We start from the raw sequence: 57,671 nt of genomic DNA on the forward strand, positions 1-57,671 counted from the left end.
TCGAACCTGGGCTTCCAGAAAGTCCCGCTCTTCGACGCTTAAAACAATTTCATCCGCTACCCGGCCCGCCATATCATTCTCCAAATCGCTTGGACCAATGATACGAATTACAGTTCCAGGTGACTAGCATGTTCGTCTATACGGTCGAGAATGCGCTCCGTCGCCTTTGCGTCATTGTAGTCAAAAAAGAGATCACGCAGCCGGCGCCGGCGCTCTCGGTATGGATCCAGGTCTTCCTGCACCTTTGTCAATTCGCCCATGAACTCGGTGAAGCTACGTGTCACCGGCGCCGGGAGATAGTCGGTCACGGGATCTAGCATGAAGCCACGGCTATCCCCGTACGCTTCAATGTCTTCGAACAGCAGGACTACAGGACGGTCTACAATCAGGAAGTCTGTAATGACGCTGGATATGTCGGAGATAAGGCAGTCGACGGCGCCAAGAAGCTGGTAAAGCGTGATCCCATGGTGAGCCATCCATGCTTCATCTATGAAGTGCAAATGAGAGTGGCTTGCGTTATCAGTTTTTTTTGCCATCGGGTGAGGCTTCACAAGGCAAACCGAGTTGTTAACTGCCAGATACGAGTTGAATTCCACTTCTGAAAAATCCGAACAATTAAAGACATTGCCGAAGCTTCTTCCGTCTTGCTGATGAGCGAGATAGGGCGACTGGCGATACGTTGGGAGCCATAAGTATACTTTTTCGGGTAACGGATACTTGGGAAGCGTACGATTCCACAGCGTTTTCTTATCAAAATCGAACAATCGGTCGGTCCGAGCCTGGCCGGTGATGAGGACTCGATCTTCGGGCATATCGAAAGCATCGGCGAAAATACGCTTAGTGAAGGCGGACGTAGCGATACATAAGGTGTCAAGTCGCCCCGGATTGCCCAGAGCCGTGCCTATCCGCTTAAAGGGAATGCCGTGCCAGAGGTTAACGCAAATCTGGTTTGGAGGTATCTCGGTCAGAAAGTGCCCGTGGGTGATGAAAAGGTACCGGGCCACGGTGGAGAACAAGATATCGAGCAGGCTTCCGTACTTTATAAGCCTGACGCCTGGTGCAATATTGATCGGCGGAGGAGCCGCCGGGTCTTCAAGAACCCAAACAATGCGTTTTGTCCCGCGTGCTATAAGGCCATCGTAAATGGCGAGCAGATTGTCATTATAATCGGGAAAACCGCGGAGAACCACTGTGTCGCTCTTCGGGGTCAGCCACGTTACGAGGTAGAGGAATTTTCGAATGCCGTTTTTTAAAGCGGTTTTCATAAATGAACTCGACGTGCTTCTCATCGCTCAGGACATATCATCGTGGTAGGCGTTTGAGGGCAATAGCGTACACCGCCCATTTCCAGATGAGGAGCAACACAAAAGCGGCGTTGATGCCAGCGAGAACGGCGTAGGTGCCCAGTTGCCCACTCGTAAACCACATTACGACAGCGAATGTCGTTAGCGATGCGACATGGCTGAACAGAATCTGCCGGTCCTGACCGCTGGCGTAGAGCGCCCAATGTGCGACCTGGCTCATGGCCAGTGCACTCATCGCCAGCAGGAGCCACGGGTACATGCCGACATGCTCCAAATGAACTGGATCGCCTACCCAGTCAAGGATAACGGGCAGCAACGCCATACTGATGATCGCAAATCCGGCGCAGACGACCGCCGTCTGGTAGAACATTCGCCGCACTTTTGCGCGTGCGAGTGTATGCTCATTGCGGTGATGGTGATTAATCAGCTCCGGATAGACAAAAGAGAAGATGCCAGCTTCAAGAAAAACCGACAGCCCGCTGATAATCCCAAAAAACAGGACGTAGGAGCCCACCACACCGATTCCGCCCAAGGACTCGAGCCAATACCGATCCAACGTAATGACACCGCGTTGTGAGAGCGTTGCAATCAAAAAAGGCAGAGCAACGCTGACGCCATGTCTCACCCAAATCCAATCAACTCGCTTGCGCCAGCCTTCAATGTCAAGCTTGGTCACTTCCCACGCCCCTAGCAAAGCCGCAGCGAAGGTCGCGACAAACCAGTTCAACATGACAATATCGAGCGAGCGGCCGCCTTCGTTTAAAAAGAAGATGGCGATGATTGCCAGTGCCCACGTTCCCTGACGGACAAAGAGCAAAAGACTAGCGGCAATCTGCCTTTGCATTACCACAAGCAGCCGGAAAATTTCCTGGTTAAAGTGCTCCAGGATCATGATGGGCATGAACCAGAACACCAGATGCTCTGGCCAGCCGGTATTGAGCAGGAAAAGGCACACAAGTGGGGCGGAGCCGATGTAAAGCAGGCTCGATAAAGCAATTTGCCCCTTCAGTATCTGCCCACGCTCGTCCACACTCGCCTTACCGAAATTGCGGGTCACGTGAGTGTAGAATTCCAGTCCAAAAAACAGCATCCCGTAACTCACGGTTGCTGTAAAAATCCCATAATAGCCAACCGACTCAGCGTCGAGAAAGCGGGCCAAGAAAAAGATGAAAAAAAAGCGCGTGCCAAGCGTTCCAAACCGCAAGCCAATGTTCAATAGACGGCTAAGCTGGATCAAGGGGGACGTTTCCTATTAGAGCTTTGAATCTCTACCGTGGGTCAGGAATGATAAGCTGGGCACCCTCTGTGGTTGCCGCCCGAAGTGCAAGAGATTTTTCCCAGCATGGGAGCCATTTTTCGTGCTCCTCTATAACGGACAAGCTAATAGTTCATTTGCCAGAGATCCGTCTGTACTTATGCTCGATGGTCGCGACCGTAAATAATAGTAGGCAGCATGCTGAGACTGACACCAGGCAACTTGGATCGACAGCCGTGAAGCACTATCCTAAGGCAAAATTGCGACCAGAGCGGCAGGTGGACATTGGCAGGTTAAAATCCGCGCCACAGAAGCCGTGGATAGTATACAGTCTGACAGCGAGCTTAATATCGCCATCCTTGTGGTCAAGGTCGAAAGGTCGCATGGTGCGCGATCCAGAAAGTATGGGGACGAAGGCGCGTTAGACTCGGACCGCAATGAGCTGTCGCAACCACCTATGTATGTAACTACCCAACCGGAGCATTGCCTTGAGCTACAAGACTGTGATTACGTTTGGAACGTATGATCTATTCCACATCGGCCACCTGAACATAATCAGGCGAGCCGCTGAGCTTGGAGATCGCCTCGTGGTCGGTGTTGCGTCCGATGCCTTTAATTTCCGTAAGAAGGGTGTATATCCGTTCGTTAGGCAAGAGGAGCGCGCAGAGATCATTAGTGCGCTGCGCTGGGTCGATGAGGTTTTCTATGAAGAGAGCTTCGAGCTAAAGCGACAGTATATTTTGGGCGCCGGGGCCGACCTAATGGTCATGGGGGACGATTGGGCTGGAAGGTTCGATGAGTTCAAGGACGTTTGCGACGTAGTCTACCTCCCTCCCCCGCACTGAAGGCATATCAACCACGCATATCAAGGTATCACTCGCCGCAAATAGCTAGGGTCCTCACCCAATCAGATTATGGAGTTGGAGCCGTAATTCAGATTCCGTCGCTTGGATACGAGCTACTTCCCAATCGTTGGGCAGTTCTCGACGCAAATCTAGCTGCTCGTTGCGCCTGCTGGTCAGATTTGTTTGCTCATTGCGCTACCAACAGGTCACGGTAGGGTCATCATTGTCCTTCATCCCGGGGGCATCTACGTTCTGAGAGACCAGTCAGCGCAACCGGCAAAATATTTCTTGATCGCTATGCATTGTCTCAAAACATCCAATACGGATCGTTAAAAACCCTTGCTCCGCTTTGTCCCACGGTTCCTTTGCGCCCTATCCCTACGCGCATGCTCGAGGTTTGCGACAATTTCGTTGGGATCGCGCGGATCCGACAGGGCGTCCCAATGGCGTTGAACTTCTTCGGGGGAGAGCGCTTCATTACCCACGTCCCCCTTAGGCGGCATCTCAGGAAACGCTTCCACGATGAAATCTGGCACTTCGTTCTGAGGGCCCCTGAAAGGGTGCTTGGAAAGGTGCGCGGCATCATGGCCATCGCCGACCGATCTTTCCGTGTCTTTGGCCTCGGCAGCAGCTTGAGGTGACAAGCCTGCTCGGGCAACAGCCTTACGCTTGTGACCGACCGAAGCTCGCGCGTAGTGAGTATGCGCCGTGCGAATCGAAAGATGGCCACAAAGGCGGGCAATTTCTTCCGGTGAAAGTCCTGCGGCAGACCAAGTAGCAATAGCAACGTGGCGAAAACTATATAAAGAAAGCGGACGTATATTTATGCGTTCGCAGGCCCGCGTGATTTGGCTGGCAATGCATTTGGTCCAGCTTGCGAACTCTTTCTTTATCAAATCATGATCGATAAGCGAGAGCAGCAATTCAATGGCAACAAGAACGTCCTTATGGAGTGCTGAGACATCAAGTGCGCGAGTCGCGGCCTGGCCTGGTCGCTTTTTTGCATTGGGCAGCGTCAGAACACGACCATCAAATGCAGCTCCCCGCAACTCGATTGGTCGAAATCCGCTATGTGCTGCCACCAGCACGATCAGAGCCGCCAGGACTGAGTTCGGGTTACCGTATTTCAGCGCGTGACGTTTGAGTTCATAAAAAAGCGCCCTCGCCTCGTCTTCTGTCGCGTCAATAACCTTTTTGGCAGATGTTCGCCGGTCCTTGAACGGGATCTTTGCCTTTTTCGCGGTCAGAACGGCGTCGACCTTGGCAAACGCGACCGGAAACATGTCCGCTCGATCTGTCGACTGCATCAACTCAGCCAGAGCATACTTCAGATCAGCCCGATAATGACCCACCGTTCTGGCCGCAAGCGGGCCCCATCCCTCGATCATTCTCGCCAGGGCGTCCTCTGGCGCCAACTCCGGATAGAGTTCGATTGCCTGGGCAATACGGCGGCGCCCGGTTTCGAGGTGATCTGCAATGGTCTCCGGCGAAGCTGGTCCAGACATCGGCAGGGCCATTTGTCCACTCCTGTTTCCTGCACAGCTCATGACTATAACATAGATGACTACATTACTCCACGGTTTTTCTGGCCAGCTTCAACCAACAGATGGCCAGTTGCTGATCAACCCGCGACCAATGAACAACCAACGACCAGCAAACCTTCTGCCAACGTTTTGGGCCATAGATGTGGGAACACCCACACAAGAACAACGCCTCCTCAACGACTTATCAGCAGATGATCAACTCCCTTCCCCACTATGCGAAAAAGCTATCTGAACTGATCTTCGTGAAATAGGTCGGCAAGAAATGAGCGGGTGGTGGAGACGACGATTTTGCGCGGCCCCACCTTGGCAATCGCTGGGCGACTCTCGCACCGGCTCCTTGCTCCCGATCGCCTGGGAGCAGGTGGGTGATTTATCCATACCGCGCCATCGCTGGGTATCCGCGAAAGGAAATGTCGGCGTGCCGCCGAGCTGGGAAGAACCAGAAACACCGCATCAGAATAAACGGTCGCTGCCAACGCTCTGGCCCAGATCGATCGCGCTTCAGTTCGAAACCGTTCAAGAACGACCATCGACGGAATCTCGATTATGCTCATGGTAAAATAATCAAATCTACGATCAACGTGCGGCTTCCATTTGAAATCGGCACCATTATCGGATTCGTGAATGCGAAGCATAGCCTTAAGCCCCAGCAATTGGGCAAGCGGGTCTATGGGCTGATGAATGGTCAGGTCAAAGTACTGCGTGTTTAGCTGGGGGGCCAAGCGGTAAATCAGGTCCTTGCGCGACACATCATCGGCTGTATCAAGCCAGGTTTTGAGCTGCACCTCGGCACTTTCAGGCACGGCATGACGGGACTGCGTCGACCGTTGCGCCTGACGGGCCGCAACGAGCAGCGCGCGGTCATTGGTAACCGCACCATTCAGCGTATTCTTGGCGATATAAGCCCGCGCCGGCTGGGGATCACGGTGTAACCATCTGGCCAGCGTAGAAGCCGCCACAGCGCTCGACCGAAACAGGATTTGCCTTAATGCCGGATCGGGCAGCCTGCGCACGAGACGAACTGCATCCGCATAGTTGCGCAACGCTCCCCTCGTCAAACCCAGCTTGATTGCGAGATCGGTTTCAAATTCTAGCCTGGGTATATCACGCGCATGCCTTTGCTCGATCGCAGCCAGCCTGCCGATAACCGCCCATTTTCTAACGCGCCGCATGCGATTCTCGTGCCCGACTTTGAGGTGCTTGACAACCGGAATATACCGACGGACACTATGCTAGTGAAATTTAACTAGCGATTCGTTTGAAATGATAGATCAGAATCATCACAACACGCTGGTCGCGGCATTGAGGAACCATTGGCGCGAAGCCGGAGGGCCGATTTCGTTGACTGCCTATCTATTGCTGTGTCGGCCAACCATTGCGCCGCTCCTGGCTCGCGGCGTGCCATGGTCCTGGATCGGTGCGCGGGTACTTGCTGTTTACGAAAGTGCAGACGCGGAGGTTCCTGCAGATATCTCGCCACTCACCGAGCGCAAGAAGAAGAGCATTATCGAGCTCTATTCTCGCGCCACGCGCCGCCTCCGCTCATCACAAGAGGGCAGTGCGGCGGGAACAAGCCACTCAGCCGGTGTGAACCTGGAAATCGCAGATCCTCGGCAAGCGGGACGCCCGCAACAAGGTGTGGACCCACCCCACCAGCGCCGCGCCCGTATCAAGCAGAGCTTGGAGATAACGAGCCGGCTTGGCCAATTCGATTAACGCTGTAGTTGAGAACGATCATGACATCCATATTCCCCCCTCTCTCCATTCCGTCGGACATCCGCATCGGTTTTTTTGCGACTGTCAGTCCCAAAAAATCGGCAAAGACAACCGTTTGCCGTATTGCGGCCAATGAGTTCGCAGATGCAGGGCGCGAACTCATCATTTTCCAGCATGATGAGCACCCTCTCCTTTCCGCCTATGCCGAGCCGACCAGAATCGAGCTCGCAAAAGCTGCGCAAGTCATGCGCGGTAACGTTACGATCGATCTGACCAACCATACCCCGCTTAGCGACGCCCTTCTCACGCTTCCCAGCAACCCTCATCGCATCGTCATGCTTGATGCCTCGGCGGTCGGGTCGGAGCGCATAGCGTCCATTCTGCACGCCGGTCGCTTCAATAGCTGGCTTGCCAGCCAGTCAATTCATGCAATGTTTTGCGTTCCAATGCGGGCAATCGAAGATTCGGCCCTGGGGGCGATCTCCATGATCGAGGAACTGCATGCTGTTATGCCGGAGCATTTCGTTGTGCCCATTCCGATTTGCGACCCCCGTGATCTGGCACTTCTTCCCAACGATCACCCGTTCTTTGCAGCTCTCAAGATGGCCCGGCATGGTGTGATCCCTTTGCCGACCTTGTCGCCAGAATTTGCATCTGCGCTCGAGCGTCTTGAGCGCCCCTTGACTGAAATCGCTGACCCGGACAGCGAAGATATGCTTACCTATATCTCGCACTCGACGGGCCATGGCCGGCTCGTGGCGGGCCTCGTTTCCGAAGCCGCGCAACATTTGATTGCCGAGTTCGAGGAGGGAATGCGCCCTTTGACCTCGGCCCTCGAGCCGGACGAATAGCATCCGGCATCAAGAAGCGGGCGACTGGCAAGCGCCTGATACAATGGGCGTCGTCACAAACGGCGAAAGGTGACTATAATTGGCTGAGCGGACTGGCGCCGGTTGTACGCTATCTGCCTCAAGAGGACCTGGCGGCACTCTTTGAGAGCGTGCGCAAAGAGCTTGAGCAACGGGACGATGAGAGACTGACTCGGCTCGTCCAAAGCCATGGGCGCAAAGCGTTCGTAACGCGCTATCCGAAACTATCGCGCGCCCTCAACCGTGAATATGCTGCTGCTTGGCGAGGCATGACCCGCAAAACCATCAGACGCATAAACAACGCTCAACCCCTGAAAACCCCTCACGAAAAGGCCCTTGCACAATTGCTTTTGCGTCTCTCACTATCGGGGCTGGGCCATATATACCTCGTATTTTGGCGCAACGGCCTGCTCAGAGTTCTTGCGCGACGGCGACTAAAACGGTTTGGTCAACAGATCGCTGCAACCATACACACCCGCTTCGCACGGTTCAAAAAATTGGTGACCGGTCATAACAATCGAAAAAAGTGACCCTATCTGCGCGCCGCGCCCGTCACGGCGTTCGCGCGTCGGTTTTTGCGCCTGCAAAGGCCCAGATTTGCTGAGAATCTGCGATAACGCCTCTAGGAAAGGCCACCCTGCCGACCATGCCCGTGACGACAGCTTGTTCAGTGGATCAGTGCCGCCCATGGTCGCCTATCTGTTTGAAGGCAGCCACTCGGGCACCTGTTCGGAAAGGCACCTTGATAGATATCGCGGAATCCTGCAAGTGGATGGCAATGCCGACTACAACCGGCTGGCAAGACCGACTGGGCCAATGACGGCGTGCTGGAGCCATATGCGGCGCAAGTTCTCCGAACTGCACGCGACCGACTCTTCACAGTTCACCTCGCGTACCGTCGAGATCATAAGCTGGCTCTGAGCAACCAAGGAAGGCGCTTGTGGCCAGAATCAAACCGCCCGCCTTGAGGCGCGTCGGCAATCGGCGTCGGTTGTGCCAAACTGTTCGGCTTATGGGAATCGACCCTGCAAAGAATTTTCTATTGGCCGCCTCCGATGCGGGTGGGGAAACACTCGCTGATGCGATGACCATTATCGAGACGCAAAGCTCCACAATATCGATCCGCAGGCTTACCTCATCGATATTCTCAACCGCATCAGCGATCACAAGATCAAATGCACTCGATGAACTGCTGCCCTGGCACTGGCGGTCGGCTGCCATTAGCCAAATCGTTGCTGCGGCCTCATCCTGCCGATTACGCAACGCGAACAGCATTTGGTTTGCTTTGCACGATTTCAGGAAGCACTGCGTCCAATGAAAGGGCCATCCGGTCAAGGCAGGAGCCGGCGTCAACCATCCCCATAGAGCTTCCGGGTCAGGTCTAATGCCGCTGCCCCCGCTATGCGCGCCCTGTTTGCGTCGCGCGATAATCTATTGCCGCACGTCGACCCCTTGCGCGCGCTTCTTATGATGACCGAAGCGACCAGGCACCAGCGCTAAAGGCCCGCCCTGACCCAAAAGCGAGCGGAATGTTGACTTGGCGTTGACTTGAAAACGAAAGCCCCGACGCGACGGCCGGGGGCTTGGTCGTAAGTCGCTGTTATAGCGGTAGTTTTTTGGTTGCGGGGGCGTGCAACCAACGATACTTGCGATTGGTCGAATGCCAAATCCCCAAACTCGCTGCTTAATGTAACTCATTGGCGCCGCTTGGGAAACCCTGCTTTCGAGGTATTCATGCCTCGCATTTAGCAGCAGAGACCGGTCAGTCCCCGAACGGAGCGGCAGCCGTACTGGTGACTAACTGAACAGCGCTTCCAGCGCTGATCTGTGCTCCGCATGCTTGGCCAGGTTATCCCTCTTTAGCTTCTCCAGATTGATCAGCTTCCAACGAACCGCAGGAAGGTCAGCCGCCCGCGGCCGCTCAATAGCGTCGAAGTCAGGCGTGCCGTCATGCAGGCTCAGGAGAAAGGTCCTGACCTTTTCGTCGAGACGAGACCGGATGTCCGCGACCAGTCGCTCTCGGGTTTCGAGAAGGTCGTCGAGGTTGACATGCACCTTCGTCATGCCCTCGAACTCTTTCGTATAGGGCTGGTCAAGGTCGATGAAGTTCGGGTTCAGAAGTTCATGCGCCGGACGGGATGAGCAGGCGATGCAGATCAGGAAAGTCCGGAACAGATCCTCTGTCAGGCCTTCATTTTCATAGAGCAGTTTGATGTCATAGAGGTCGCGCGGATGCTGGCGGTCCACTGCCGCATGCAACTTGCCACCGAACAGGTCTTCGAAGGAAACGACCTGCATCTCCGCATAACCGAATTCATCCTCCACCGCATCCGACACCGGGCGCATCTCGGGATCGTGGACGACGCCGCGCATGACCGGCGAGGTCTCGATTTTGATCTCGGCGCTGCCCAGACGAGCGAGAACGCGGGTGGCCCCCCCCTCCCCCACCCTGGATGCGCCGCGTCTTCGCGCCGATGATGGCGCTTTCGATGGCGGCCGCGATGCGATTCATTGCCTCGTTGATTTCAGCGAGGCTTTCGCCGCGATCCTTGATTGGCAGATAGGTCAGATCGATGTCGACCGACAGACGAGGCAGATCACGGTAGAACAGGTTGATCGCCGTACCGCCTTTGAGCGCGAACACCTTTTCCTTGGCAACATGCGGGAGCAGGCGTACGAGCAGCGCGACTTGGGCTTCATAATCCTCACGCGCCATCGCCAGCCCCGGTCGCCACGAATTCCTCCGGCACAACGATACGGTAACGTAAATGTATCCTGCCACCCTTGACCAGAGCGCGGTCGCCACGACCGAGGTTGAATTCCTCAGGGTCGAGACGTTTGCGCCAGGGATGATCGTGGCGATCGGCGAAAACGAAGAACAACCGCTTCACCTTGATCTTCCGGCAACTGTGCAGCAGCGCAGACAGCATCTTCGGCCGCAGCGTCGTCAGGCTCTCGAACACCTTGTCGACGTTGTGAAAGCTCTCGTGGTCGGGCAGCTCATCCATGGCCTCCAGGATCGCCCGTTCGGGATACGACATCCTGAGCTGCCATTCCCAGGGAACGGTTTGCCCTGCCTCCGTGCCCTTATCGGGAAGACCAAGCTGCGGATCGTCAAAGAGGGACCTGCTGCGCGATTCGATCGGCGCGTTCAGCGGCAGTCTCGGGAGCCAGTTCGGTATGGTTTCACCATAGGCCCATACCGGCGCATTGCCGCCCAGACGCAAATAGTGGCCATGACCCTGCTGGGCAAGCGCCGTCATGCCACCGACATGGACATCGTAGCGCATGATCTGCTGGACCGAGAGCAGGCAGATCTTCCAGTCGATCGTATCCGACGCAAAAGCGCCCGGAGACGGGCGACGGAAAACACCGCGGGTCAGACGCTCGAGCCAGCCGCGCTTGACGTAGTCACGAAAGGTCTCGTAGGCGATGCCATGCGCCGTGAGCCATGCCGCATCGACCAGATACCCGGAGGGCACTGCATCAAGAACCTTCTTCAGATTTTGCGCTCGTTCGGCCAGCATGACGCCTATAATGACACTTTTTCAAAGCGTACGCCATACGACTCTTTAAGAAACACCCAGATCCAGTGCTCCAAGCACTCCAATCGGGGATTTTTTCAAGGGAAGCTCGGAGCGTACGACAGCCCTGCAGGCCAGGACATGTCAATCAGATTAACATTACTGACCCGAGTGCCGCAGATAAGACCAGCCTGCGGCCTATTCGCTGACCGCGCGAGCGGCATCCTCGATGGCCTGCCAGTCTTCTGCCTGCACCGCATCGACAGGCGTGATCCAGCTTCCACCGACGCAGACAACGTTGGACAATCCCCGGTATTGCGCTAGGTTGTCGGGACCGACACCGCCGGTCGGACAGAACCGGACGTTCGGGATCGGACCGGCGATCCCCTTGAGCATCGCCACGCCGCCCGATGCCTCGGCCGGAAAGAACTTCATCAGGTCGTATCCCCGGGCGCGCAGGCGCATCACCTCGGACACTGTGGACACGCCGGGCAGGAACGGCAGCCGCCGTGCCTCGCAGGTGTCGAGCAACTCGTCGGTCGAGCCCGGCGAGACCCCGAATTGCGCACCGGCCCCAATCACCGCGTCGACATCTTCGGGGTCGAGCAGCGTGCCCGCCCCGACGATGGCGCCCGGTTCGTCGGACATGGTCGCGATAATATCCAGCGCTGCGGGCGTCCGCAATGTCACCTCCAGCACCGGCAGGCCGCCCCTGACAAGCGCGGCGGCAAGGGGCCGGGCATGGCGCACGTCTTCGACTACCAAGACCGGGATGACCGGCGCTGCGGTGCAGATGTCCAGCATGCGTGCGCCGCATTCCTTGACTATCGACATGGTCAACGCCCCATCCAGCCGCCGTCGACGACCAGGATCTCGCCGTTGACGTAGTCGGAGGCCGTGGAGGCAAGGAAGACAGCCGGTCCGGCGAAGTCTTCCGGCCTGCCCCAGCGACCTGCCGGAATACGTTCGAGTATGGATTTCGAACGGTCGGGATCATCCTGCAGAGCCTGGGTGTTGTCGGTCGCAATGTAACCCGGTGCGATGGCGTTGACGTTCACGCCCTTGCTCGCCCATTCGTTCGCCAAAGCCTTGGTCAGCTGGCCGATGCCGCCCTTCGATGCGGCGTATCCCGGTACCGTAATGCCACCCTGAAACGTGAGCAGCGAGGCGGTGAATATGATCTTGCCCGAGCCACGCTCGACCATGCCGCGACCGATCTCACGGCTCAGGATGAACTGGGCCGAAAGGTTGACCTCGATCACCTCGTCCCACCATTCATCCGGGTGCTCCGCCGCAGGCTTGCGCTTGATAGTCCCGGCGTTGTTGACCAGGATGTCAGGCTTCACCCCGTCGCTTTCCAGCTGCGCGGCAAAGGCCTTAACCGCCGCGCGGTCCGAAAAATCGCACTGGTAGGCGGTGAACGTGCGGCCCAGCTTCTCGACCGCGTCACCCACGGCGGAACCTGAGGTTTCCAGAGAGGCCGAAACGCCTACGATATCGGCCCCTGCCTGCGCCAGGGCTTCGGCCATGCCGCGACCGATGCCACGCTTGGCGCCGGTGACAATGGCGGTCTTGCCGGAAAGTTCGAAAGATTTCAGGACGGACATGGATCAGGCTCCTACCTTGATAAGGCTTTTCAACGCGGTGGGCGAAGCGTCGAGTGCCTCGAACGCCTGCTGGATTTCGGACAGCGGACTGACATCTGTGATGACCGTGTCGGCAGCAATGGCGCCCGAAATCACCAAGGCGATGGCCTTGTCGTAATCCTCGGCCTCGTAGACTCTCGCGCCTACCAGTTGCAGCTCACGCCAGAAGAAGCGGAACATGTCCACGGTCGGTTTCTTGGCGTGAATGGCGACCATGCAGATACGGCCGCGCGTTGCCGCCACGCCTGTCATCGCGTCGACGCCGGGCTGGCTGCCCGACACCTCGAAAACCACGTCGGCACCCTTGTTGCCGGTACGTCCGTTGATTTCGTCCACCAGGTTCGACTTGGCGGGGTTCACGGTGTCGAAGCCCAGGTCGCGGGCAATCGCCAACCGGTTCTCGTTGACCTCTGAGATCACGACCTTGCCGCCTGCGTCTCGGGCCACCATGGCGACCAGCACGCCAATCGGACCGCCGCCGATCACCACCACGTCCTCGCCCGCCTTCAAGCCGGCCATACGCACGTCGTGACACGCCACCGCCACGGGCTCGACAAGCGCGGCATGGTCAAGCCGCATGTCTTCGGGCAGGGCGTGCAGAGTGTGTGCGGGTACGGTCCAGACCTCTTGCATCGCGCCATCGGTGTCGAGCCCGAGAAACTTCAGGTTGTGGCAGATGTGGGTGTGACCTGCGTTGCATGCCGGGCAGTTGCCGCAGTGATTCAGCGGGCGCACAACGACCTTCTGACCTTGTTCAAAGCCTTGCACGCCATCGCCCAAAGCGTAGACCGTACCGGACATCTCGTGCCCGATCACCCGCTCGAACCCGACGCGGGCGTCCATGTTGCCGTGGAAGACGTGCATGTCGGTGCCGCAAATGCCGCAATAGGCGATCCGAACGGAAACTTCGCCCGCCTTCGGGCTAGGAGCCTGCTTTTCCTCGACGCTGAAGCGCCGCTCTCCGCGGTAGTAAGCGGCGGAAATCGTGTCGGCCATGTCGGTAACTCCTCTCCATCTCTGCTGCGAAGCGGCGGTCAATCAGCCTCCGAATCCATCACTATTTTGGTATGACCAAAAATAATTCAACATGTCAACATTTTTTGCTTTTCCCGAGCGATTGCGGCCTTCAAACATTTATGGTATTACCATACTCTGTGACGCGCTAAAGGCTAGCTGGTCCATGACGGGCCCGAAACACGCCACTTTCGTGCAGAGCCGGATATCGATGCAGGTAACACGACAGCGGCAGGAGACCGTTTCAACGGCAGATTTCCGGCACCGTTGATGCCCAGCCTGTCTGCGCTGGCGCGTGTGGTGATTCGGCCTGTCGACGATCTGGCCCCGGCGGGTCCGCGTCGAAATCCGATCAGTCGAACATGTCGCGCACCTGCGCCCACGCGGCTTCTAGGTGACTGCGCAGCACCTGTTCCGCGCGATCGGGATCGCGGTCGAGGATCGCCTCCAGGATGGCGGCGTGCGCCTGATAGTTCTTCAGGTTACGCTCGGGCAGCCGCGGCATCTTGCGCCAGCTTGCATCCAGCCAGTCGCGAAAGGCGCCGTGCAGCGCCGGAAAGATCGGGTTAGCGGGGATCGAATAGAGTACGCCGTGGAAGGCGGTGTCGGTCCTGTAGAAATTCAACGAATCGCCGATGCTAGCCCGGTTGGCCTCCAGCGCCTCGCGCAGCCGGGCGATGTCGCCCTTCCCCGCAGAAAGAGCCGCCTGCCGCACAAGGCCGGCCTCGACGAAGATCCGCACGTCGAAGATCTGCCGGATCCCGCCGGGTTGGCCGGTCAGATGGCCGACAAGCCCCCCCAGAACGCCCATGACCATGCGTATATCGGGCTTTCGCACGATCGGCCGGTGACGCGGCTGGACATCCAGCAACCCCTTGCCGCCGAGGATCTTGATGGCCTCTCGGGCGACCGGACGGCTGACGCCCATGGTCTCGACGATGCTTCGCTCGGCAGGCAGCGATTCACCATCCTTCAACTCGCCCGAGAAGATCTGCGCCTCGATGGCGGCGACGACGCGGCCGACCGCACTGTCAAGCTGCGCAGCCTCCGGGTCCGGGGAAACAGGGTGAATGTCGCTCATAGGCTCTTATCCCACCGAAGTTTAGGCTTATCAACTTTTCCTTTATGGACTTACCAAAAATATTACCAGAAAAGTTATTGACCAACTTTATGCTCTTTTGGTATTACCAAAAAAGCGGAGGAGACACATATGGCCAGAACTGAGCCCTGCATTCCTTCCAAACTGCCCAGCAGCCCATTGGCTGCTCTAGGCCATCCCTGTCACGACCGCGGGATAGCGGGCGGATGGGTGGAAAACTGATCGTCCGCAAGGCCCCTGACAAATCACCCCGCACATGAAGCCCTTGGAGGAAAAACCCATGAAATTTAGCAAGTTCCTAGTCGCGACCGTGATTGCCGCCCTGTCGTCTGGCGTCACATCGGTCCATGCCGATGTCCTGAAATTCGCCCATGTCTACGAAGTCAGCCACCCGTTGCACGACGCGGCCCTCAGGGCGGCGGAACTGTTCGCCGAGCGCACGGAAGGGCGTCACAGTATTGAGGTTTTTCCGGCGTCGTCCCTTGGCAAGGAGGTCGATCTGAACGAAGGCCTCTCGCTTGGCACCGTCGACATCATCTATACCGGCGCCGGCTTTGCGGGTTCGATCTACGGCCCCGCCTCGATGACGGACTTCCCGTTCACGCTGCGCAACCTCGATCACTGGGCCGCCTATTTCGACAGCGACGTCTTTGACGAGGTCGCCCGGGGCTATACCGACGCCACCGGTGGCAATGAGATCGCCGCCGTCAGCTACTATGGCTCGCGCCATGTAACGGCGAACAAGCCGATCCAGAAGCCCCAGGACATGCAGGGCCTCAAGATCCGCGTCCCCGACGCGCCGGCCTATGTGCTGTTCCCCAAGGCGGTGGGCGCCAATCCCACCCCGATCGCCTTCGCCGAGGTCTATCTTGCGCTGCAACAGGGCGTGGTCGATGCCCAGGAGAACCCGCTGACGACAATCAAGGCCAATCGCTTCTACGAGGTGCAAAGCGACATCAGCCTGACCGGCCATATCATCAACTCGACCTATACGGTGGTCTCGGGACTGCGGCTGAACTCGCTGCCCGAGGAAGATGTCGAGATCCTTCGAGACGTGCTGCAGGAAACCGGCGACGAAGTCACGGCCGCCATCCTGAAGGACGAAGGCGAACTGGTCGACTGGTTCCGCACCGAGGGCGTCAATGTCAACGAGGTCGATCGCGCGCCGTTCATCGAGGCCGTGACCCCCGCGCTGACCGCCGGCGACCTGCCGTTCTCGACCGAGTTGTTCGAACGCCTGCAGACGATCGAGGACAAATAATAGCCACCAGCGCCGCAGCCCCGGTTCCGGGGGTGCGGCGCGTCGTCAGGGAGGAGGAACCGATGACCCGAAAAGACGATATCGATGCGCTGATCGACGAGGCCGAGGAAGTGTCCGACGACATCTCGGATGTCAGCTGGATGGACATTCCGATACTGGTTGTCTTCGTACTTCTGTTCCTGATCGTGGCGCTGCAATTCTTCACGCGCTATGTCCTGAACGACAGTCTGGGATGGACTGAGGAGATCGCGCGTTATTTCCTGATCCTGCTGGGTTTCGTGGGCGGGATCACCTGCGTCCGGCAAGGCAAGCATATCTTCCTTGAATTCGCCTATCGCGCGATGCCCGAATCGATCATCAAGCCCGTGGTGCTGCTGGTCGAAACGCTGGTGACGGGCTTTTGGGGCTATGCCGCCTGGCTAGGGGTCGAGCTGGCGCAGCGGACCAATTCCAACATGGTGTCGGTGCAGATGCCCAAGGCGGTGCTCTACTATGCCGTCAGCGCAAGCTGCGCCCTCATGGCGCTGTTCGCGGCCTTGATCCTTGTGCGGCAGGCCCGCCGCCCCGCGCATGAGATCATCGCTGAAAAAACCGCGTTCCTGCGGGAGACCGTATAAATGGCGTTGACCGTTCTTTTCGTCCTGCTCGCAATCTTCCTGATTCTCGGGGTGCCCGTGGCCGTGGCACTTGGTGGCGCTTCGCTGGCCTATGTCGTGCTGAAGGGGCTTCCCGATGTCGTGGTGATCCACCGCATGATCGGCGGCATCGACAGTTTTCCGCTCTTGGCCATCCCCTTCTTCATTCTGGCGGGCCATTTGATGAATACCGGTGGGATCACCACCAAGATCTTCGCGTTTGCCCGCTCGCTCGTCGGCTGGCTGCCCGGGGGGCTAGGTCATGTCAATGTTGGCGCCAGCGTGATCTTCGCGGGCATGTCGGGTGCTGCCGTCGCCGATGCGGGCGGCCTGGGCAATGTCGAGATCAAGGCCATGCGCGAGGCGGGTTACGATACCGATTTCTCGGTCGGCATCACCGCCGCCTCATCGACCATCGGGCCGATCATTCCACCCTCGCTGCCCCTCGTGATATATGGGGTTATGGCCTCGGTCTCGATCGGCGAGCTGTTTGCTGCCGGCCTAGTGCCCGGCCTGCTGATGGCCGTATCGCTTATGATCATGGTCGCCTGGTATTCCTGGAAGCGCGGCTATCCCCGCGACGGCGGCATCAGTGCCTGCAGGATCTGGGAAACGTTCAAGCAGGCTTTCCTGCCCTTGTTGACCCCGGTGATCATTGTCGGCGGAATCGCCGCAGGTGTTTTCACCCCGACCGAGGCCGCGGTTGCCGCCGTTTGCTATGCGCTGTTTCTGGGTCTGGCCGTCTATCGCACATTGACATGGCGGCATCTTGTCCGGGTATCGATGGATACGATTATCACCTCGGCCGCGATCCTGATGATCGTTGCCTCGGCGGCGGTCTTCGCCTGGATCCTGACATCCGAGCAGGTGGCGACAAAGCTGGGCGCGGCGCTTCTGGGTATCACCACCAATAAGCAACTCCTGCTGTTGATCATGATGCTGATCGTGCTGCTGATCGGCTTATTCATGGAGACGATCGCCGCCATCACCATCCTGGTGCCGGTGCTGATGCCGATCGCGATCAGCGCGGGGATTGACCCGATCCATCTTGGCATCCTGCTGATCCTGAACCTGATGCTGGGGCTGTTGACACCGCCGGTGGGCATGGTCCTGTTCGTCCTGTCGGATGTCTCTGGCGTGCCATTCGAGCGATGCGTGCGGGCCACGATGCCGTTCATCCTGCCGCTGTTGATCGTCCTACTGCTGATCACCTTCGTCCCCGAAATCGCACTGTGGCTTCCCAATGTCGTGTACCGCTGAGCGGATAATTCGATACAACTAGCATCGGCAGGGCCAATTGCGACATCCAATAGGTGAATCATGAAGATTGGCACTTTGAAGGAAAGCTTTGCAGGGGAGGCGAGAGTGGCGGTCACCCCGTCGTCGGCAGCGCATCTTCAGAAACTGGGGCACGAGGTCTTTGTCGAAAGCGACGCGGGATCGCTGGCCGGCTTCTCGGACGACGACTATCGCAAGGCGGGTGTGACGGTCGAAGGGTCGGCCGCCGATCTGGTGGCCGCGGTCGATGTCGTCGCGAAGGTCCGCCAGCCCTCCGAGGGCGAAATCGCCCAGATGCGCGAGGGTCAGACCCTGATCTCGTTCTTCTACCCGGGCCAAAACAAGGACTTGCTGGAAAAGGCCAAGGATCAGGGCATCACCGCCATCGCCATGGACATGGTGCCCCGGATCAGCCGTGCACAGAAGATGGACGCGCTGTCGTCGATGGCCAATATCGCCGGATATCGCGCGGTGATCGAGGCCGCGAACAATTTCGGCCGCTTCTTCACCGGTCAGGTGACCGCCGCAGGCAAGGTGCCGCCGGCCAAGGTTCTTGTGGTGGGTGCAGGCGTGGCCGGCCTTGCCGCGATTGGCACCGCAACCAGCCTTGGTGCACAGGTCTTTGCCTTCGACGTTCGTCCCGAGGTGGCCGAGCAGATCGAATCGATGGGGGCCGAATTCGTGTTCCTCGATTTCGAGGAAAAGGCCCAGGACGGTGCGGCGACCGGCGGCTATGCCGCGCCTTCCAGTCCGGAATTCCGCGAAAAGCAGCTGGAAAAGTTCCGCGAACTGGCGCCGCAAATGGATGTCGTCATCACCACCGCGCTGATCCCCGGCCGCGATGCGCCCAAGCTTTGGACCAAGGACATGGTCGAGGCGATGAAGCCCGGCAGCGTGATCGTGGATCTGGCGGCCGAGAAGGGCGGGAACTGCGACCTGACCGTGCCCGAGCAGCGGATCGTGACCGATAATGGCGTGGTCATCATCGGCTATACTGACTTCCCGTCGCGCATGGGTACGCAGGCATCCGAGCTTTACGGCAACAATATCCGCCATTTCATGGCCGACCTGACGCCGAAGAAAGACGGGGTCGTCAATCACAATATGGAAGATGACGTGATCCGCGGCGCGACCGTCGCGCGCGATCATGACATCACCTGGCCACCCCCGCCGCCGAAAGTCGCGGCCATCGCCGCGCAGAAGCCGAAGGAAAAGAAGAAGGAGCTGACGCCCGAGGAACGCCGCGCGGCCGAGATCGCCACCTTCAAGGCCGAAACGAAATCGCAAGTCACGCTGCTGGCGGCGGGCGCGGTGGTCCTGCTGCTGGTGGGCCTGGTCGCGCCGGCCAGCTTCATGTCGCATTTCATCGTCTTCGTGCTGGCCTGTTTCGTCGGTTTCCGGGTGATCTGGAACGTCGCCCATTCGCTGCACACGCCGCTGATGGCGATCACCAACGCGATTTCCTCGATCATCATCCTGGGTGCGCTGATGCAGATCGGATCGGGCTCGGCCTGGGTGATGATCCTCGCGACGCTGGCCGTGCTGATGGCAGGGGTCAACATCTTCGGCGGCTTCCTGGTCACGCGCCGGATGCTGGCCATGTTCCAGAAGTCGTAAGGGGGCAGGCATGGAATACGGATTCACCACCGCGGCCTATGTGGTCGCAGCCATCCTGTTCATCCTGTCGCTGGGCGGGCTTTCGGGACAGGAAAGCGCCAAGCGCGCGATCTGGTACGGCATTGTCGGCATGGCCCTTGCGGTCCTGGCTACCCTGTTCGGGCCGGGCGCGGGCAACTGGCTGCTGTCGCTGATCATGATCGCCATCGGCGGCGGTATCGGCTATGTCGTGGCCAAGCGCGTCCAGATGACCGAGATGCCGCAGCTTGTCGCCGCGATGCACAGCCTCGTGGGCCTCGCCGCCGTCTTCGTCGGCTTCAACGCCCAGATCGAGCTGGCCCGCGTGTTGCGCATCAAGGCCGAGGACGCGGGCCATGTCTTCCAGGGCTTCGCCGCCGTGCTGGCCCACAAGACGCCCTCCGAGATCGCGATGCTGAAGATCGAGGTCGCGCTTGGCGTCTTTATCGGCGCCGTGACCTTCGCCGGTTCGGTCGTCGCCTTCGGCAAGCTGGCGGGCCGGGTGGATGGCAAGCCGAAAAAGCTGCCGGGCGGGCATATGCTGAACGCGGGCGCGATGGCGCTGTCGGTGCTGCTGGGCATCCTGTTCTGCACCGGCACCGGCCCGGCGATCCTCTGGCTGATCCTGATCACGCTCCTGGCCTTCTTCATCGGCTATCACCTGATCATGGGCATCGGCGGCGCCGACATGCCGGTGGTGGTGTCGATGCTGAACAGCTATTCCGGCTGGGCGGCGGCTATGATCGGCTTCACCCTGTCCAACGACCTGCTGATCGTGACCGGCGCGCTGGTCGGATCCTCGGGTGCGATCCTCAGCTATATCATGTGCAAGGCGATGAACCGGCATTTCGTGTCGGTGATCCTCGGCGGTTTCGGCGGCGAGACCGGCCCCGCGGCCGCCATCGAGGGCGAGCAGGTGGCGATCGACGCCGACAGCGTGGCGGCAGCGCTGAACGATGCCGACAGCGTCATCATCGTGCCGGGTTACGGCATGGCGGTCGCGCAGGCGCAGAGCGCGGTCAGCGAACTGACGCGAAAACTGCGCGCGGCGGGCAAGGAGGTGCGTTTCGCGATCCACCCGGTCGCGGGCCGTCTGCCGGGCCATATGAACGTGCTCTTGGCCGAGGCAAAGGTGCCCTACGACATCGTGCTGGAGATGGACGAGATCAACGAGGATTTCCCCTCGACCGATGTGGTCATCGTCATCGGCTCGAACGACATCGTGAACCCGGCCGCACAGGACGACCCGAACTCGCCCATCGCCGGTATGCCGGTGTTGGAGGTGTGGAAGGCGAAACAGGTCTTCGTCAGCAAGCGTGGCCAGGGCACCGGCTATTCCGGCATCGAGAACCCGCTGTTCTTCAAGGAGAACACCCGAATGTTCTATGGCGACGCAAAAGACAGCGTCAACAAGCTCCTGCCGCTGCTGGACTAGATGCCATCCTTCCCTGAATCCCCTGACTGGAGAACTGGATATGCCTTTGGTACCTATGCGGTGCATACTCGACCACGCGGCAGAGCGCGGCTATGGAATGCCTGCCTTCAACATCACCAATCTTGAGACGCTGCAAGGCGTGCTACGCGCCGCAGATGCGACCGACAGCCCGGTGATCCTTCAGGCGACGCGGAGCGCGCGGGGCTATGTCGGCGATATCTTCCTGCGGCATATGCTGCAGGCATCCGTGGCGACCTACCCGCACCTGCCGATCGCCATGCATCTGGATCACGGCAGCAGCCCATCGGATTGCGAAGGCGCTTTCGCTGTCGGGTTTTCCTCGGTGATGATGGACGGCTCGCTGATGGAGGACGGCAAGACGCCATCGTCCTATGCCTACAATGTGGATGTGACGGCCCGGGTCGTGCGGAACGCGCATACCAGAGGGATTTCGGTCGAGGGCGAGATCGGTGTGCTGGGATCACTCGAGACCGGATCTGGCGACCAGGAAGACGGGCATGGCTTCGAAGGTACGCTGGGACGCGACAAGCTCGTCACGGATCCCGACGAGGCCGCGTCTTTCGTGCGGGACACCGGCGTCGATGCCCTGGCCGTGGCTATCGGCACCTCGCACGGAGCCTACAAGTTCAGCCGCAAACCGAGCGGAGAGATCCTGGCCATGGATGCTCTTGCCGAGATCCATGCGCGCCTTCCCAATACTCATCTGGTGATGCACGGCGCATCGACCGTGCCGATGGAGCTGCAGGAGAAACTGAACAAGTTCGGCGGCGACATTCCGCAGACCTACGGCGTGCCGATGGAAGAGGTTGAAAAAGGCATCCGCCACGGCGTGCGCAAGGTGAATATCGACACGGATATCCGTATGGCGATGACCGCGGCGATCCGCCGGCAATTCGCCGAGAAACCAGCCTCGTTCGATATTCGCGGTTATCTCAAGCCCGCTGTCGAGTCCGTCGCGAGCCTGTGTCGAGAACGCTATGAGCGTTTCGGCTGCGCGGGGAACGGGTCAAGGGTCAGACCGGTCGGGCTTGAGGAGATGGCCAAAAGATACGCAGCAGGGCTGGTCCCGATGGCAGGAGCGAGCGAATGACCGAAACAAGTGTCACACTGATCCAGTACCTGCTCCAACGGCGCCATGAGGGCGCGGTCGAACGCGACCTGACCACGCTGCTGCATTCCGTGGCTACCTCCTGCAAGGCCGTGTCCAACTACCTGAGGACCGGTGCTTTCGCGGACATTCTGGGAAGCCATGGCACCGAGAACGTCCAGGGCGAGACGCAGAAGAAGCTGGACGTCGTCGCCAATGACATCTTTTTGCGGCGGTGCGAGTGCTCGGGCGTGCTTGCGGCGATGGTTTCCGAAGAAATGGACGAGATCTACGGCATCCCCGACCACTTTCCCAAGGGCCGCTATGTGCTGCTGTTCGATCCGCTGGACGGTTCGTCGAACATCGACGTCAACGTCTCGGTCGGTTCCATCTTCTCTGTTCTCAGGTTGGACGAGGTGCCCGAAACCATCACTTATGATACAGTACTGCGCCCGGGAGTCGAGCAGGTGGCGGCCGGCTATGCGCTGTATGGCCCCTCGACCGTCCTGGTTCTCAGCGTGGGTCACGGTGTCGATCTCTTCACGTTCGATAGCGGGATCGGAGAGTTCCGGCTGACGCAATCCGGCCTCCGCATTCCCGAGGAAACCAACGAATTCGCGATCAACGCATCCCGGATGCGGCACTGGCCCGAGCCGATCAGAAGCTATGTTTCCGATTGCATCGCGGGGAAAGACGGACCGCGAGGACGCGATTTCAACATGCGTTGGATTGCCTCGATGGTCGCCGAGGTGCATCGGATCCTGTTGCGTGGCGGCGTCTTCCTCTACCCGGTTGACGATGCGAACGCCGACATCGGAGGCAAGCTGCGATTGCTTTACGAGGCCAACCCGATGGCCATGCTGGTCGAGAATGCCGGTGGATTGGCGACCGACGGGCGGGACCGGATTCTGGAGCTTCGGCCCGATGGCCCGCATCAGAGAGTCGGCACGATCCTGGGGTCTTCGGAGGAGGTGCGTGATGTGCTTAACCGGTTGAAGGCGAACGCGCCGGCAACCTTACACTGACGTCGGTTTTGATGTGGCTGAACGGCGATGAGGGCCAGGGCCCGGTGCCCTTCGGGCTGGCGGTGGCGGATATGTTCGCGGGGGCCAATCTGGTGCAGGGAATCCTTGCCGCGCTGGTGCGCCGGGGCCTGGGCGGCACCGGCGCCCATGTCGAGACCAGCCTGCTGGAAAGCATGGTCGATTTCCAGTTCGAGATGCTGGCCACCCATCTCAACGATGGCGGCCGCCCGCCACGCCGGTCGGAATACCGCTCGGCCCATGCCGGGCTGGCCGCGCCCTACGGCGTCTACCGCACCGCCGACGGCTATATCGCCATCGCGATGACGCCCATCGACCGGCTGGCCGATCTGCTGCAACTGACCGATCTGGGCGCCTTCGCCGGCGCGCCGCGAAGCTGGTTCACCGAGCGCGACAACATCAAGCGCCTGATCGCCGCGCATCTGGAACGGCAGGGAACCGACCATTGGCTGGCCTTGCTGGAGCCGCATGACATCTGGTGCGCCATGGTGCTGGACTGGCAGGAGTTGATGGAGCATGAGGCGTTCCGGCGACTGGACATGATCCAGACCGTCCGGCGGGACGGCGGCGACACGATGCGGCTGACGCGCCCGCCGCTGCGCATCGACGGCGCGCGCGGGGCCAGCTGCAGCGCCGCCCCGGCCATCGGCGCGCATTCCGCGGCGATCCGGGACGAGTTCGACCTCTAGCCGCCCCGCTGCCGCCCGCCTAATCCAACGCCAGGGCCGGCAGCAGCAGCGACAGCGCCGGAACGAAAGTCACCAGCGCCATCGAGATCAGCATCGCGACCATGAAGGGCAGGACGCGGACCACCACCGCCTCGACCGGGACCCGCGCGATCGAACTGGCGATGAACAGGTTGATGCCGACCGGCGGCGTGCAGAAGCCGATGGCGAGGTTGCAGGTGATGATGACCCCGAAATGCACCGGATCGACACCCAGCGTTTGCGTCACCGGCAGCAGGATCGGCGTCAGGATGATGATCGCGGCGACCGGTTCGAGGAACATGCCGGTGATCAGCAGCACCAGATTCAGCAGCAGCAGGATCGCGATGGGGTTGTCGGTCGCACCGGTGATCAGATCGGCCAGCGCGCCGGGGATCCCCTCGATCGTCATGAACCGTCCGAAGGCGAAGGCCATGGCGACCATGATCATGATCGTCGCGGTCATCGTGCCGCTGCGGACCAGAATGCCGGGAAGCTGGGCGAGGGTGATCTCGCGATAGACGACCATGCCGACGAACAGCGCATAGACGACCGCCACGCCCGCGGCCTCGGTCGGGGTGAAGACGCCGCCATAGATGCCGCCCAGGATGATGATCGGCACGAACAGCGCCCAGATGCCGCCTCTGCCTTGACCGGACACCTCCTCTGCGGCGGCGGTAGCCACCGATTCGTCCAGATTGCCGCGCAGCACCATTCGCGCCACGACCATGAAACCGATGCCGAACAGGATCCCGGGCACGATCCCCGCCAGAAACAACGCCCCCAGCGAGACATTGGCCACGACGCCATAGATGATCAGCGGAATCGAGGGCGGGATCATCACGCCCAGCATCCCCGATGCCGAGGTCAGCGCCGCGGCGAAATCCGGCCGGTATCCGCGCTTGGCCATCTCGGGGATCAGATTCGAGCCGATGGCGGCGACGGTTGCCGGTGACGACCCCGAGATCGCCGCGAAGAACATCGAGGCGATGACATTCACATAGGCCAGCCCGCCTCTGACCCGCCCGACCAGCAGCGCGGCCATGCCGACGATCCGGCCGGACAGGCCGCCCGCCAGCATGATCTCGCCCGCGAGGATGAACATCGGCACCGCGACCAGCGGAAAATTGTCCGATCCGACGATGGCGTTCTTGATCAGCAGCGAGGCGGGCGGCGCGCCGGGCACGAATTGCATCACCAGCAGCGTCGCCGCGCCGATGGCGATGCCCAGGGGCGTGCCAAGCACCATCAGCAGCAGGAACAGGGCAAAGAGGATCGCCGCCGACATGAATCAGGCCTCCGATGCGGATATGGGTTCGCCGCGCGCCAGCCGCTGCACCAGCCGAAGCGCGGCCAGCAGCGAGCCGAAGGGCAGCGTCATGTAGAGCCATGTCAGGCTGACCTTCGCGCCGGTGAGCGGCCAATGCATGACGATGGAGGATTGCCGCGCCACGATGGGCGAGGTGGCCTGCTGCACGCCCAGCCAGGCGATCCAGAGGAAGAAGACCACCATCGCGACCTGGATCGCGCGTTCAAGCCGCAGCGCCATCGCCCCCGGCAGCCGGTCGGTGAAGGCGGTGATGCGAATATGCTGGCCGGTGCGGAACGCATAGGCGATACCGATCCAGATCGTCCAGATGAACAGCCAGCGGACCAGTTCCTCGGACCAGACAAGCGAGTTCTGGAAGACATAGCGCATGATGACCTGCAAGAAGATCAGCATCGCGATCAGGCCCATCGTCAGGGTCAGGGCAATCGGCTCGAACCAGCGGTCGAGCCAGCGTAGAATGCGCATCTGATCTCCTCCCATCGGATGCAGGACCGGTGGCCGGGCGCTGCGGTGCCGGCCGGAACGGCCCGCGTCTTATTGCGCCTTTTCGGCATTCGCGACCGCCTTCGCCAGTTCGGCATAGGCGTCCGCGCCGACCAGCTTTTCGAACTCGCCCGAAAGCTCTCCGATCTTGTCGCGGAAGGCGGCGAGTTCCTCGTCCGACAGGGTGTTCACCTCGACGCCCGCCTCCCTGATGATCTCAAGGTTCCTGGCCTCGGCCTCGTCGATCAGCGACAGTTCGTGGTCCAGCGCCTTGTCCAGCGAGGCTTTCAGGATGTCCTGAAGATCCGCCGGCATCGCCTCGAAACGGCCCTGGTTCATCACGGCGATATAGGCGCTGTAGACGTGATTGGTCATCGAGACATAGCGCTGAACCTCGTACATCTTGTTGTTGACGATGTTGGTCAGAGGGTTTTCCTGCCCGTCCACGACATTCTGCTGCAAGGCCGAGTAAAGCTCGGAGAACGCCATCGGCGTGGGATTGGCGCCCAGATGATCGAAGGCCTCGATATGCGCCTCGACCGCCATGGTCCGCAGCTTGATCCCGGACAGATCCTCGGGCCTGGTGATCGGGCGGACATTATTCGTCATCTCGCGAAAGCCGTTCTCGAACCAGCCGACCGTGGTCAGGCCCAGATCGTTCAGCCGAGGCTCCAGGAAGGCGCCGAAATCGCCTTTCAGCACGGCGAGGGCGACCTTGCGGTCGGGGAACATGTAGGGGATCTCGGGGGCCGAGAAAGCCGGATCCCAGGCCGACAACTTGGACACGGTCGGCACGGCAATGTCAATCGTCCCCTCCTGCGCCAGTTCGACCAGCTCGCGGTCATCGCCCATCTGGCCGCCGCCGAATATCTCGACGCTGATCCGCCCGTCGGACGCGGCCTCGACACCCTCGGCGAAGAATTCCACCGCCCGGTTCAGCGGATTGTCCTCGCCGATCGCGGCGTGGCCCAGCTTCAGGTCGAATTCCGCCGCGAACCCGAGGCTGGTCGTCGCCAGCAACAGCGCCAGGGCACCGCCGGTCAGTGATGTGATTTTCATTCTCTCTTCTCCCTATGAATCTGTCATGACCGGCGCGGCAGGGCGCGCCGGATTTTCCCAGCCGCGCTCAGTCGGCGCGGTGCGGCATCAGCCGGTCCTCGATGAAGGTCACGCCGGTGCCGGGGCTGTCGGGGGCCAGCGCCATGCCGTCTTGCAGTTCGACCGCACGGTCGGCGAAGGTCTCGATGTCGAAGGAATGCGATTCCACCCAGCCCGCATTGGGCTGGGCGGCGACCAGGCTGACCGACAGTTCCTGCATCCCATGCGTGCAAACCGGGATGCCGTGGCGGCGCGCCATCGCCGCGACCCTCAGAAAGCCGGTGATACCGCCGCAATTTCCCGCATCGGGCTGCACGAAGGACAGCTTGGCCGTGTTCAGCGCGCGGTCGAATTCCGCCATCGTATGCAGGTTCTCGCCCATGGCCAGCGGCATGCCCGTGGCCTCGGCGATGCGCGCGTAGCCCTCGAAATCATCGGGATCGATGGGTTCCTCGAACCAGGTCAGGTCATAGGGCGCGAAGGCGCGGGCGGCGGCGATCGCCTGATCCACGTCCAGCCCGTAATTCGCATCCACCATGAAGACCGCATCCGGGCCGATGGCCTCGCGCACGGCGGCGACGCGGGCGACATCCTCGGCAAGATCGGGCTTGCCGACCTTGATCTTGACGGCATTATAGCCCGCCGCCAGATGCGCGCGGTTATCGGCCGCCAGACGCTCGATGGGGAAGTTCAGGTCGATGCCGCCGCGATAGATGCGGGCGCGGCGGGACGCGCCGCCAGCCATTTTCCACAGCGGTTCCGCCCGCCGCTTGCCGCGCAGATCCCACAGAGCGATGTCGATGGCGGAAATGGCGAAACTGGCGATCCCGCCCCGGCCGACATAGTGAATATGAAGCTGCATCTCGTCGAAGATCGCGTCGATCGCCTCGGCATCGCGCCCGATCAGCATCGGCGCCAGATCGTGGCGCAGCATGGCCAGGATCGCATGGCCGCCCTTGCCGCCAGTATAGCTGTAGCCGCTGCCCGTGGCGCCGTCCTCGGTCGTGATCGTGCAGACGACCAGTTCGAAATGGGTGTGATCGCCGTGCTTGGCATCGCTCAGCACCTCGGCAAGGGGTGGGCGATAAAGATGCGCCTCGACGGAACGGATGCGGGTGGCGTTGGAAGAGGCTGTCATGATCTGGGACTTCCGGCTGATATCCGTCCGCGCCGATCCCCGCCGCTGGCGGTCGTCTTCCCTCGGCCGGGACGGACAGGTTGCAATGAGGTTACCGAGGATGCTGGCCCCAGTGGCCCATCCAGCCGCCATCGACGACCAGAACTTCGCCATTCACGTAATCCGAGGCGGCCGAAGACAGAAACACCACCGGCCCCTGCCTGCGCCAGGGCTTCGGCCATGCCGCGACCGATGCCACGCTTGGCGCCGGTGACAATGGCGGTCTTGCCGGAAAGTTCGAAAGATTTCAGGACGGACATGGATCAGGCTCCTACCTTGATAAGGCTTTTCAACGCGGTGGGCGAAGCGTCGAGTGCCTCGAACGCCTGCTGGATTTCGGACAGCGGACTGACATCTGTGATGACCGTGTCGGCAGCAATGGCGCCCGAAATCACCAAGGCGATGGCCTTGTCGTAATCCTCGGCCTCGTAGACTCTCGCGCCTACCAGTTGCAGCTCACGCCAGAAGAAGCGGAACATGTCCACGGTCGGTTTCTTGGCGTGAATGGCGACCATGCAGATACGGCCGCGCGTTGCCGCCACGCCTGTCATCGCGTCGACGCCGGGCTGGCTGCCCGACACCTCGAAAACCACGTCGGCACCCTTGTTGCCGGTACGTCCGTTGATTTCGTCCACCAGGTTCGACTTGGCGGGGTTCACGGTGTCGAAGCCCAGGTCGCGGGCAATCGCCAACCGGTTCTCGTTGACCTCTGAGATCACGACCTTGCCGCCTGCGTCTCGGGCCACCATGGCGACCAGCACGCCAATCGGACCGCCGCCGATCACCACCACGTCCTCGCCCGCCTTCAAGCCGGCCATACGCACGTCGTGACACGCCACCGCCACGGGCTCGACAAGCGCGGCATGGTCAAGCCGCATGTCTTCGGGCAGGGCGTGCAGAGTGTGTGCGGGTACGGTCCAGACCTCTTGCATCGCGCCATCGGTGTCGAGCCCGAGAAACTTCAGGTTGTGGCAGATGTGGGTGTGACCTGCGTTGCATGCCGGGCAGTTGCCGCAGTGATTCAGCGGGCGCACAACGACCTTCTGACCTTGTTCAAAGCCTTGCACGCCATCGCCCAAAGCGTAGACCGTACCGGACATCTCGTGCCCGATCACCCGCTCGAACCCGACGCGGGCGTCCATGTTGCCGTGGAAGACGTGCATGTCGGTGCCGCAAATGCCGCAATAGGCGATCCGAACGGAAACTTCGCCCGCCTTCGGGCTAGGAGCCTGCTTTTCCTCGACGCTGAAGCGCCGCTCTCCGCGGTAGTAAGCGGCGGAAATCGTGTCGGCCATGTCGGTAACTCCTCTCCATCTCTGCTGCGAAGCGGCGGTCAATCAGCCTCCGAATCCATCACTATTTTGGTATGACCAAAAATAATTCAACATGTCAACATTTTTTGCTTTTCCCGAGCGATTGCGGCCTTCAAACATTTATGGTATTACCATACTCTGTGAGACAGGGAAATGACTATGCCCACCAGACCGCGCGCCGCCTTTGTGGGAGAGGCCATGATCGAGTTGACTGCGATGGACGGCACGCGTGATGCGGCGCGGCTGCGGCCGGCTGGGGACGTGCTGAACTCGGCTGTCTACTTCCAGAGAGCCAGTGGCCGGAATGATGCCGCGCGGTTCGTGACGGTACTTGGCGACGATCCGTTCTCGGACAGGATCATCGACCTGGCCGCCGAAGAGGCGGTCGAAGCTTCCGGCATTCGGCGTGCGGAGGGTCGGTCCTGCGGGCTCTACGCGGTCTCGACGACGCCGGAGGGCGAGCGCAGCTTCAGCTACTGGCGCAGCGCGTCAGCAGCGCGGAGCCTGTTCGCTGATCCCCGCGATTTCGAGGCGCTCTTGGGGTGCGACGTGGTCCTGATTACGGGCATCACCCTGGCGATCATCCAGCCCGAAGCGCGCCGTGCCTTGCTCGAATGGGCCGAAAAGGCGCGTACCGATGGCGTGCGCCTCGCCTTCGATTCGAACTTTCGTCCTGCGCTCTGGGAAGACCTCCAAACGGCGCGGGACTGGACCTAACTTTTCTGGCACGCCTGCGACATCGCCTTCCCGTCCGTTGATGATGAAATGGCCCTGTTCGGCGATGCCGATACCGACGCGGTTCTGGCACGATTCGAACGCTACGGTGTAAGTACGGGTGCCCTCAAGGCGGGCCGTGACGGATCGTGGCTCTTGGGCGATGTGCCTGCGCTGGTGTCGGTCGAACCGGTGGAAAGAGTCGTAGACACCACCGCCGCAGGAGACAGCTTCAACGGCGGGTTCCTCGCAGCGCTGATGCGGGGCGCGGGGCCGGAAGATTGCGCGCGCGCCGCACACGAGATTGCGCGGGAAGTCATCCAGACATCAGGTGCGATCATCCCGCGCTGAGATTCAGAGACCGCCGAAGGTGTCTCGCACCTGGGATCACGTGACAAGAGTTGCACGCACAGGCTGCGCCATTATCGCGATTGCGGTCGACGTCGTTCATATTGGTCTCAAGTCATTTATGGCGATGAGGCTCGCTCAAGGAGTGGGTGTATGAAAATGGATTTGGCGAAGCGCCCAGACTCTATTGAGCTTCGCCACCTCCGCAATTTTGTGGCTGCCGCCGAGCATGGCAGCTTTCGCAAAACAGGTGCTGCCCTTGGTCGTTCGCAGGCTGCGATCAGCCGCAGCATCGCCCACCTCGAAGACCAGATCGGCGCCTCGCTGTTTCAGCGACATACCTGGGGCGTATCTCTGACCTATGCCGGGCAACGCTTTCTGCGGCGAGCACGCTTGGCCATCAGGACCATCAGCGAAGGCGCAGATGACGTAGCCTCGGTCGGTCGATCCGAGAACGGGCTGATCCGGATCGGCATCTATTCCTCCATCGCCTCGGGCTTCCTCGCCGAATTGCTGCGTGCCTATGGCGAACGCCATGGTGGGGTCCGGATCGAACTGGTCGACGGAAACCCGGCCGAGCACGTCGCTGCTATCCGACAGTTGAACCTCGATGTCGCCTTCATCACCGGAACGAGGGACTGGCCAGATTGCGAGCGCACGCCCTTGTGGTCGGAACGCATTTTCGTGGCGCTGCCGGACCATCATCACCTTGCCGGCCGTTCCGAGCTTACCTGGCAGAATCTGATCGCGGAGCCCTTCATCGTGACCGAGGTTGCGCCGGGCCAGGAAATACATGATCACCTGATCCGGGAAATCGCCGATCTCGGTCGCCATATTGCGGTTCAGATACAATCGGTCGGGCGGGACAACCTGTTATCGCTCGTGTCGCTTGGCCAGGGTCTGACGCTGACCAGCGAGGCAATGACCGTGACGCAGTTTCCTGGCATCGTCTACCGGCCAATCACCGGCGAAGTTCTCCCATTCTCTGCCGTCTGGTCCCCCAACAATGACAATCCCGCATTCAGGCGCTTCCTGTCCATGGCGAAGGTAATGGCCGTCAGACCGGCGTCGTGGACGATTGAACAGAGCGCCGAGCCTTCGCAAATCCACGATCCGTTGCAATGAATCGCTCCAGCATCGGCACAATCAGCCTGACAGGATCGACGGCGGGTTGATCGCTCTCGCGGGCCAGCACCTCGGCATAGGCGGTCAGATCGCGGTGAAGCGGCGCAGGCAATTCCACCGTCACCTTGACGGGCTTGTCGTCGGACAGCGGGCCGAGTTTCAGCTTGGTCATGGTCAGCCTCCCGCGGGTTCGAATACCAAATCGCGCGTGACGATGATCCTGACCGGGAAACCCGGCCGAATGGTCAACGTGGGCGCAACCTGCAAATGGCGCTGGACGATCTGCTGGCCCGCCTGATTGACGGTATCCTGCGCCCCGTCACGGATCGCCCGGATCAGCCGGTCCTCGTCGCTGGTGGCAAGTTCGGTTCCGACTGCGAGTAGCGTGGACAGGCCCGCGGCCTTCATCAGATCCCACCAGTGGTAATCAACACCATCCTCAAGGCCCGCATAGCCGCTGGCATCCGAGCCCGGCAGACGTTCAAGGACGATGGACCGGCCGCCCGGCAGGATCAGGCGGTTCCACACCAGCAGGACGCGGCGCTGACCGAAGGTCACGCCGTCATCGTATTGACCGATGATGCGCGTTCCCTGCGGGATCAAAAGCAGCGAGCCGGTCGGACTGTCATAGACGTTTTCGGTCACCTGCGCCGTAATCTGGCCCGGCAGGTCGGAACGGATGCCGGTGATGAGTGCAGCCGGGATCACGGCCCCGGCCTGAAGGATGTAGGGCGATGCCGGCGGCGCGACACGATCCGGCGCGACGGTCTGCCGGTCCACGGGCCCATTGAGGAAAGCGGAATGGCGGCTCTGCCCGTCCGGTTGTCCGCTGAGACCGGGCATCGCGGTTCCCGTCGGTGCTCCCGTGCGCGGGCCAGACTGGAAGAACACGCCGCTCACTCGCGCGGCTTCTTCCTCGGCAAGTCGTCGTTGCTCGTCAGGATCGACGGCAGGTGTCGTGATGGTCGGCGGCACGACCGGCTGGCCACGCCTCTCGGCTTCAAGGATCGGGCGACCGAGGTCGCCCGGCAAGGGCGGGCCAAGCACCGGGCCGGTATAGTCCGATGGCAAGCCGGCAAGGCCGTCCGCCGTTGGGCGGTTCTCGGTCGAATAAAGTTCTTCGCCGCCCGTTCCTGCGTCACGGGTCTGGAGCGCGTAGATCAGCGCCCCGCCAATGCCGAGAAGAGCGACGGCGCCAGCACCAGCCAGCATCTTGCGGGACAGGCGGGTGACGCGGGGAGGCTCGGCGCGCAACCGCATGGGCGCCGTGATGTCGGCGCCACTCATGAGGGCGATCCTTCCGTGGTCTTACCGGCGGGCTGGACCACGGCCTGCGTCTGCTCGACCCGGACGATCCTGACGACCTGCTGGCGGTCGCCGGAGCCGAGGCGCAGTTCGGCCGCGCCGAAGAGGCGATCCACGATCAGGACGTTCTGGTGTATGCGGCTGTTGACGATCTGCGGTTCACCGTCCGATCCAAGGACGAACAGGGGCGGCATCTCGCCCTGCACGATGCCGCGCGGGAAGACCACATAGACGCGCCGGCCGTCGTCGAAGACTGCAACTGGCCGCCATGGCGGGCTGCTGCCCCGCATCTGCAAGCCATAGCGATAGTTGCGCGCTGCCTCGGCCGGGATGGCAGGAGCCGATGGCGCGGTCGCGCGGCTGCCCGGCGGTGGTGCCGGATAGGCCCAGGCGACGGCGGGCATGTAGAGGGCTTCCCGCGCACGGAGTTCAATCATGTAGATGCGCCGGTCGGTGGTGATGACGAGATTGGTCGAGATCTCCGGCCGGGTCGGTTTCACCAGCACATGCACCCGGCGCGTCGGGCCGCTGCCGCTCTCGGTGTCACCGATGATCCAGCGAGCAGTATCACCGGCGGCAATCGGCCCTGCGCCGGTCAGGTTTTCGCCCGGCTCCAGCGCGATGGTGGTGATCTGCCCGACAGCGGCATAAACCTGATAAAGCGCGCCTTCCGACCAGGGATAGATCTGGATGGCGTTGTAATAGCCTTCCCGGCGCGGCTCGACGCGGGCGGCGGCATTGGCATTCTCGACCCGGGCCGTCGCCGTGCCAGCAGCCCCGCCGCCCCGCGCCACAGTCCAGGCGGGCGGAACATGCAGCGGACGGGGCGTTGTGTCGGTCGCAGCAGCCTGCACGGTTGGCAGCGGCGGCACGTCGGCGTCGTAACTGACCTGCGGCGGCCGGTTGGTTGCGCAGCCCGCGAGCATGGTGGCGGAAAGCAACAAAGCCGCGCAGGCGGGTTTACGGAAAGCCGGAACCCCGGCTTTACGGGAAGTCGTGGCGGTCATTGGCTCATCTCCCGCGACCAGTTGATCGCGTTGACATAGATTCCGAGGGGATTGGCCCGCAGCTGTTGATTTTCACCCAGAACTGAGCCGGTTAGGCGCATAATTTTCACTGAGAACTGAGCCATGTGAACCTTCCTCCAAAGCGGTGAGCGGCGGGGGCAACGGAGTGATCCACATGGGACTTTTGAACATCATTCGCCGGATGTATTTGCGGCAGAAGCTGTCGATCCGCGAGATTGCGCGGTTGACTGGCGTGTCGCGGAATACCGTGACCAAGCATCTGGCGGCGAACACGATCGAGCCAAAGTTCGCGACGCCGGAACGCCCAAGCAAGATTGACCCCTTTGCCGAGAAGCTGTCGGGCTGGCTGAAGACCGAAGCAGGGAAGTCGCGCAAGCAGCGGCGAACCATGAAGCAGTTGCACGCTGATCTGGTGACGCTTGGCTTCACGGGCTCTTATGCCCGGGTGGCAGCTTTTGCGCGACGGTGGCGCGCGGACCGCCAGCGTGAGCAGCAGACGACAGGGCGCGGGACTTTCGTGCCGCTGCACTTTGAGCCCGGCGATGCCTTTCAGTTCGACTGGAGCGAGGACTTTGCAGTTCTGGGCGGTGAACGCACCAAGCTGCAGATGGCGCATATCAAGCTGTCGCACAGCCGCGCCTTTTTGCTGCGGGCCTATCCGTTGCAAACCCACGAGATGCTGTTCGACGCCCATTGGCACGCGTTCCGGGTCTTTGGCGGCGTCCCGGGGCGTGGCATCTACGACAACATGAAGACGGCGGTGGATCGTGTCGGCCGTGGCAAGGAGCGCCAGATCAACATGCGCTTCCTCGCCATGACGAACCACTATGTCTACGCGCCTGAGTTTTGCAATCCGGCTGCAGGGTGGGAAAAAGGTCAGGTTGAGAAGAACGTCCGGGATTCCCGTCACCAGATGCTGCAAGGGATGCCGGACTTTCCCGACCTTGCCGCGCTGAATGCCTGGCTGGAAGAGCGCTGCCTCGCGTTGTGGCAGCAGACCCCGCATGGCAAACTGCCTGGCACCATCGCCGATGTCTGGGCGGAAGAGCAGGCGACCCTGATGCCACTGCCCGTCGCGTTTGACGGCTTTGTGGAACTGAGCAAGCGCGTCTCGCCCACTTGCCTGATCAGCTTCGAGCGCAATCGCTACAGCGTTCCGGCGTCGTTTGCGAACCGGCCTGTCAGCCTGCGGATCTATCCCGATCGGCTGGTGGTGGCGGCCGAGGGCAACATCCTGTGCGAACATGCCCGTGTGATCCAGCGCAGTCATAAGCTGCTCGCAAAGACGGTTTACGACTGGCGGCACTATCTGGCGGTCGTTCAGCGTAAGCCTGGGGCTTTGCGGAATGGCGCACCGTTCGTGAAATTACCACCTGCCTTCAGGCAGTTGCAGGACCACATGCTGCGCAAACCCGGTGGGGATAGGGAGATGGTCGATATCCTCGCCCTTGTCTTGCACCACGATGAACAAGCCGTGCTGACCGCCGTGGAGCTGTCGCTGGCCGAGGGCGTGCCAACCAAGACCCACGTCCTGAACCTGCTGCACCGGCTGGTCGATGGCAAGGTGATCGGCGGGCCTCCGCTGGACACGCCGCAAGCTCTGGCTCTGCACCGCGAACCCAAGGCCAATGTCGCACGTTACGACGGCCTGCGCGCCGAGATCACCGGAGGCCGTCATGCGTCATGATCCCGCCGCCGGCGCCATCGTCATCATGCTCCGAAGCCTCAAAATGTATGGCATGGCCCAAGCCGTCACTGACCTGATCGAACAAGGGGCGCCAGCCTTTGAGGCCGCAATCCCGATGCTGTCGCAATTGTTGAAGGCAGAACTGGCCGAACGCGAGGTGCGTTCGATCGCCTACCACATGAAGTCCGCGCGGTTCCCGGCCTACAAGGACCTCGCAGGCTTCGACTTTGCCAACAGCGAGATCAATGAGGCCACTGTCCGGACCCTGCACCGCTGCGAGTTCATGGAAAGTGCCCAGAACGTGGTCCTGATCGGTGGTCCGGGAACCGGCAAGACTCATGTCGCCACCGCCCTCGGCATCCAAGCGATCGAACACCACCGCAGGAAGGGCCGCTTCTTCTCGACCATCGAACTGGTCAACGCCCTCGAACAGGAAAAGGCCAAGGGAAAGGCCGGCCAGATCGCCGAAGGCCTGACCAAGCTGGACCTCGTGATCTTGGATGAGTGTAAGCGCGATGACGCGGCCCTATGCGGCGAGGCTTGACGTCTGCGTATGCTGCCAGGGCATGAGGTCCTCGATGCGGGATTTTGGATGTCCATCGAGGATAGCCCGAAGGGTGTCGGCGATGTAGTCGACGGGGTTCACGCTGGACATCTTGCAGGTGGCGACGAGCGAGGCGAGCATGGCCCAGTTCTCGGCGCCAACCTCATTGCCGGCGAAGAGGGCGTTCTTCCTTGTCAACGCGATCGGACGGATCTGGTTCTCGACCGGGTTAGTGTCGAGTTCGAGGGTGCCGTCCTCGAGGAAGCGGATCAGGCCGGGCCAGTGGGCGAGGGTGTAGCGGATGTCCTCCGCGAGCTGGGACTTCTGCGGGATACGGGAGAGTTGGGCCTCCAGCCAGGGCTTGAGCGCGGCGATGATCGGCGCTGCATACTCGCGCCGAGCGGCCCGCCGGACGTCCGCATCCTTGCCGCGCACGGTCTTCTCGACCCCATAGAGGGCAGCGATCTGGCGCAGCATCTCCTCGGCAATGGGCGAGCCCTCGTTCTCGAAGCGTTTGACGAAGCGGCGGCGGACATGGGTCCAGCAATAGACGAGCTGCCACGGGCCGCTGTCGCGCGCGATCTGTGTCATCGCATTGTAGGACTGGTAGGCGTCGCATTGCAGGAAGCGACCGCGGTATCCGCCGAGGAACTTCAGCGGATGCTCCTTTCCCCGACCGGGGGCGTAGTGGAACAGAACGATGGGCGGGCCCGCGCCGCCATGGCCGCGGTCGTCGGCGACGACGGCCCAGAAGAATCCGCTCTTGGTGGTCTTCCGGCCTGGCTCCAGCACCGGCGCGCGGGTCTCGTCGACGAAGATCCGTTCCGCCCCGCGCAGATGGGCTCGCATGTGGTCGATGACCGGCATCAGATGGAAACAGGCGCGGCCGACCCAGTTGCCGAGCGTGCCGCGGTCGAGGTGGAGCCCCTGCCGTTCGAAGACCCCGGACTGGCGGTAGAATGGCAGGTGGTCCCCGAACTTTGAGACGATGATCCAAGCAATCAGCCGCTCTGTCGGCAGCCCGCCCGGCACAACATGTTCGGGGGCATGGGCCTGCACGACGGCCTGCGAGCACCGGCGACAGGCATATCTGGGGCGCCGCGTCACCAGGACGTGGAACTGCGCCGGGATCACGTCGAGCCGTTCGGAGATGTCCTCGCCGATCCGGGCCATCTCGCCACAACCACAGGGGCACTGGATGCTCTCTGGATCGATCACCCGCTCGATCCGTGGCAGATGCGCCGGCAGATGACCACGGTTGCGCTTTGGCTTGCGGGTCGCTTCCCCCCGCGCGCGCTGTAGAGCAGCCTCGGCCTTTTCCTGCGCGGCCGCGAGCACGCCCTGGGCCAGCTCGGCATCTTCCAGCGGCAGGTTGAACTGGTCCGGCGACAGCTTCTCAGAGCGCTTGCCGAACTTCTCGCGCTGTGACGTGCGCAGGATATCCTCCAGCCGACGGTTGGCCTCCTGCACCTCGGCCAGCACCGCCTCGACCTCGGCCAGGCGGGCCTTCAGATGGGCGTTCTCGCGGTTGAGGGCATCGGCGTCCATGCGCCGGATTGAATCACTCCAGCCTGGTTCTGGCCAGCAAAAACAGGGACTTCCCGCATAATCACCCGGCTGCCACCGGTCGCCGCGCCCGCTCCGGTCTCACCAGCCGCCAGTCCAGCCCCTCGAACAGCGCCGCCAACTGCGCCGACGACATCCGCATCACCCCGTCCCGCACCTGAGGCCAAACGAACTTGCCTCCCTCGAGGCGCTTGTGAACGAGCACCATCCCGCTCTGGTCCCAGGCCAACAGCTTGACGCGGTCCGCCCGTTTCGAGCGGAACACGAAGACGGCGCCGCAGAAAGGGTCGAGGCCGAACATCTCCTGCACCGCCAGTGCCAGACCGTCGATCCCCTTGCGGAAGTCCACCGGGCGCGTCGCCACATAAACCTTCACCGGCCCGCCCTGGCCGAAGATCATGATGCGGCCGCTCGCGCTGCCCGGATCGTGCGCGTCAGCAGATCCTCATCGGCACCGACCCCGACACGGATCACGACATCGCCGACGACGATTTCCACCCGAGACGTGGCGTCCATCGCCAGCGACGTTCCCGCCGCATCGCTCTCGAGCACCAGTTCCGCGAACATCGGCAACGCCGCCAAGCTCTCGGGCACGACAAGCTGTCCCGTCCGCAGCTTCTTTCGCCAGGCGTAGATCTGCCAGCGTGTCGTCCCATGCCGCCGCGCAACATCCGCCACCGAAGCGCCGGGCACCAGGCTCTCCGCCGCAATCCGCGCTCGCTCCGCCTCCGAGCGCATCCGTCGCCCCGTCGGACCCTCGAGCACCTCGAGTCGAGAAACCCCACCGTCCGTCGAGCCGTCCAAATGGACGCCTACTTTGCCGCCTCTTTCCAAGCCAACTCCTCCATCGCTCATGCGCGCGGAGTATGGCCCGGTCAGATCACCAGCGGCAGGAGGGGAACGGCGTGGCGCTTACGGATGAGTTGGGATACCTCCCATTCAGCGCATCAGGCGGGGCCCTGCTGTTCCATCTGCTCAGCAAGCTTTACGAGCGCACCAGCGTCGTCATCACCACCAACCTCAGCTTCAGCGAATGGGCATCAGTCTTTGGTGATGCCAAGATGACCACGGCCTTGCTCGACCGCCTTACCCATCGCTGCCACATCCTGGAAACTGGCAACGACAGCTTCCGCTTCAAGGCAAGTTCAGCCGCGGCAGCCCGAAAAAAGAAGGAGACAAACCCGCCCTTGACCCCAGCATGAACCGAAATCCATAATCAGAGGTGGCTCACTTCTCGGTGAAAAAATGGAGTGAACCCCTGGGACTGGACCAGCGCAGCGTTCCAAACTAAGCCGCCTGTTGGGCGAGTTGGGTTTCAAATTCCTCTGGTGTGCGGTAGCCGAGGGCAGAGTGGAGCCTGCGGGTATTGTAGATGTCCTCGATGAATCTTGGCAAGCTGTCGACGACATCGGCGAAGGTTTCGTATTCGCAGAGATAGACCTCCTCGACCTTGAGCGTTTTCATGAAGCTCTCGGCCTGCGCGTTATGGTAAGGATTACCGATGGCGCTCATCGAGCCCCGCAATCCGGCGGCTTCAAGCTCATTGCGATACCGCTCGCTTGCGTATTGGCAGCCGCGGTCCGAATGGTGAATGCAACCGGGGGGTGGTTTCCTGTTTTCCAATGCAGATTGCAGCGCTGCCAGGGTCAGCGACGTATCGACCTGCCTGGACAAGGCATAGCCGACCACCTTACGGCTGCACGCATCGAGAATGACCGCGAGATAGCAGAAGCCGCGTGCAAGGCGGATATAGGTCAGATCAGCTACCCACGCCATATCAGGCCGCTCCGGGATGATGTTGCGATATAGGTTCGGGTAGATCGGCGAGGTATGAGCGCTGTCAGTCGTTTTTACAAACCGCTTTCGCGGCTTAATCCCCAACCCGTTCTCCCTCATGATCCTGGCGATCCTTTTGTGATTGATCCTATGACCGCGGCGGTGCAATTCGTGGGTGATGCGACGATAGCCATAGCCAGGCAGATCGTCCTGAATGGCCTCTATCAGCTCGACCACTTCCGTATCTGCGATTCCGCTGGACGTGTTGGGGCGGTAATAGAACGTGCTGCGCGGAAGACCGATCATTTGACATCCCCGCCTGATGGAGCAATGCGCGGGCCGGTGACAATCGATGAGTTCTCGTTGACGGGTCCTGGAGAGGGGCGCGGCGTTTTTTTGGCCATGTCCAGTTCCATGGTCAGTTGCCCGACCTTGCGCTCAAGAGCTGCAATGCGGCCCTCGTATTCCGCGACGACGCTTGCTTCGGCTTCTTCCTGATTGAGTTCGCCACGATCGAACTGGGACAGCCAGAGCTGGATGAGATTGGCGGAAACGCTATAAGTGCGCTGCGCATCGCGGCGCCCGATGACGCCATTTCGAATGTCCTGGCATAACTGCAGCTTGAACTGCATCGAGTGACGGCGGTAGGGACCTCTTGGTGACATGGACCTTCTCCATTCAAGGCCCACAGAGCGTATCAGCTTTTCTTCCCCGCTGGTCCAGTCCCAGGGGTTCACTCCAAAACCGGCTCAGTTCTGGGTGAAAATCAACAAACAGGAGTTTCAAGTCCCTGAAGCTGCGCGGCTCCACCTGGCCAGACAACGATCCACCCTCAGACAGCTTCCAATGGCACCGCCGAGCGTGCTTTCTATGTTCCGATGGATATGCCCGCAGCTATCAGGTTTTCGACCTCAGCGGCTATAGGCGTGATCAGGTCAACATCAACATCCGGCGTCTCAATGCCAACAACCAGTGCGTAGCGCGTCTTGCTCTCGGCTCGTCCGAGGGCTTTGCGCTCGCGCCACCAGCCTGAAATCGGATACACATAGAGGAGGTCCCGCGCCGCAAGCTCGACAGCGCTGCCCTCCCAGATGTCCAAATGGATTGAGCCGGCAGACACCGATTTCGGCCCAAAGAACCAGCCGTCATTGTCTTCATTCACTGGCCTTGGATCCCCCTCAGCACGGTCATCCTTATTGACCCGGCGCAGGAAATTCCTTTCCGTCTCCCTCGCTCGCTTCAAGTCGAAGCGAAGACCGAAAGACTGGTATCGTGCGGGATCGATCGCGCTTGCGAAGCTGGGATTCGGCTCAACGAAATACGACAATGTCGCCTTCAGCCTGACACATTCGTCACCGAGACCTTCAAGGACTTCCCGCGGCCAAGGCAGACGATAGACATGGGCATCGCCAAACCGCACGTTGCCCCCGTCCATCCGGAAGGGCTGGATGTGCCGCTGGGCGACCAGGGCAAGGTCATCGCGTGCCGACGCTATCGCGCGACGCAGATTTGGCGCTCCATACCCGTACTTCCTCGCAAGGGCCTTTCTCTCGGTCTTGCCAGCAGCACCTGCAAATTCCGCGAGCATGTGCGGCGTCCATCGCGCGCTATGCACCATCAGTGCCCTAACCGTTTCTGGCCAAAAGTCAGGACGCTCAGCCATTACTCTCGCGGCCATCCTTCCCGCCTGGGCGGTCGCCGCGCTGGTAGCCCAGAAAGGTGCAACTGGCTCACGGCCTGCGGCTTTGGACGTCGTCAGCAGGGAAAGAGACGGCAGGCCGGACAGGGCCTCGGCCCCGGACCTGCTGAGCGCGCGGTTTCCAGCTTCGAACACGACCTCCGGCTTTATAGGGGATTGGCTCGACCGCCAGAGCGTAGTTGTCCGACTGTAAGGACTGCGGTCCCCCGGAGACGACCAGGCAGACCAGTCCTGGTAGCTGCGTTCGGCAATGTCGGATTTCAGTGTGGTGCCACCAACAGTAAGCACGTTCCAAGCCTGCGCCGGATCCTCGCCCGGGAAGGCATCGGCATCGGAGATTTCATCCGCTCTGGAATTGTCTCCGATATTTCCGAGCGCCTGCACAAACAGTCGGCGGATGTGGTCGGGCCCTTCCTCTATGGCATCAGCGCCGGAAGAAATCTGGTCGAGAGCCGCACTCCAGCCCGTCGGCTCCGCTCCCGAACGATTCTCGTTCGTAAGCGCCGCACAGAAGACCCGTGGACGTTCAGGTTCCGAGATTTCCGGCAATGAAGTCGCCGAGGTCGTGATCGCACCGTAGGAAAATGGATCATTCGGCTCGAAACCGTCCGGCGGGAGAATTTTCACGGATTCCAGCCGGTGTGACAGGACAGGCCGTGACGCATCCCCCAGGGGCGCTGTAAGATCGCCGTGCAAAGCAAGTCCAGCCATTCCGGAGCCATGGCCGATGTCGCTGTGATCGTCGACGCCCCAGGCGGCAACCACAGCGAAGAGATCGCCGCGATCGAGAGCCGGCTCAATCAGGGCGTGTCCTCGATTGACTCCGGTATCGAGCAGGCAAATGGCCGGCACGTCCCTGCCCGGCCAGGTGATGCGCTCGGCGAGATCTTCGACGAAATCATTCGCCATTCCAGAAAGTTCATCGGTGAACACCGCGGGCGTGTCGGTCGCCCGCCGGATCTCGGCAATGCCTCCGGTAGAAAACAGCAGCAGTTCGATCGCGGCGCGGCGACCATGGACAGGGAGAACGATCACCTCCGGAAAGCGGAGCCGCGTGTCGTCGCCTCCGACGGTCAGCCCCAGGCGTTGAGCCAGTTCGTCAACCCGCTCAACCCGATCTGTGAAGCACCAGAGCGCCCACCACATTTCTGCCTGCGGATCGTCTGGCAGTGCTGCCGGGTCGTCACGCCAGAAGGTCTGGAGGCGGGCGGTACGGATATGCTCGACCGGCTCGACGCGGGATTTCTTGGGGATCTTGTCCCCTTGCACCTCGGCGAACGCATAGTCACGAAAGATCGCGTCGAAGACATCGCGTGTATCGTCGGGCACGAAGAGCGCGATACGGCGGATACCGTTCGCGGTGACGGTTACAGCCCCCTGCCGTGTTCCTTCGCGCTTGCGTTCGAGAGTCGTCGGCCCCACCCCCAGCGCAAGCTCAACCTCAAGATAGATTCCATCGGGGGGCGACGTTCCGTCAGGCAGATCGAGCGCTTCTCTCCCCCGATCCGCAGACTGAAAAGCGGCATCAAGTTCTCCGACCACCCGGCGGCCGTGCTCTTCACGGATGCGCTGAAGTGATCTCTGGCGCGCATTGCTGCCAGGAGACTTATAGTCGCGGACAACTCCCAGGCCGCTGAGATCAATATGACGGTGTTCGTATTCAGCCAAGGCGTTCTTTTTCCTCGGCGAACACCGTTTTCATGCTTTGCCTCTTGTTGAGCTGGCGCGTCAAATCGGCCGTAGAAACCTGCCCTCTTTCGGCCAAGATGGCTTCCTTCACCGCTTCTTCGGCAGCATGAACGATTTCCGCCTGGCTCAACCCGTCCGATGCGGCCTCGATGGCCTTCCAGGAGAGTTTGGGGTACTTCATCGGCGCCAGGTGCGCCTTGATGATTGCGCGCACCTCCTCGGCAGTGGGCATTTCGAACCGCAACACCTCATCGAAGCGGCGGAGCAGAGCACGATCCAGAAGGGAAGGGTGATTGGTAGCGGCAACGAGAACGCTGTCGGTCGCAGATGGCTCCTCCATGAATTGAAGGAAGCTGTTCAGGACACGGCGCATCTCGGCTACATCGTTCGTCGCCAGACGGTTGCTGCCGACGGCATCGAACTCATCGAACAGATAGACACCCCTGCGCCGATGAGCCTCATCGAAGACAAGCCGCAGCTTGGCAGCCGTTTCCCCCATGAAGCGCGTGATCAGGCTTTCAAGGCGAATGACAAAGAGCGGCAAACGCAACTCGCCGGCCAATGCCTCCGCCGTCACGGTCTTGCCCGAACCCGGAGGCCCAGCGAAGAGCAGCCGGCGACTGGGTGTCTTGCCGTGTTCGCGGAGCCAGTCCCGGCGCCGCTGCTGAAGCACTACGGTGTCAAGATGCCCTTTGATATCGCTGCTGAGTATGACATCCGCGAGACGGATGCTTGGTTCCCGCAGGTCAAGCAGGCTGTCGAGATCGCCGCGCGGGCGCGAGAAGGAAATCGGAACCGAAGATCGGGTACCACGCTGTGCACGCGCAGCATCCACCGCCGAGCGGATCTCTTCGGCGGTCGCCCGATGGCCCTGACGTGCTTCTCCGGCGGCAACCTGAAGCGCGATGGAGAAAAACTGCTCCTCATCGCCCTCCGCCTGGCTTCTCAGCATCGCCAGTATCTGCTTCGCATTTGACACCGCGTTGCCCTAACCGATCATCGTTTTCGTGGAATCGTAATCTAGTCACATCGATTTGGGAAGTTTTCAATCGCTGCTAGCAAGCAGAGACGTTCCGCTCAGTTGACGCAGGATCCTCCCCTGCCCTCTCCTTGGACACCGCACATCCAATCCCTCACAGCCGGCCTGCCCGCTTTCGCGCTGACAAAGCCGCGATCCGACGCCAGACACCGCGCCAGCTTCGGCACGACGAGCTTCTGCGGAGGGACCGCAACTCCTTGTCCGCCCGTGCCGGCGCGGCCCAGTAACTCTCCATAGAGGGCCAGCCCCCTGTGCAGGCCGACGGGCGGTCCGACGGACCGCTTCACCGGCGTATCGTCCGCGATCGGGCCCAGCTTCAGCTTCGTCATCATCTTTCTCATGCAGTCTCGAAGATCAAGTCGCGCCCCACGAGAATCCTGATCGGGAATCTCCACCGGATGGTCAGCGTGGGGGCGATCTGCAGCTGGCGCTGGACGATCTGCTGGCCGGCCTGGTTGCTGGTGTCCTGCGCCCCGTCGCGAATGGCGCGGATCAACCGGTTCTCCTCGTCGCCAGCGGCGAGTCCGGTGCCGGCCGCCATCAGCGTCGACAGCCCGGCGGCCTTCATCAGATCCCAGCCTGCCTCCGGCACGCCGACACAAAAGAAAATACCGCTCAGCGAACCGTTGATTACAAATCTGCCGCGTACAGTAGCAGCAATCAGCCGAGGTTCGGAGATGGAATGTTCGAGCGGTTCACGGAGCGAGGGGCGTCGGCCCGGAGAACCATAATATATGAGAAGTATCCCATCCCTCGATCAAATCAAAGCAGTGGGGACATACCTACGCTCGGAAATGACGAACTCATGCAACTGCGTCGGTGCCATCGCATTCCAGCGATGACCAAGCGCTACAGCGAGCGCTGCCGGCCCGGCGAAATAGAGTTGAATCCCTCGCGGGCGAAGGCGTGCAGCGGTGGAATCCACAATGCGCTTGATTGTCGAGACCGCAGCCTGCGCGCACTTGGCCGACGGAATGGGCTCTTCGAGGTAGAGCGCCAATGCCAACTGGTTAGGAATGCCAGCAGTCCGCTCAAGGTCAGCAGAAGGATCACGCAGGATACCTACCGAAACGATGAGTTGATCACCATGCAAAGCCGTCGGCTCAGAAATCCGCCAAGGCTGCCGCATCTCAGGCGAAGGCCGGTCATCGGTCGCCCAGGCACCGTCCCGCGTCGGGATATCCAACTCGAAGCCGATCGCTGCGCGGAACGAGCATCCCAGAGCCATGGCCGCCGTCAACCGGTAGGAACCGCTGAGGGCGATGCGGGATACGGTCTGGCTGCCCAGCCATTGAGCCGTGCGATCCAGCGGCGCGAGAAAATCTTCAGCCCACTCCATTTGCGGCGGGAAGGTCCCGTCCCGCCCGGAAAATGCACTGGCGTCTATCTCGAGGCTCCGCTCGTTCGCTTCATTGCGATCTGACCGGATGTGCAGCGGGAAGCTCTGCGGCAGCGGAAGTGGATGTCCTAAAGCGTCCTCGATCGTCTGGCGCAGGATGGCGCGTCCAAGCGGTGCGCCGATGGAACGCCGGGCCAGCGCGCTCAACGCCTCGAACGCTTCCCCGACCCGTCTAGATGATGCATCAAGGGAGGGATAGGCACGATCGAGTTCTATTCCGAACAGCGTGACGGCTGCGTCGCGATCCGGCAGATTGCGCTCGCAGACTTCGACCGACCCGGCAACGAAGGCCCCAAGAGGATCGCCATAGGTTTCCGTGAGCTGTTTTCGTAGTTCGGCATCGCTTGCTGCCATCACATCAGCAAAGGGGGCGTAGAAAGGTCGGGCCTTTCGCACCCGATCAGGATCTCGGGCAAGCCAACGGACTTTCGGCGGCAACCGCGGCGTGACAAGGGTATGAACGCGCGCGGCATTCGGAAAGGCTGTCTCGAACTCGGAAAATGTCTGCAACACAGCGCGCACATCGGCAGGTGCCAGCACGCCGGCTTTCGCCTGAAATCGTTCGAGCAGCCTCTCTCTCTGTGCATGGGGCGCAAAGAACCGCGCTTCCAGGTCTTCCAACCCTTCAAAGATCATCTGTTCGAAAGCGGGATTGGCAAGCCATGCCGGCATCCGCGCAAGACCATCCCATAGCTGGTAGTCAAAGCCGTCCTGAGCGATCACCCCTCCCATGCCGCGGGCGTCCGTCAAGGCCGGCGCATTCTCACTACTGCTCAAGATTCTACCTCCAATGTCACCGGATGCTCGGCACCCTGCGGATCGAATACCCAAGCGCCGGCGGTCAGCATTGCAGCATCCAACCGCACGATCATCAAAACAGCAAAGGAACCCGCGAACCGCGAATCGCGAACGATGCCCCGCATGGCTGCGACATCAGGGCCGCTGGGTTGCACAGCGAAGCTCGGATGACTGTGCCATTCCCCAATATAATTGTAGCGCGTATAATGGCGCTCCGTCCGCTCGAAGAAACGAGCGGCATCCTTGGCGGCTTGCAGCAAATCGACGACGAAGCGCGCGAAGGTTCCGGGACGAGACTGCACGGTCAGCTCCGTCACCCGAAAGATCGACGGCGCCAGTTGTTCACCGAACAATTGGCCTCCGGTTTCCTTGATGCCCGCTCGGCCGAGGGCCGCGACGAGCTTCTCGGTCTGATCAGCCGCCACCGCTATTTTCATCCGCCCCCTCCTTCAACAATTCGAGCGCGAACGCGATCGCCTCCGGTACATCTGCGGCCTGAGCCCTCTCCCCTCGCTCACCGACGTTCAGGCGGATCGTGTGCCCATGCCCGTCAAACAACCAGTTCTTCTGATAGCCCAATAGCAGCCAGGCAGCTTCAGCGGGAGGCGGATGACCATCGACAATATCCAGAATCGTGCGGGCAGCGTGGCCGGCGGTCATCGTGACGGCCGCATCATCAGCAATGACAGGCGACCCGTCTGTGGTCAGCATCTCGTAGCGGCGCGGCCCTGCCTCCGGTGGCTTGATGCCTTGCGTATCACACCAGGCGAGGAAGGTCGCACGACCTTCAACGAAGGGAGGATCACGCGGCGACACACAGGTTGCTATCAGCGCTCCGATACCGCCTTCGAACACTTCTACCGAAACGAAAACCCGACCATTCGCCTCGGCAACGGCAGCGAGGAACAGGGCTGTCGCCGGATCGCCGGTCGCATCGACGATAACATGCGCCGCCGCCAAAGCCTCCACCTGCCAGGCATGTGTCCTGGACGACCGCTGCCAGTTCAGATTGGCATCAACAACTTGGATGTCCGCACCAGGAACGATGTGGAGAAGATGCCGCTTCAACCCGTGAACCTTGCGAAACCCGACGTCGCGCCAGTCGAGCGCATGGCGCTCCAGATTGCCAGGCAACATCACATCGCCGTCAACGAGGGTGAGATGGTGAACACCCGAGCGCAAAAGCGTTTCCGCAATCTTGGAACCCACCGAACCGGCTCCTACGATCGTCACGCGTTTCGCCATCGCCTCCTCGGCGCGTGCAGAGCGCGCACCAATTTCGTCCGGGAGGACGAACACGCGCCGCCGAAAAGTTCCCCCCTCAGTAGTAAGATGAAATATCTCGACCTGCCCCTCAGAAGGAAACATGACGACAGCTGCGACCGACACTTCGACGATTGCGGCCGTCAACGGATCAAATCCAGCGGCCTGGACGAGTCCGGCCCGGTCCAGCGCACCCGGCGGTGGCGGTGGATTGCCGGAAACATAGACCGGCAAAGCTGAACGCCAGTTCTCGATACTGGCGTCCGGGGGGCGTTGCATCGCCCGTCGATCCTCTTCATCGTGAATCATGATCGGCCATACATCGTCATGGGCCAACCAGCGCAAGGCGTTGAGACCGGCGGCGATTCCACTCTTAATCCGCGCCAGACAGCCCGCTCTGATCAGAACTGGAAACGCGCCCCAGTCGTAGGCCTGGAGTTCTCCAATATCATGGGCTGAGGGCGCCCGGTCCTCACCCCCGCCAAGAGGATTTTCGATGACAAGCAGATTGTAGGCGCTGCGAAGGACATCCGCTCCGGTTGCTCTGCCATCCCAGTTGTCAGGCCGAAGCTCCAGGCAGAGCGTCCCGGTGCCATATTGATGTGAACTCCACCGAACCTCACCCTGTGGTTCGACCCAGGCGGGGACTTCGGGATACTGATCAGGATAGATCAACCGGATCGGGTACCGATGCCCGTGCGCAATCAGAAGCCCCTCCGCGCAGAACATATTTTTATGGAAGCGCCAGCACGCCAGCTCAAACCAGTTCTCGTTGTCGGCAACGGCCTCGACCGCGGATTTTTCCGCTGCCAGTCTGGCAGATTCGACGGCCCACCAGAACTTCAAGCGAAACCACGAGGCTTATTCGCCGGAGCGGCCATGGCGTTAGGGAAGGTATAGCCCGCAGCGACAGGCGCCGCTGCCGCGAAGCCTCCGTAGGTCGCTGCCTTCGCCACGTTCGCGGTGAGTTTGAACCGATCACCGAACACCCGGCGCCACTGGCGGGTCGCCTCATCCATATCCACGGCGTCTTGGGCTCGACGGGCTATGTCGGCATAGACGCGAACCTTCTCGATGAAATCCTTCCATTGTGCGACCGACACTTTGCCAAGGATATCGTTCGACGGGTCCGCAGGGTCAGCGAGGAACGGCTTCTGATTATTCGCTGCGAGCCAGGCGTATTCATTGTAGATATTCGCGAGAAGCTGCGCGAACCCTTCGCCGTAATGCGTTTCTGTCGCTGGCGCGTGCCGCGAAACAAGAACTTCCAGGACAAAACCCTTCGGGCGACGCCCGCTCGGGTTCATCCTGCGCCACCACTTGAACAGTTTGACGAGCGGTTTGAACCGGCCGCCGAACCTTTGATTCTGCTCTGCGCTCCAACTGGTATGAACCGGCGGATTCGTGAACTTCCACGTGCCCGTATCACGATCAGGGATCATGTATCCGTTCCAAGCCGGCACGACCGGGACGATATCCATCTCGGCCTGCCACGTCTCCACACGTACCGAGCGCTTGTTGATCCGCTCGACCACGTAACCATTGCCACCATCTTCAAGCGCGCGGCACACTTCTTTCAGCACATCGTCAGGATGATCACTGGTCGAGAAGTTCGTGACGACGATGATGTCAACATCCGGGCGCTCCAACTCGCCAGCTGAAGTGCGCGGCCGGATGGACGTACTGCGAGCATAACTCCCTGACAGAAAGCTGCTTACGTATCTATCCTTGAAGCTCTGCTGGGTCCGCAGGTGTTTACGGATGCCGTTGTGGCCACCGGAAGCCTTGGTCTTCGTCGTTTGGCTGGGCTCGATATCTTCGAGCAATTCGGTAAATCGAGCCTGTGGAACCGGCATGGCATCCTCATATGTTCTTCGTTCGTTTAAAATCAGCGCCATCGACGCCACCCCCATCCAGTAGCGCACCTGTCGGCAACCGATCTTCCTTTGCCATTGACTCGCTGGCAAGATAGATATACGAACTATACGCACGCCACGTCAATATCAGAATAGTTTCTAACCCCATGAAGGATCACGAGTGCGCTGGGGCATCGAGCAAAGGCTAGAGTTCATCGAGTTCCGTCTGTTCTGGGAGGGATCGATCAATCGCGCCAACATCACAGAGTTCTTCGGCGTGTCGGTGCCGCAGGCGTCCAAGGATTTGACGCTCTATCAGGAGCGCGCGCCAGGAAACATGGAGTATGACCCCCGCGCCAAGCGCTATGTCGCCGCCGAAAAGTTCGTTCTGCGCTTCCTCGAACCGGACCCTTACATCTATCTCTCGCAGCTTCGTTCGGTCGCCGAAGGCGCCGTGCCCGCGAGCGATTCCTGGATCGCGGCGCTTCCCAGCGCCGATGTCGCGCTGACCCCCAGGCGGGACATCGACATCGCGGTGCTGCGCAAGATTCTCGACGCCAGCCGCGAGGGCGCCTCGATCGACGTCTTCTACCAGTCGATGAACAAGGTGCGGCCGGACCCCATTTGGCGGCGGATCACGCCGCACGCCTTCGGCTATGACGGGTTCCGCTGGCACGCGCGGGCCTATTGCCACCTTGAGCACAAGTTCAAGGACTTCCTCCTGCCGCGCATCCTCGAAGTCGGTGGGAAGGGCGAACCTGGGGAAGCCGGCGAGGGGGACTGGCTCTGGCACAACTATTTCGATGTCGTCATCGGCCCGCATCCGGGGCTTGCGACGAGCCAGAAGAAGGTCGTCGCCAAGGATTATGGGCTGGATCAGGGAAATGGTGTGCTCTCGGTCCGTTACGCGATGCTCTTCTATGTTTTGAAGCGTCTGGGTTTGCTTGGTGACGCCGCGAAACAGAGCGCCCATACGCAACATATCGTAACGATAAACCGCAAAGAAACTGAGGCTGCGCTTGAGAAGGCGGAGTTTCAGCTATGAGAGAATCGGGGGCGCCGGCTAATGGCGGCAAGGCTTGAGGAAATAAAGAACGGCGCATCCGTGCGGGGCATTGTTTCGGCGCAGGCCGTGCATGTGATCTCGGTGGACTGGATCGGCGATCAGGCGATCAGCGTCGTTTTCCGTGACCACAATGGCACGGTGGCCGAGGCCGTTCTTTATCGGGACGACGAGCACCGGCTTGAGGTAGAGCAGAGCGGACGGCCATGGTCGTTCGACGCCGACGGTGCGTTGCTGCGTCTGGTGACGGAAGCCAACCGCATCAAGCTGGCGCACTATTTCGACCCGTATCTGGCGATCCACACGAGTCTGGTCGATCCGCTGCCGCACCAGATTTCGGCGGTCTATGGCGAGATGCTGCCACGGCAGCCGCTTCGCTTCCTCCTCGCCGACGATCCCGGCGCCGGCAAGACGATCATGGCCGGGTTGCTGATAAAGGAGCTGATTGCCCGCAGCGATCTCGAACGCTGTCTCGTCGTCGCGCCGGGCAGCCTGGTCGAGCAATGGCAGGACGAACTCGGCCAGAAGTTCAATCTCGAGTTCGACATCCTCTCCCGCGACATGATCGAGAACTCGCGGTCGGGCAATCCGTTCAGCGACCGGGATCGGCTGATCGTCCGCCTCGACGTGCTGGCGCGCAACGAGGAGCTTCAGGAGAAGCTCATGAGCGCGCGCGAATGGGATCTGATTATCTGCGACGAAGCGCATCGCATGTCGGCCACGTATTTCGGCGGCGAGGTCAAATACACGCGGCGCTATCAGGTCGGCCAGAAGCTCGGTCAGGTCTGCCGGCACCTGCTGTTGATGTCGGCGACGCCGCACAACGGCAAGGAAGAGGATTTCCAGCTCTTCATGGCTTTGCTCGACGGCGATCGGTTCGAGGGCCGGTTCCGCGATGGCGTCCATTATGCCGACACCGAAGACATGATGCGGCGGCTGACCAAGGAGGAACTGCTCAAGTTCGATGGCCGGCCGCTCTTCCCCGAGCGGCGGGCGCGCACCGTCAAGTATCAGCTCTCGGAAGGGGAAGCCGCGCTCTACACCGCCGTCACCGAATATGTTCGCACCGAGATGAACCGCGTGCAGCGCTTCGCCGAGGGTGACGGGAAGAAGCGCAACAACGTCGGCTTCGCCTTGCAGATTCTTCAGCGGCGCCTCGCCTCGTCGCCGGCCGCCATCTACCAGTCCCTCAAGCGCCGCCGCGAGCGGTTGGAGAACGAGTTGGGCGAAGCGCGCCTTGCCACCAAGGGCCGACGGGCCGGTTTCGACGAGCCGACCATCAACACCGATATGTTGGGCAACATCGAAGAATACGGCCAGGAGGAAATAGACGAGCTTGAGGATCTGATCTCGACCGGCGCGACAACAGCCGAGACGGTCGAGCAACTCGCCCTGGAGGTTGAGACGCTGAAGGGCCTGGAGTCGATGGCACTTGGCGTCCTGCGTTCCGGCGTGGACACGAAGTGGAGCCAGCTCAATCGTATTCTCGACGACGATCTCATGATCGACGCCGCCGGCAATCGCCGCAAGCTGATCATCTTCACCGAACCCAAGGACACCTTGCACTACCTGCTCGACAAGGTGCGGGCGCGGCTCGGTAACACGCAAGCCGTGGAAGTGATCCACGGCGGCGTCTCGCGCGAGGAACGGCGCAAGGTTGTCGAGCGGTTCATGCAGGATAAGGACATGCTGGTCCTGATCGCCAACGACGCGGCCGGCGAGGGCGTGAACCTCCAGCGCGGCCACCTGATGGTGAACTACGACCTGCCGTGGAATCCCAACAAGATCGAGCAGCGGTTCGGCCGCATCCATCGCATCGGCCAGACCGAGGTTTGCCACCTCTGGAATCTCGTCGCGGCCGACACGCGCGAGGGTGAGGTTTATGCGCGGCTGCTTGAAAAGCTGGAAGCCGCGCGCGAAGCCCTCGGCGGTCGTGTCTATGATGTCCTCGGCGAACTGTTCGAGGGAACGGCGCTCAAGGATCTACTGTTCGAAGCGATCCAGTATGGCGAGCAGGAGGAAGTCAAAGCGCGCCTCTTCCAGCAGGTCGATGGAGCGGTTGACCAGGCAAACTTGCTCGAACTTCTGCGCCGCCGGGCGCTGACCAACGACACCATGCCGGAAGCGAAGGTTGCGGAACTGCGACTCGAAATGGAGCGCGCAGAAGCGTTGCGCCTGCAGCCGCACCACATCCAGAGCTTCTTCGTCGAAGCGTTCCAGCATCTGGGCGGTCGTCTCAAGCGCCGCGAGGAAGGCCGCTGGGAGATCACCCATGTGCCCGCGCGCATCCGCGAGCGTGATCGCCAGATCGGCACCGGAGCGCCGATCCAGAAACAATATGAGCGCATCTGCTTCGAGAAGGACAAGATCAACCAGCAGCCCGTTGCTGCCTTCGTCTGCCCCGGCCATCCGCTGCTCGACGCGGTGATCAGCCTGATCCGCGAGCAGTATGACCAGATCATGCGGCAGGGCGCGGTCCTTGTGGACGACACGGATTCGGGCGACGCATTGTCAGCGATCTTCCTGCTCGAACATGCCGTGCAGGACAGTCGCGTGACCAGTTCCGGCAAGCCGCATGTGATTTCGCAGCGGCTTCAGTTCGCCGCCATCGACAAGACCGGCCAGACTATAAACGCGGGGATTGCGCCGCACCTCAACCTTCGACCAGCCACGGCCGAAGAGGTTGCCAGCGTCAGCGACCTCCTGCACGAGGACTGGCTGACCACCGATCTGGAGAAGACAGCCGTCCGCTTTGCAACAGTCGACCTGGCCCAGCGCCACGTCGCCGAGGTCAAGGCGCGACGCCTGCCGGAGATCGAAAAGGTCGAGCAGGAAGTCCGCGCGCGGCTGAAGAAGGAAATCAACTACTGGGACTCGCGCGCCTTCTCGCTGAAAGAGGAGGAGCGGGCCGGCAAGAAGACGCGCGTGAACTGGCAGAACGCGCAGCGCCGGGCCGAGGAACTGGCGGAACGTCAGAAACGCCGCATGGACCAGCTTGAGCGCGAGCGGTTCATCTCGTCGCAGCCGCCGCGGGTGCGGGGCGGCATGGTTGTCATTCCGCGCGGGCTTCTGGACGCGCGCCAGACCCCCACCTCACCGGGTGTGCCGAACCATTTCGCGGAAGACCCCGCTGCTCGCCGGGAAATCGAGCTTGCGGCAATGAATGCCGTCATGGCGGCCGAGCGCGCCTTGGGCAATGAGCCTGCCGACGTATCCGCGCAGAAGATCGGCTACGACATCGCCTCATACGATCCCCGCGCCGGGCATCTGCGCTTCATCGAGGTCAAGGGCCGGATCGACGGCGCCGACACGGTGATGCTGACCCGGCAGGAGATCATCACCTCGCTGCATGAACCGGGCAAATACATCCTCGCTATCGTCCAGATCAGTGATGGCTATGCCAATCAGCCGCGCTATGTTCGCGGCGCGCTGTCGGACCACGAACCCGCGTTCGAACACACCGCGATCCAGTTCAACCTGAAGCGCCTGCTGGAGCGGGCAGAGGTGCCCGCATGACCCAACCCTACAAGAAGAAACTGATCGAAGTCGCCATCCCGCTTGAGGCCATCAACGCCGCCTCGGCGCGGGAGAAGTCGATCCGGCATGGGCATCCCTCCACCCTGCATCTGTGGTGGGCGCGACGGCCGCTGGCGGCGTGCCGGGCGGTATTGTTTGCGCAACTGGTGGATGATCCGTCTAGCCTGCCCGACCAGTTCCCCACGCCCGAGGCGCAGGAGGCCGAACGCAAGCGGCTGTTCGCCATCATCGAAGACCTGGTGAAATGGGAGAATTCGACCAACGAAGAGGTGCTGGAGCGCGCGCGGGCGGAAATCCGACGCTCTTGCGGGGACGAGCTGCCGCCGGTCTATGACCCGTTCTCGGGCGGCGGGTCGATCCCGCTTGAGGCGCAGCGGCTGGGCCTGCCCGCCTATGGGTCCGACCTGAACCCGGTGGCGGTGATGATCGGCAAGGCGATGATCGAGATCCCGCCCAAGTTCAAGGACATGCCCCCCATCCACCCCGGCATCAAGGAACGGTCGTTCTATCGCAACGCCGAGGGGCTGGCCGAGGATGTGAAATATTACGGCGAATGGATGCGCGAGAAGGCGTGGGAGCGTATCGGGCATCTTTACCCGCAGGTGGACCTGCCAAAGGAGTATGGAGGAGGAAAGGCGACGGTGATCGCCTGGATCTGGGCGCGGACGGTGCCGAGCCCAGACCCGGCATTCGCGGATGTGCAGGTGCCGATTGCATCGAGCTTTCTGCTGAGTTCCAAGGCCGGACGCGAGGCTTGGGTCGAGCCCGTCGTGGACCGTCACGCCAAGACCATCAGCTATCGCATCCGGCAGGGCGGAACGAAGGCCGAGCTTGCGGCGGCGAAAGAGGGCACCAAGGCCGGTCGTGGAGCCAACTTCCGTTGCATCATCTCGGATACGGCAATCACGCCGGACTATGTGAAAGCCAAGGGCAAGGCCGGCCAAATGGGGCAGACCCTGATTGCCATCGTGGCCGAGGGCAACCGCAGCCGCGCCTATGTCGAACCGAAGGCCGATCATGCCGAACTGGCGCTTTCCGCCAAGCCGGAATGGTCGCCGGAAACGCCCCTGCCGAACGATCCGCGCAATTTCTGGACGGTGGATTACGGACTTGATACGTTCGGAAAACTGTTCACCGACCGCCAGCTTGTCGCGCTGAACACGTTCAGCGATCTGGTGCATGAGGCGCGGGCGCAGGTTCAGGCCGACGCCCGCGCCGCCGGGATGAACCCCGACGAAACCCCGCTCCGCGACACCGGCAAAGGCGCTAAAGCCTATGCCGAGGCGGTAAGCGTGTATTTGGCGTTTGCCCTCAATCGGTCTGCTGATCGTGGATCAAGCATTTGCACATGGGATTCCTCACCCAAGATGGAGGCGCTGCGGAATACCTTCGGTCGGCAAGCAATTCCAATGACGTGGGATTTTGCCGAGGGAAACCCATTCTCGAAGGCAAGCGGCAATTTCCTCAACAATGTTGATTGGGTCCATAAATCTGTCCAGCTTCTCGTGCCAGCGGCTGCGGGATTTGAGGCGCAGCACGACGCACAGACCGTCCAGTATCCTGCAAACACGGTGATTTCCTCTGACCCGCCATATTACGACAATATCGGCTACGCAGATCTGTCGGACTTCTTTTTCTGCTGGATGAAACCAGCCATCAGACCTGTATTCGGTGACATCTTTGGTGTTCTGGCTACGCCAAAATCGGAAGAACTCGTCGCCACACCCTATCGCCACGGCGGGAAAGAGGCCGCCGAGACCTTCTTTCTTGATGGTATGGGCAAAGCGATTGCCAACATGGCCCAACAGTCTTCCGATCAGTTCCCGGCGTCCATCTATTACGCTTTCAAGCAAAGCGAGGTTGCGCAGGAAGGTATCAGTTCCACCGGCTGGGCCACCTTCCTGCAAGCCGTGGTCGAAGCCGGTTATGCCGTCGTCGGCACCTGGCCGATGCGCACCGAAATGGCGAACCGCATGATCGCCTCAGGTACCAACGCCCTCGCCAACTCGGTTGTCCTCGTCTGCCGCAAGAAGGACGCCTCGGCCGAGGTCATCACCCGCGCCGAGTTCATCCGCGCACTGAAACGCGAACTGCCCCCCGCCATCGCCGAGCTTCAGGCCGCCAACATCGCCCCTGCCGACATGCCCCAATCGGCCATCGGCCCCGGCATGGGCGTGTTCTCGCGCTACAAGGCGGTGCTGGAATCCGACGATAGCCCGATGAGCGTCAAGACCGCGCTGCAACTGATCAACCGGGAACTCGACGAATATCTCGGCGGCATCGAGGGCGAGTTCGATTCCGAGACCCGCTTTGCCATCACCTGGTTCCAGCAGAACGGGAACGGCAAGGGCGATTACGGCGTGGCCGACAACCTCGCCCGTGCGCGCGGCATCTCGGTCGAAAGCGTGAAACATGCCGGGATCGTGGAAAGTGCCGCCGGCAAGGTCCGCATCCTGACCCGCGACGAGCTTGCCGAGGATTGGGAGCCGGAAAGCGATGGCCACTTGACGGTGTGGGAATGCCTCCAGCACCTCGTCAAGGCGCATGAGAGGGACGGCATCTCGCACGACACCGCCGTGTTGCTGAAAAAGATCGGCAGCCAGGCCGAGGCAGTGAAAGACCTAGCCTATTGCCTTTACGACATCAGCGCAAACAAGCGGAAGGATGCGAAGGAAGCGACGGCCTACAACGCCCTGATCGCCGACTGGGCCGAGTTGACCAAGGCGGCTGCGGGCATTCACGACACAAGCGGGGATCGCCAGATCCGCATGGGATTCTGAGGGGAGCCGGAACATGGCCAAAAGCACGAGGCAATACGTCTTCGAAGGGATGGAGCTGATCCCGACGGCGCTGATCCCCTTTGTCGAGAAGCGGCTGGAAACCGCGATCAAGGGGCATTGGCAGCTTGAGGTGGTCCAGCGCGTTCAGGGGTTGCGTCCGAACTCGACCGGGAATGTGGGTTGGGATCAGCAGGGGCTGCTCAAGACCATGATGGCCTTCTGGAAGGAGGCCTTCGCCACGGTCCTCGGGTTCCCCGAGCGGTCCTATGTGTCGGAACTGCTGGATGTACGCAACAAGCTCTCGCATAACGAGACCTTCACCTATGACGACGCCGAGCGCGCGCTGGATACGATGCGGCGGCTGATGGAGTCGATCAGCGCCGGAGAGATCGCCGCCGAGATCGGCAAGATGCGCGACACCATCCTGCGCACCAAGTTCACCGAACTGGCGCGTAACGAGGAGCGGCGCAAAAGCCAGCGGCTGGAAATCTCGGTCGAGACGGTGGCGGGCCTGCTGCCGTGGCGCGAGGTGGTCGAGCCGCATGATGATGTGGCCACCGGAGACTTCCAGCAGGCCGAGTTCGCGGCCGACCTCGCCAAGGTGCATTCAGGCAGCGCGCCTGCTGAGTATCGCGATCCGAAGCAGTTTTTCAGCCGGACCTATCTGACCGAGGGGTTGAGCACGCTGCTGATCGGCGCGGCCAAGCGTCTGTCGGCTGCCGGCGGCGATCCCGTCGTCGAACTGCAAACCAATTTCGGCGGCGGCAAGACGCACTCGATGCTGGCGCTCTATCACATGGCAGGCCCGACGCCGGTGCAGGATTTGTCGGGGTTGGACCAGTTGCTGGACAAGCAGGGGCTGAGCGTCCCGAAGGACATCAAACGTGCGGTGCTGGTCGGCACGTCACGCGGCCCGCAGGACGTGCTGAACGCCGAGGGCGGTCGGAAGATCCGCACGACCTGGGGCGAGCTGGCATGGCAGCTTGGCGGGCCGGAAGGCTTCGACATGGTGGCAGAGAACGATGCCAGCGGTATCGCGCCGGGCTCGAACCTGCTTGAGACGCTCTTCAAGACATACGCGCCCTGCCTGATCCTGATCGACGAATGGGTCGCCTATCTGCGGCAGATCTACAAGGTCG

The 57,671-nt window shown here is 61.1% G+C and carries 46 protein-coding genes and 8 pseudogenes (1 of these 54 running past the window's edge); 22 read left to right on the top strand and 32 right to left on the bottom strand.

Going from position 1 to position 57,671, the window contains the following annotated elements:
* Positions 1-107: 107 nt before the first annotated feature.
* Both DQG18_RS12495 and DQG18_RS12500 read right to left on the bottom strand, forming a co-directional pair.
* Positions 108-1,265 carry a CDP-glycerol glycerophosphotransferase family protein gene (locus tag DQG18_RS12495; protein ID WP_157970150.1) on the bottom strand — a complete coding sequence of 386 codons (1,158 nt, stop codon included), beginning with the start codon at positions 1,263-1,265 and terminating at the stop codon, positions 108-110.
* Positions 1,266-1,302: 37 nt separating this feature from the next.
* Positions 1,303-2,541 (bottom strand): lipopolysaccharide biosynthesis protein, encoded by a 1,239-nt coding sequence (locus DQG18_RS12500; RefSeq protein WP_116654620.1) that lies wholly within the window; start codon positions 2,539-2,541, stop codon positions 1,303-1,305.
* 506 nt (positions 2,542-3,047) lie between these two features.
* Between DQG18_RS12500 and DQG18_RS12505 the strand changes: the two genes are divergently transcribed.
* Entirely contained in the window at positions 3,048-3,404 is a 357-nt protein-coding gene (locus DQG18_RS12505; RefSeq protein WP_198669761.1) for an FAD synthase family protein, read from the top strand.
* 329 nt (positions 3,405-3,733) lie between these two features.
* Here DQG18_RS12505 and DQG18_RS12510 read toward each other — a convergent pair whose 3' ends face one another.
* Together DQG18_RS12510 and DQG18_RS12515 are read right to left on the bottom strand one after the other, a co-directional pair.
* The gene (locus tag DQG18_RS12510) at positions 3,734-4,921 is read right to left on the bottom strand and encodes a site-specific integrase (protein ID WP_116654621.1); all 1,188 of its coding nucleotides are present in this window, start codon (positions 4,919-4,921) and stop codon (positions 3,734-3,736) included.
* A 251-nt stretch (positions 4,922-5,172) separates the two neighbouring features.
* Positions 5,173-6,120, bottom strand: coding sequence for a hypothetical protein (locus DQG18_RS12515; RefSeq protein ID WP_116654622.1), 948 nt, complete (start codon positions 6,118-6,120; stop codon positions 5,173-5,175).
* Between the two features lie 91 nt (positions 6,121-6,211).
* Between DQG18_RS12515 and DQG18_RS12520 the strand changes: the two genes are divergently transcribed.
* The 4 genes and pseudogenes from DQG18_RS12520 to DQG18_RS16540 all read left to right on the top strand — a co-directional run.
* A complete protein-coding gene (locus DQG18_RS12520; RefSeq protein ID WP_116654623.1) occupies positions 6,212-6,664 on the top strand; it encodes a hypothetical protein in 453 nt (150 codons plus the stop codon).
* Between the two features lie 20 nt (positions 6,665-6,684).
* The gene (locus DQG18_RS12525) at positions 6,685-7,515 is read left to right on the top strand and encodes a hypothetical protein (RefSeq protein ID WP_116654624.1); all 831 of its coding nucleotides are present in this window, start codon (positions 6,685-6,687) and stop codon (positions 7,513-7,515) included.
* Between the two features lie 681 nt (positions 7,516-8,196).
* On the top strand, positions 8,197-8,454 hold the full coding sequence (locus tag DQG18_RS12530; protein ID WP_157970151.1) for an IS66 family transposase: 258 nt from the start codon (positions 8,197-8,199) through the stop codon (positions 8,452-8,454).
* A 109-nt stretch (positions 8,455-8,563) separates the two neighbouring features.
* A pseudogene (locus DQG18_RS16540) lies at positions 8,564-8,740 on the top strand (transposase domain-containing protein); the annotation flags it as partial.
* Positions 8,741-9,330: 590 nt separating this feature from the next.
* On the opposite strand, the pseudogene DQG18_RS12540 reads toward DQG18_RS16540, so the two are convergent.
* From DQG18_RS12540 to DQG18_RS12565, 6 genes and pseudogenes are all read right to left on the bottom strand, one after another.
* A pseudogene (locus DQG18_RS12540) lies at positions 9,331-10,249 on the bottom strand (nucleotidyl transferase AbiEii/AbiGii toxin family protein).
* Positions 10,239-11,060, bottom strand: coding sequence for a type IV toxin-antitoxin system AbiEi family antitoxin domain-containing protein (locus tag DQG18_RS12545; protein ID WP_116654626.1), 822 nt, complete (start codon positions 11,058-11,060; stop codon positions 10,239-10,241). Before DQG18_RS12545 ends, DQG18_RS12540 begins: the two are co-directional and overlap by 11 nt.
* A 195-nt stretch (positions 11,061-11,255) precedes the next feature.
* On the bottom strand, positions 11,256-11,891 hold the full coding sequence (gene eda / locus DQG18_RS12550; protein ID WP_116654627.1) for a bifunctional 4-hydroxy-2-oxoglutarate aldolase/2-dehydro-3-deoxy-phosphogluconate aldolase: 636 nt from the start codon (positions 11,889-11,891) through the stop codon (positions 11,256-11,258).
* Positions 11,892-11,893: 2 nt separating this feature from the next.
* A complete protein-coding gene (locus DQG18_RS12555) occupies positions 11,894-12,664 on the bottom strand; it encodes an SDR family oxidoreductase (protein ID WP_116654628.1) in 771 nt (256 codons plus the stop codon).
* A 3-nt stretch (positions 12,665-12,667) separates the two neighbouring features.
* Positions 12,668-13,699 (bottom strand): zinc-dependent alcohol dehydrogenase, encoded by a 1,032-nt coding sequence (locus DQG18_RS12560; protein WP_116654629.1) that lies wholly within the window; start codon positions 13,697-13,699, stop codon positions 12,668-12,670.
* Positions 13,700-14,069: 370 nt separating this feature from the next.
* Complete coding sequence (locus DQG18_RS12565) at positions 14,070-14,798, bottom strand: FCD domain-containing protein (RefSeq protein ID WP_116654630.1); 729 nt, start codon at positions 14,796-14,798, stop codon at positions 14,070-14,072.
* A gap of 298 nt (positions 14,799-15,096) precedes the next feature.
* Between DQG18_RS12565 and DQG18_RS12570 the strand changes: the two genes are divergently transcribed.
* From DQG18_RS12570 to DQG18_RS12605, 8 genes and pseudogenes are all read left to right on the top strand, one after another.
* Positions 15,097-16,077, top strand: coding sequence for a sialic acid TRAP transporter substrate-binding protein SiaP (locus tag DQG18_RS12570; RefSeq protein ID WP_116654712.1), 981 nt, complete (start codon positions 15,097-15,099; stop codon positions 16,075-16,077).
* A gap of 62 nt (positions 16,078-16,139) precedes the next feature.
* Positions 16,140-16,694 carry a TRAP transporter small permease gene (locus DQG18_RS12575; RefSeq protein ID WP_116654631.1) on the top strand — a complete coding sequence of 185 codons (555 nt, stop codon included), beginning with the start codon at positions 16,140-16,142 and terminating at the stop codon, positions 16,692-16,694.
* Positions 16,695-17,972, top strand: coding sequence for a TRAP transporter large permease (locus DQG18_RS12580; protein ID WP_116654632.1), 1,278 nt, complete (start codon positions 16,695-16,697; stop codon positions 17,970-17,972).
* Between the two features lie 60 nt (positions 17,973-18,032).
* Positions 18,033-19,607: a Re/Si-specific NAD(P)(+) transhydrogenase subunit alpha gene (locus DQG18_RS12585; RefSeq protein ID WP_116654633.1), complete on the top strand. Its 1,575-nt coding sequence runs from the start codon at positions 18,033-18,035 to the stop codon at positions 19,605-19,607.
* 10 nt (positions 19,608-19,617) lie between these two features.
* Positions 19,618-21,060, top strand: a complete 1,443-nt coding sequence (locus DQG18_RS12590) for an NAD(P)(+) transhydrogenase (Re/Si-specific) subunit beta (RefSeq protein WP_116654634.1) — start codon at positions 19,618-19,620, stop codon at positions 21,058-21,060.
* 40 nt (positions 21,061-21,100) lie between these two features.
* Positions 21,101-22,171 carry a class II fructose-bisphosphate aldolase gene (gene fba / locus DQG18_RS12595; RefSeq protein WP_116654635.1) on the top strand — a complete coding sequence of 357 codons (1,071 nt, stop codon included), beginning with the start codon at positions 21,101-21,103 and terminating at the stop codon, positions 22,169-22,171.
* Positions 22,168-23,193 (top strand): class 1 fructose-bisphosphatase, encoded by a 1,026-nt coding sequence (locus DQG18_RS12600; protein ID WP_116654636.1) that lies wholly within the window; start codon positions 22,168-22,170, stop codon positions 23,191-23,193. The genes fba and DQG18_RS12600 overlap by 4 nt, the downstream gene beginning before the upstream one ends.
* A 2-nt stretch (positions 23,194-23,195) precedes the next feature.
* Positions 23,196-23,900: pseudogene (locus DQG18_RS12605) on the top strand (CoA transferase); the annotation flags it as partial.
* Between the two features lie 19 nt (positions 23,901-23,919).
* Here DQG18_RS12605 and DQG18_RS12610 read toward each other — a convergent pair.
* From DQG18_RS12610 to DQG18_RS12635, 5 genes are all read right to left on the bottom strand, one after another.
* A complete protein-coding gene (locus tag DQG18_RS12610; protein ID WP_116654638.1) occupies positions 23,920-25,203 on the bottom strand; it encodes a TRAP transporter large permease in 1,284 nt (427 codons plus the stop codon).
* 3 nt (positions 25,204-25,206) lie between these two features.
* Positions 25,207-25,710 (bottom strand): TRAP transporter small permease, encoded by a 504-nt coding sequence (locus tag DQG18_RS12615; protein WP_157970153.1) that lies wholly within the window; start codon positions 25,708-25,710, stop codon positions 25,207-25,209.
* 69 nt (positions 25,711-25,779) lie between these two features.
* Complete coding sequence (locus DQG18_RS12620; RefSeq protein ID WP_116654640.1) at positions 25,780-26,787, bottom strand: TRAP transporter substrate-binding protein; 1,008 nt, start codon at positions 26,785-26,787, stop codon at positions 25,780-25,782.
* Positions 26,788-26,854: 67 nt separating this feature from the next.
* Complete coding sequence (locus DQG18_RS12625) at positions 26,855-27,964, bottom strand: mandelate racemase/muconate lactonizing enzyme family protein (protein WP_116654641.1); 1,110 nt, start codon at positions 27,962-27,964, stop codon at positions 26,855-26,857.
* Between the two features lie 302 nt (positions 27,965-28,266).
* The gene (locus DQG18_RS12635; protein ID WP_116654629.1) at positions 28,267-29,298 is read right to left on the bottom strand and encodes a zinc-dependent alcohol dehydrogenase; all 1,032 of its coding nucleotides are present in this window, start codon (positions 29,296-29,298) and stop codon (positions 28,267-28,269) included.
* Between the two features lie 177 nt (positions 29,299-29,475).
* Here DQG18_RS12635 and DQG18_RS16550 point away from each other — a divergent pair.
* Both DQG18_RS16550 and DQG18_RS12645 read left to right on the top strand, forming a co-directional pair.
* Positions 29,476-30,381 (top strand): annotated as a pseudogene (locus DQG18_RS16550) (sugar kinase).
* 150 nt (positions 30,382-30,531) lie between these two features.
* Positions 30,532-31,503 carry a LysR family transcriptional regulator gene (locus DQG18_RS12645; RefSeq protein WP_342771502.1) on the top strand — a complete coding sequence of 324 codons (972 nt, stop codon included), beginning with the start codon at positions 30,532-30,534 and terminating at the stop codon, positions 31,501-31,503.
* On the opposite strand, the gene DQG18_RS12650 is transcribed toward DQG18_RS12645, so the two are convergent.
* The 4 genes and pseudogenes from DQG18_RS12650 to DQG18_RS12665 all read right to left on the bottom strand — a co-directional run.
* On the bottom strand, positions 31,436-31,675 hold the full coding sequence (locus DQG18_RS12650) for a DUF2274 domain-containing protein (RefSeq protein ID WP_116654642.1): 240 nt from the start codon (positions 31,673-31,675) through the stop codon (positions 31,436-31,438). The two genes, DQG18_RS12645 and DQG18_RS12650, sit on opposite strands and share 68 nt — an antisense overlap.
* Before the next feature lie 2 nt (positions 31,676-31,677).
* Positions 31,678-32,790 carry a TraB/TrbI/VirB10 family type IV secretion system protein gene (locus DQG18_RS12655; protein ID WP_116654643.1) on the bottom strand — a complete coding sequence of 371 codons (1,113 nt, stop codon included), beginning with the start codon at positions 32,788-32,790 and terminating at the stop codon, positions 31,678-31,680.
* On the bottom strand, positions 32,787-33,815 hold the full coding sequence (trbG, locus tag DQG18_RS12660) for a P-type conjugative transfer protein TrbG (RefSeq protein ID WP_116654644.1): 1,029 nt from the start codon (positions 33,813-33,815) through the stop codon (positions 32,787-32,789). The genes DQG18_RS12655 and trbG overlap by 4 nt, the downstream gene beginning before the upstream one ends.
* Positions 33,812-33,883: pseudogene (locus tag DQG18_RS12665) on the bottom strand (conjugal transfer protein TrbF); the annotation flags it as partial. The gene trbG and the pseudogene DQG18_RS12665, both read right to left, overlap by 4 nt.
* Positions 33,884-33,990: 107 nt before the next feature.
* Between DQG18_RS12665 and istA the strand changes: the two are divergent.
* Complete coding sequence (istA, locus tag DQG18_RS12670; RefSeq protein ID WP_116654645.1) at positions 33,991-35,523, top strand: IS21 family transposase; 1,533 nt, start codon at positions 33,991-33,993, stop codon at positions 35,521-35,523.
* Positions 35,513-36,028, top strand: a pseudogene (locus tag DQG18_RS12675) (ATP-binding protein); the annotation flags it as partial. The gene istA and the pseudogene DQG18_RS12675, both read left to right, overlap by 11 nt.
* Before the next feature lie 21 nt (positions 36,029-36,049).
* On the opposite strand, the gene tnpC reads toward DQG18_RS12675, so the two are convergent.
* From tnpC to tnpA, 3 genes are all read right to left on the bottom strand, one after another.
* Positions 36,050-37,615: an IS66 family transposase gene (gene tnpC, locus DQG18_RS12680; RefSeq protein WP_116654646.1), complete on the bottom strand. Its 1,566-nt coding sequence runs from the start codon at positions 37,613-37,615 to the stop codon at positions 36,050-36,052.
* 61 nt (positions 37,616-37,676) lie between these two features.
* Positions 37,677-38,033 (bottom strand): IS66 family insertion sequence element accessory protein TnpB, encoded by a 357-nt coding sequence (gene tnpB / locus DQG18_RS12685; protein ID WP_116654647.1) that lies wholly within the window; start codon positions 38,031-38,033, stop codon positions 37,677-37,679.
* Entirely contained in the window at positions 38,030-38,488 is a 459-nt protein-coding gene (gene tnpA / locus DQG18_RS16650) for an IS66-like element accessory protein TnpA (protein WP_116654648.1), read from the bottom strand. Before tnpA ends, tnpB begins: the two co-directional genes overlap by 4 nt.
* 50 nt (positions 38,489-38,538) lie before the next feature.
* Here tnpA and DQG18_RS12695 point away from each other — a divergent pair.
* Positions 38,539-38,835, top strand: a pseudogene (locus DQG18_RS12695) (ATP-binding protein); the annotation flags it as partial.
* An 85-nt stretch (positions 38,836-38,920) separates the two neighbouring features.
* Here DQG18_RS12695 and DQG18_RS12700 read toward each other — a convergent pair.
* The 10 genes and pseudogenes from DQG18_RS12700 to DQG18_RS12745 all read right to left on the bottom strand — a co-directional run bounded on the left by DQG18_RS12700 (position 38,921) and on the right by DQG18_RS12745 (position 49,194).
* The gene (locus tag DQG18_RS12700; RefSeq protein WP_116654649.1) at positions 38,921-39,763 is read right to left on the bottom strand and encodes an IS3 family transposase; all 843 of its coding nucleotides are present in this window, start codon (positions 39,761-39,763) and stop codon (positions 38,921-38,923) included.
* Positions 39,712-40,074, bottom strand: coding sequence for a transposase (locus tag DQG18_RS12705; protein WP_116654650.1), 363 nt, complete (start codon positions 40,072-40,074; stop codon positions 39,712-39,714). The genes DQG18_RS12700 and DQG18_RS12705 overlap by 52 nt, the downstream gene beginning before the upstream one ends.
* 203 nt (positions 40,075-40,277) lie before the next feature.
* On the bottom strand, positions 40,278-42,776 hold the full coding sequence (locus DQG18_RS12710) for a S8 family peptidase (protein ID WP_116654651.1): 2,499 nt from the start codon (positions 42,774-42,776) through the stop codon (positions 40,278-40,280).
* A complete protein-coding gene (locus DQG18_RS12715; RefSeq protein WP_058095929.1) occupies positions 42,769-43,749 on the bottom strand; it encodes an AAA family ATPase in 981 nt (326 codons plus the stop codon). Before DQG18_RS12715 ends, DQG18_RS12710 begins: the two co-directional genes overlap by 8 nt.
* Before the next feature lie 125 nt (positions 43,750-43,874).
* Positions 43,875-44,177 carry a DUF2274 domain-containing protein gene (locus DQG18_RS12720; protein WP_342771503.1) on the bottom strand — a complete coding sequence of 101 codons (303 nt, stop codon included), beginning with the start codon at positions 44,175-44,177 and terminating at the stop codon, positions 43,875-43,877.
* Positions 44,174-44,431 (bottom strand): annotated as a pseudogene (locus tag DQG18_RS12725) (TrbI/VirB10 family protein); the annotation flags it as partial. The pseudogene DQG18_RS12725 and the gene DQG18_RS12720, both read right to left, overlap by 4 nt.
* Before the next feature lie 162 nt (positions 44,432-44,593).
* Positions 44,594-46,012: an SAVED domain-containing protein gene (locus tag DQG18_RS12730; protein ID WP_116654652.1), complete on the bottom strand. Its 1,419-nt coding sequence runs from the start codon at positions 46,010-46,012 to the stop codon at positions 44,594-44,596.
* Positions 46,009-46,470: a Mov34/MPN/PAD-1 family protein gene (locus DQG18_RS12735; protein WP_058095932.1), complete on the bottom strand. Its 462-nt coding sequence runs from the start codon at positions 46,468-46,470 to the stop codon at positions 46,009-46,011. The genes DQG18_RS12730 and DQG18_RS12735 overlap by 4 nt, the downstream gene beginning before the upstream one ends.
* Positions 46,448-48,142: a ThiF family adenylyltransferase gene (locus DQG18_RS12740; RefSeq protein WP_116654653.1), complete on the bottom strand. Its 1,695-nt coding sequence runs from the start codon at positions 48,140-48,142 to the stop codon at positions 46,448-46,450. The genes DQG18_RS12735 and DQG18_RS12740 overlap by 23 nt, the downstream gene beginning before the upstream one ends.
* Positions 48,139-49,194 carry an SMODS domain-containing nucleotidyltransferase gene (locus tag DQG18_RS12745; protein WP_245958459.1) on the bottom strand — a complete coding sequence of 352 codons (1,056 nt, stop codon included), beginning with the start codon at positions 49,192-49,194 and terminating at the stop codon, positions 48,139-48,141. The genes DQG18_RS12740 and DQG18_RS12745 overlap by 4 nt, the downstream gene beginning before the upstream one ends.
* 139 nt (positions 49,195-49,333) lie before the next feature.
* Between DQG18_RS12745 and DQG18_RS12750 the strand changes: the two genes are divergently transcribed.
* The 4 genes in view from DQG18_RS12750 to DQG18_RS12765 are tightly spaced (at most 21 nt apart) and all read left to right on the top strand, a layout consistent with a single transcriptional unit that may run on beyond the window.
* A complete protein-coding gene (locus DQG18_RS12750; protein WP_116654654.1) occupies positions 49,334-50,197 on the top strand; it encodes a BrxR family helix-turn-helix transcriptional regulator in 864 nt (287 codons plus the stop codon).
* A gap of 21 nt (positions 50,198-50,218) precedes the next feature.
* Positions 50,219-53,731 (top strand): helicase-related protein, encoded by a 3,513-nt coding sequence (locus DQG18_RS12755; protein ID WP_116654655.1) that lies wholly within the window; start codon positions 50,219-50,221, stop codon positions 53,729-53,731.
* On the top strand, positions 53,728-56,532 hold the full coding sequence (locus tag DQG18_RS12760; protein ID WP_116654656.1) for a DUF1156 domain-containing protein: 2,805 nt from the start codon (positions 53,728-53,730) through the stop codon (positions 56,530-56,532). Before DQG18_RS12755 ends, DQG18_RS12760 begins: the two co-directional genes overlap by 4 nt.
* 13 nt (positions 56,533-56,545) lie before the next feature.
* Positions 56,546-57,671, top strand: partial view of a DUF499 domain-containing protein gene (locus tag DQG18_RS12765; protein ID WP_116654657.1) — the start only. The gene runs 2,174 nt beyond the window's last position; the window shows 1,126 of its 3,300 coding nt (coding positions 1-1,126); the start codon lies at positions 56,546-56,548; its stop codon lies off the right edge, out of view.

Origin of the sequence: Pelagibacterium sediminicola, from assembly GCF_003390885.1 — a bacterium.
In the GTDB taxonomy this organism is placed as follows: domain Bacteria; phylum Pseudomonadota; class Alphaproteobacteria; order Rhizobiales; family Devosiaceae; genus Pelagibacterium; species Pelagibacterium sediminicola.

What these genes read in the sequence shown, in the direction of transcription:
- eda (WP_116654627.1), bottom strand. Translation starts at nt 11,891, where the DNA reads ATGTCGATAGTCAAGGAATGCGGCGCACGCATGCTGGACATCTGCACC.
- tnpC (WP_116654646.1), bottom strand. Translation starts at nt 37,615, where the DNA reads ATGGACGCCGATGCCCTCAACCGCGAGAACGCCCATCTGAAGGCCCGC.
- DQG18_RS12650 (WP_116654642.1), bottom strand. Translation starts at nt 31,675, where the DNA reads ATGACCAAGCTGAAACTCGGCCCGCTGTCCGACGACAAGCCCGTCAAG.
- istA (WP_116654645.1), top strand. Translation starts at nt 33,991, where the DNA reads ATGGGACTTTTGAACATCATTCGCCGGATGTATTTGCGGCAGAAGCTG.
- DQG18_RS12555 (WP_116654628.1), bottom strand. Translation starts at nt 12,664, where the DNA reads ATGTCCGTCCTGAAATCTTTCGAACTTTCCGGCAAGACCGCCATTGTC.
- DQG18_RS12655 (WP_116654643.1), bottom strand. Translation starts at nt 32,790, where the DNA reads ATGAGTGGCGCCGACATCACGGCGCCCATGCGGTTGCGCGCCGAGCCT.
- DQG18_RS12515 (WP_116654622.1), bottom strand. Translation starts at nt 6,120, where the DNA reads ATGCGGCGCGTTAGAAAATGGGCGGTTATCGGCAGGCTGGCTGCGATC.
- DQG18_RS12745 (WP_245958459.1), bottom strand. Translation starts at nt 49,194, where the DNA reads ATGGCGCTGATTTTAAACGAACGAAGAACATATGAGGATGCCATGCCG.
- DQG18_RS12600 (WP_116654636.1), top strand. Translation starts at nt 22,168, where the DNA reads ATGACCGAAACAAGTGTCACACTGATCCAGTACCTGCTCCAACGGCGC.
- DQG18_RS12645 (WP_342771502.1), top strand. Translation starts at nt 30,532, where the DNA reads ATGAAAATGGATTTGGCGAAGCGCCCAGACTCTATTGAGCTTCGCCAC.
- trbG (WP_116654644.1), bottom strand. Translation starts at nt 33,815, where the DNA reads ATGACCGCCACGACTTCCCGTAAAGCCGGGGTTCCGGCTTTCCGTAAA.
- DQG18_RS12510 (WP_116654621.1), bottom strand. Translation starts at nt 4,921, where the DNA reads ATGGCCCTGCCGATGTCTGGACCAGCTTCGCCGGAGACCATTGCAGAT.
- DQG18_RS12625 (WP_116654641.1), bottom strand. Translation starts at nt 27,964, where the DNA reads ATGACAGCCTCTTCCAACGCCACCCGCATCCGTTCCGTCGAGGCGCAT.
- DQG18_RS12760 (WP_116654656.1), top strand. Translation starts at nt 53,728, where the DNA reads ATGACCCAACCCTACAAGAAGAAACTGATCGAAGTCGCCATCCCGCTT.
- DQG18_RS12635 (WP_116654629.1), bottom strand. Translation starts at nt 29,298, where the DNA reads ATGGCCGACACGATTTCCGCCGCTTACTACCGCGGAGAGCGGCGCTTC.
- DQG18_RS12570 (WP_116654712.1), top strand. Translation starts at nt 15,097, where the DNA reads ATGAAATTTAGCAAGTTCCTAGTCGCGACCGTGATTGCCGCCCTGTCG.
- DQG18_RS12580 (WP_116654632.1), top strand. Translation starts at nt 16,695, where the DNA reads ATGGCGTTGACCGTTCTTTTCGTCCTGCTCGCAATCTTCCTGATTCTC.
- DQG18_RS12545 (WP_116654626.1), bottom strand. Translation starts at nt 11,060, where the DNA reads ATGCTGGCCGAACGAGCGCAAAATCTGAAGAAGGTTCTTGATGCAGTG.
- DQG18_RS12610 (WP_116654638.1), bottom strand. Translation starts at nt 25,203, where the DNA reads ATGTCGGCGGCGATCCTCTTTGCCCTGTTCCTGCTGCTGATGGTGCTT.
- DQG18_RS12565 (WP_116654630.1), bottom strand. Translation starts at nt 14,798, where the DNA reads ATGAGCGACATTCACCCTGTTTCCCCGGACCCGGAGGCTGCGCAGCTT.
- DQG18_RS12715 (WP_058095929.1), bottom strand. Translation starts at nt 43,749, where the DNA reads ATGCTGAGAAGCCAGGCGGAGGGCGATGAGGAGCAGTTTTTCTCCATC.
- fba (WP_116654635.1), top strand. Translation starts at nt 21,101, where the DNA reads ATGCCTTTGGTACCTATGCGGTGCATACTCGACCACGCGGCAGAGCGC.
- DQG18_RS12525 (WP_116654624.1), top strand. Translation starts at nt 6,685, where the DNA reads ATGACATCCATATTCCCCCCTCTCTCCATTCCGTCGGACATCCGCATC.
- DQG18_RS12575 (WP_116654631.1), top strand. Translation starts at nt 16,140, where the DNA reads ATGACCCGAAAAGACGATATCGATGCGCTGATCGACGAGGCCGAGGAA.
- tnpB (WP_116654647.1), bottom strand. Translation starts at nt 38,033, where the DNA reads ATGATCTTCGGCCAGGGCGGGCCGGTGAAGGTTTATGTGGCGACGCGC.
- DQG18_RS12495 (WP_157970150.1), bottom strand. Translation starts at nt 1,265, where the DNA reads ATGAAAACCGCTTTAAAAAACGGCATTCGAAAATTCCTCTACCTCGTA.
- DQG18_RS12585 (WP_116654633.1), top strand. Translation starts at nt 18,033, where the DNA reads ATGAAGATTGGCACTTTGAAGGAAAGCTTTGCAGGGGAGGCGAGAGTG.
- DQG18_RS12590 (WP_116654634.1), top strand. Translation starts at nt 19,618, where the DNA reads ATGGAATACGGATTCACCACCGCGGCCTATGTGGTCGCAGCCATCCTG.
- DQG18_RS12615 (WP_157970153.1), bottom strand. Translation starts at nt 25,710, where the DNA reads ATGCGCATTCTACGCTGGCTCGACCGCTGGTTCGAGCCGATTGCCCTG.
- DQG18_RS12735 (WP_058095932.1), bottom strand. Translation starts at nt 46,470, where the DNA reads ATGAAAATAGCGGTGGCGGCTGATCAGACCGAGAAGCTCGTCGCGGCC.
- DQG18_RS12520 (WP_116654623.1), top strand. Translation starts at nt 6,212, where the DNA reads ATGATAGATCAGAATCATCACAACACGCTGGTCGCGGCATTGAGGAAC.
- DQG18_RS12560 (WP_116654629.1), bottom strand. Translation starts at nt 13,699, where the DNA reads ATGGCCGACACGATTTCCGCCGCTTACTACCGCGGAGAGCGGCGCTTC.
- DQG18_RS12755 (WP_116654655.1), top strand. Translation starts at nt 50,219, where the DNA reads ATGGCGGCAAGGCTTGAGGAAATAAAGAACGGCGCATCCGTGCGGGGC.
- DQG18_RS12705 (WP_116654650.1), bottom strand. Translation starts at nt 40,074, where the DNA reads ATGTCACCAAGAGGTCCCTACCGCCGTCACTCGATGCAGTTCAAGCTG.
- DQG18_RS12620 (WP_116654640.1), bottom strand. Translation starts at nt 26,787, where the DNA reads ATGAAAATCACATCACTGACCGGCGGTGCCCTGGCGCTGTTGCTGGCG.
- DQG18_RS12720 (WP_342771503.1), bottom strand. Translation starts at nt 44,177, where the DNA reads ATGAGAAAGATGATGACGAAGCTGAAGCTGGGCCCGATCGCGGACGAT.
- tnpA (WP_116654648.1), bottom strand. Translation starts at nt 38,488, where the DNA reads ATGAGCGATGGAGGAGTTGGCTTGGAAAGAGGCGGCAAAGTAGGCGTC.